We start from the raw sequence: 57,405 nt of genomic DNA, 5'->3' as shown, positions 1-57,405 counted from the left end.
CGGAGCCGGTGCTGCTCGTACTGGTGTACTTCGTCATCTTGACGGTAATCGGCATTCTCGAGCGAATCCCGCTGATCGGATGGGTGGCTTCTCTTGTTTTGACCGGACCGCTGTTGTTAGGCGTATACGGGTACTTCCAGGACCTCGTTCGCGAGCGCACCCCAAGTATCGGCGGTCTGTTTAGCGGCTTCAATCGATTCTCCGAAGCCTTTATTCTGAACCTGCTCGTCGGCATCTTTACGTTCCTCTGGACGCTGCTGTTTATCGTACCGGGCATCATCGCCGCCATTCGCTATTCTCAAGCCTTCTTCATCCTGCGCGACAATCCGGGCATCGGCGGCCTTGAGGCCATCAATCGCAGCAAAGCCATGATGGCGGGCAACAAGGGACGCTACTTCGTCTTCTGCCTGAGCTATCTCGGATGGGCCATTCTCGGTTCAATCCCGTTCGGCATCGGCCTGCTATGGGTTACGCCGTATTTCTACACCGGCCTCGCACACTTCTATGAGGATTTGAATCAAGCCAATTATGTGGAACCGCCAGTCCAGCCTGGACTGAACAACTATCAATACTAATAATCGAAGCCTTTCCGCAAAGGGAGACTGAACGATGACATCCGACGAATCGAACAACAATTGGAGCGGGGACGGACCGACGGACTCCGCTTCGGGCCCCGATGCGGGCACGGAGCGGGACACCTCTTCGGGCCAGGCGACCGATCGCGGCGGCGAGGTCGCGGGAGAGCGCACGGCGAGCGAGCCTGCGCGTGCGCATGAGGGGCAGGGGACGGGCGGCGGATACCGCTCGGCCGATGACCCGGCGCGTGCACACGAGCGGCAAGGCGCAGACGGAGGTTACCGTGCGGCAAATGAGCAGGCGTGGTCGCCCGATCGGCATGCGCCAGGCGGCGGCTATCGATCGTCCGATGAACCGGCGCGGCCTGCGCAGGGTTGGCGCCCGGAGCACCCGTCCGGCGGGTACCAGTCCGGCGGGTACCCGCCGCGCGACGGTCAACAGCCTGCCCAGCATGCGGGCTACCAGCAGGCACAGCACCAAGGCGGATATTATCCGCCTCCGCCTCAGGGCTCCGCTTATTCGCAGCATCCGAATCATGGCCAACATCCATACGGCGGCGGTCCGGCGCAGCCTTCTAATTACCGCCCGCCGGGCTACGATTATGCACGCCCGCCTCAGTCGCCGCCGGCACGTTCGAATAGCAAGTCGGTCGCCGCGCTCATTCTCGGCATCGGGTCGATCGTCCTCCCGTTCATCGGCTTCTTCCTGGGCGTCGTCGGCATTATCGTATCCGCGATCTCGCTCAAGGAAATCCGCGTTCGCGGCGAGCAGGGCTCCGGCATGGCGATCGCCGGACTCATTTGCTCGATCGTAGGCACGGTGCTGTACTTCGTCATTATCCTGCTGCTCATTATCTTCGCGTTCGTCGGCGCGACGGACAACAACTTCGATTACAACAACTATTCGAACATTATCATGGAAGCTTAGGAGAAGAGCTGCTCCTTTCGGCGCAAAATGCGACCGAATGGAACAGCTCTTTTTTACATGCAAATATAGTTCCCACTTAGGTACAACTTCGGCTGGCTTGTTTATAAAACGCCTGAGTGTTCCTAAACAGGAACACGCAGACTTGCCTTGCGCATGAAACGCCTCGGTATTCCTAAGTAGGAAAAAATCCGGCCAGTCATACGGATGGGGCGCCTAGGTGTTCCTACGTAGTAACCAAATTTAAATCTATTCCCGTCGATTTCGACCATTTACGCAGGATAGATGCAAAACCGCAGCTAATTCCCACAATCAGTCTGTCTTCGGACTTGTTCTTTGAATTTACCTGCACATTTGCATGTATTTCATCAAGGGTCGCGAATCGGTAGAAAATTCATGTACAAATGCAGTTTTTTCGCCCCGCCAAATCCACACTTTCTAACTTACTAAAAAACCGTCAGGGAAAATCGTTCCCTGACGGTTCATTCGCTTCGCTCATAGCAGCGGCCCCGCGGAAGGTTCTCTTATTCCTCGTAAATCTTCGACAGCAGCGGGCCGAGCTCGCGAAGCGCTTCGTCCTCGCGCTCGCCGTCGACCTCAAGCGTGACCTCGTCGCCCTTGGCCAAGCCCAGCGAGAGCAGGCCGAGCGAGCTCTTGCCGTTGACTTTCTTGGACCCCTTAATCAGGTTCACCTTGCAGTTGAATTGCGTCGCGGCGTGAACGAAAATCTTGGTCGGACGGGCATGGAATCCGGCCGGATGGATGACGGTAAACGTTTCGGACAGCATTAGGCATGACTCCTTTGTTCTACGAATTGTTTGACTTCCTCTTGGGTGCCGAGCTGCAGCGCCTCATCGGCGAGCCCCGCCCATACCTCCTTGGACAGCCGCCCGATCAGCTCGCGGGCCGGCAGCACGGACGACGCGCTCATGCTGAATTCGCCGAGGCCGAGGCCGAGCAGCAGCGGGATCGCCGTGAGATCGCCCGCCATTTCGCCGCACATGCCCGCCCACTTGCCCTCGCGCTCCGCGGCCCGGATGACCATGCGGACGAGGCGAAGAATAGACGGATGATACGGCTGGTACAAATACGAGACGGCATCGTTCATGCGATCCGCCGCCATCGTGTATTGGATCAGATCGTTCGTCCCGATGCTGAAAAAGTCGACTTCTTTGGCCAGGTAATCCGCGTTCAAAGCGGCAGCCGGAATCTCGATCATAATGCCGACCTCGATGTCAGCGGCTATCGGAACACCTTCGCTCTCCAGCTTCGCACGCTCCTCGGCCAGAATCGCCTTGGCCTGCCGCAGCTCGCCGGCAACGGCGATCATCGGGAACATAATATTCAGCTTGCCCGCCGTACTCGCTCGGAGCAGCGCGCGCAGCTGCGTGCGGAACACATCCTCGCGGCTCAGGCAGAACCGGACCGCTCGCAGGCCGAGGAACGGGTTGCTCTCCTTGGGAAGCGACAGATAGGGCAGCTCCTTATCGCCGCCGATGTCGAGCGTGCGGATGATGACGCGCTTGCCGTCCATTTTGGCCAGTACGTGGCGATAGGTCTCGTACTGTTCCTCTTCGGTCGGAAGCGAATTGCGGCCCATGTACAGGAACTCGGTGCGGAACAGCCCGACGCCGTCGGCGCCGTTCTCCAGCGCCTTCGCGACGTCCTCGACGCCTCCGATGTTGGCCGCCAGCTCGACATGGGCACCGTCAGCCGATACGGAAGGCTCGGACGCCAGCCGCTTCAACTCGGCCACCCGTGCGTCGTAGGCCTCCTTTCTCGCCCGATAGTCCGCAAGCTCCTCGTCGCTCGGATCGACGACGATCCGCCCCTCCGTCGCGTCGAGGATGATCGTCGTCCCTTCCGGAACGTCCGCCGCAGCCTTGCCGGCCCCGACGATTGCGGGCAGCTCCAGCGAGCGCGCCATGATCGCAGAATGCGACGTGCGGCTGCCGATCTCGGTGACGAAGCCGCGCACGTAGTCCAGGTCGAGCTGCGCGGTATCGGACGGCGTCAGATCCTGCGCCACGATGATCGTCTCCTCCGTGATACCGGACAGCGCAGCGTACGGCCTGCCCTGAAGATGACTCATAACGCGGCCGGAGACGTCCAGCACGTCCGTCGCCCGCTCGCGCAGCATCTCGTTGTCCATGCCGCGGAGCATCTCGACGATCATGCCCGTTACTTCGTGAAGCGCATATTCGGCGTTCAACGATTCATTTTCGATCTGCTCAAGGACGGCGTCCACGAGGTCGGGGTCGTCGAGCAGCATCAGGTGCGCTTCGAAAATCTCCGCCTTCGCGGCGCCGAGCCTGCGCTCCGTCGTTTCGCGGATCGCATCGATCTCCGTCTTCGCGCGGGCGACGGCCGCGCGGAAGCGCTCCGCCTCTGCGGACGCTTCGGCGACTTCGGCGCGCTCCGGCGTCTCGGCCGCGGTATGCGTGTATCGAAACGCCTTGGCAATGGCGATGCCGGGAGAAGCGGCGATGCCGGTTAATTGTTGGGACATGGTGCATCTCTCCTTTTCGTCAGCTCTGAATCCTGGCAGCCAACGTTTCGAACTGCTTCATCGCCAGCTGGAGCAGCGGATGCTCCAGCGGCAGGGACGTATATTTCGCCAGCGTAGCGCCTACGCCTGCGTCCTTCAGCGATCGTTGCAGCTCTGCCGACTCCGGGTCTTCCGGGAAGTCGAAGCGCAGTGCCGCGGCCATGACCTTGGCGAGCGCCGCGGGCTCGCCGCCCTGTTCCAGCGCCTGCAGCGCAGGGCTGACAAGACGGTCGTTCGGAGACAGCTTGCGGATCGGCGACCGGCCGACGCGCGCGATCTCGTCAGTCAGATGCGGATTGCGGAAGCGGCCGAGAATCGTATCGATATAATGCCGATGCGCCGCGGGATCGAAACCATGCTTGCGGACGACGACGGCGCCCGTTTCGTCCAGCACCGTGCGAACTTCCCCCACCAGCGTCTCGTCGGCCATCGCCTGCTGGATCGTCTCGTAGCCCTTCAGGTTGCCCAGATAGGCGGCCGAGGCGTGACCGGTGTTGACGGTGAACAGCTTGCGCTCAATATACGGCGTCAGGTCGTTTACGTAATGCACGCCTTCGACACGGTGGAAACCCGGAAACATGACCGACTCGTCGACCGCCCATTCGTAAAACGGCTCTACCGTCACCGCAAGCGGATCCTCGTTGTGTTGGATCGGTACGATCCGGTCCACCGCCGCATTCGGGAAGGCGCACGAAGCGTCGGCCTTGGCGCGCGTCTTCTCGTCCAGATGCCCGTACACATGCTCTTTAAGCTGGGCGCTGCCGCCGATCGCGTTCTCGCAGGCGATCAGGTGGAGCGGACCCGCGCCTGCGGCGATGCGGCGCTCGATGCCGCGCGCGATGCCCGGGGCGATATGCTTCAAAATGTTCACGCCGACTGCGGTCGTGATCAGATCGGCCTCGGCCACGGCAGAGGCGACGTCCGCAAGGTCGGTGCCGTCAATCGCCGTCACGCCTGTCACCCGCAGCTGCGCCTGTTCGTCGTCTGCCAATGTCACCGTATATTCGCCCCGCTCGCGAAGCGCGTCGACCAACGTTTTGTTCACATCGGAGAAAATCACCTCATAGCCCGCGCGAGAGAGCAGAAGTCCGATGAAGCCCCGCCCGATGTTGCCCGCTCCGAAATGCAGAGCTTTCATTCCTCCGCACCGCTCTCGAAGATCTCAATCATCTCGGCGGGCGTCTTGGCCGCGAGAATCCGCTCCATGTTCTCGTCGTCCGAGCAGATCATCGCGACATTCGTCAAAATGTCCAGATGATCATCGCCGACCGCCGCGATGCCGATAACCAGATGCGCCTTTTCGCCGTCGCCGAAATCGACGCCTGCCGGTAACTGGACGATCGACAGGCCCGTAGACTTGATCGTGCCCTTTGATTCGCTCGTTCCGTGCGGGATCGCAAGGCCGCCTCCCATGTAGGTGGACAGCGAGTTTTCGCGTTCGATCATGCTGTCGACGTAAGCCGGTTCTACGTGGCCCGCCTCAACCAGCAGTTGGCCGGCCAGACGGATCGCCTCGTATTTGTCGCTGACGGATGCGTTCAGTTTCACTTTGTTTGCGGAAAGAATGCTCATATCGGTCACTCGCTTTCGGTTTTAGTAAGAAAAAAACTTCTCAGATGGGTCGTCATTCGCTCGCGAATCGTCGTCTCGTCGCCGGCCTCGAGCAGCGCGACCGTCTCCTCGTCGAGCAGCATCGCACTGATCTCGCTCAGCACCTCCAGACGCTCCCGCGCCAGCGCGCGGGGCGCCAGCATGAGGAGGAACCGCGCCAACCGGACGGGCGAACCGTCTTGCTCCGGCAAACGAACCGCCTGACGAAGCCGGTACAGCTTGAGGGTGGAAGTCTTGATCTCGGGCGCCCGCGTATGAAAGAGCGCAAGACCCGTGCCGGGGATCATCTGGCTGCCCTGTTCCTCCCGCCCCAGCAGCCTGTCGCGTACTGCTGCCGCGCCGTTCAGCAGGCCCAGCGCTTCCTCCTGACGGCAGGCTTCGTCCAGCGCCGCGTACAGATCGCTTGCCTCCTCGCCCAGCTCGATCACCCGGAACCCGCCGACGAGCGACACGATTTCGTCGAGCGTCGTCTTCAGGCGTTCCAGCCGGGCGAAGGCGTCTGCCGCAGAGACCGTTAAGCCCGCCTCTCCCTTCCGGACGGCGGCTTGCTTGGGCTCCCACGGCGCCTCGCGTACGAACGCCCGCAGCCGGTCGGCTTCCCCTTGCGTGAGCAGCGGGCTTACCTTCATGTAATGCCTCGGATCGATCGGGAGATCGATCGTGGAGATGATCAGGTCGTATGTGTCCTCGTCCAGGCGGGCCGCCTCGTACCAGGACACCCGATCCGCGATCTCGATCTGCGGCAGCTCCTTGCGGATGCGCATCTGCAGCAGCTTGGATGAGCCGATGCCGCTCGTGCACACGAGGATCGCGCGCACGTTGCGCTGGAGCTGCCTGAGCCGTTCGTGAGAGGCGCCGAAGTGCATGACCAGGAAGCCGACTTCCTCGTCCGGCACCTCCAGTTGGGGGAGCGCCGCGCAAGCAGCTTCCCTGACGGCCGCGAACATCATGCCGTATTCCCGGCGGATCTGCTCCAGCAGCGGATTGCGGATGCGCTGACCCTCGCCTAAGCGCTGCACCGCCTGCTTCAGGTGCTCGAACAAGCCGTCCCGAAGCGACCGGTCTTCCTCGTAATCGATGCCCGTCGACGCTTGCACCGACCGGATCAACCGGCGGACCGTGTCCGCCAGCGCCAGATCGTCGCCGGGCAGGAGCGCGAGGTCTTTGCCGTGCGCATCCTGGAGCAGCTCGGCGGCGTAAGCCGTCTCGGCCGGGCCGATCTCCACGCCCGGCCTCACCGCGAGCTGCTCCGACAGCTGCGCGGCTTCCGCCGCAGCCCGCTCGGACACCTGGCTGTCATGCGGCGGCGGGTGGTACGGAACGGGCGCATCCGCCATCGTTCTCCCTTGCCGGACGCGATGCAGCGAGATCGAGATGCGAATGAGCAGGTCGGTGTAAATCTGCTCGTTGAGGCTGCCCGCCCATCTCCGCTCCAGGCTCCACAGCGCGCTCTCGACATCGGCCATGTCGGCACGTCCGGCCAGCCGGAACAGCATGCGATCAAGCGGATGCGACGGCGGCTCGCCCCGGCTCGCGATCAGTTCCGCGTCATCGAGGCGTAGCCGGATGAGCTGCCTGATCGCCTCCCGCAGCTCCGCCTCGCCGCCCGCGACCTCGACGCCGTAGCCTCTGCGGCGGATAAGCCGCACGCCGAAGCGTTCCACCCACTCGGCCAGCTCCTCCAGATCGCTGCCGATCGTCTGTACCGTCACCTTGAGCTCGTGCGCCAGCGCGAATTGTTTGACGGGCTCCCGCTCCCGAAGCAGCAGGCACAGCAGGTAAATCTGGCGCTCGTCCGGCGAGAACTCGGCCTCCTCCGACACGGATACGATGCCGCCGAGACGCTCAAGCGCAGCCGGGTCGCCCTGCAGGGCGATACCCGAGCCGGATTTTTTCACCAGCGATACAGCCTGCCCTGCCAGCAGCTCCTCGACCGCGGCAAGTTCACGATGCACGGTACGCGAGCTAACCTGGAGCCCTGCGGCAAGCTCGGCGGCCGTCATCTCCCGCCCGCTGCGCAGCAGCAGCTCGAGGATGAGCCGGGTTCGATTGGATACGCTCATGGACGGATCATTCCTGTCTATCCAAAATGGGCTGAACGCCGGCGATATGCTCGCCAGCGTCAGCCAATTCGATATGCGGAGCGGATGCGGCCGTCAGGACGCTCCGTTCCGGGAGAGCGCTTCGGCTCAGGCGAGCCTGTTCACCAGTACGTCGTACGCCGGGCTCTTGAGGAAGTTGTCGATCGAGATATGCTCGGCGTTCGGCGCTTTTTGTCTGGCGCGGTCGGTGAGCGTCTTATGCGTAATGACGATATCCGCGTCGTCCGGAATGTCGCTGATCGCCGTATTAATGACTGTAATGTCCGATCCCGCCGCCTTCATCTTTTTCCGCAAAATCGAGGCACCCATGGCGCTTGAGCCCATGCCGGCGTCGCAGGAGAAAACGATCTTGCGCACGTCTTCTTTATCCTTTACCGCCGAGGCAGCCGCTTGAAGACTTGCGTCGACGAACGCGGTGTCCGGCATCGAAGACCGAGATGCGCCTACAATCGCTGCGCTCGCAGCGCCTGCCGCCGCAGCCGTCGTGCCCGCTGCTTTCATCGCTTTCATACGATTTTGCGCTTCCTCGATATCCTCGTCCTGCGCGTTCTTCTTCGACGTCTTCAGCAGCAGCGCCGAGACTGCGAAGGATACGATGCCCGCGGTGAGCACGCCGCTCAGCACCGGCAGCAAGCCGCCCTTCGGCGCCATCGCGATATAGGCGAAGATGCTGCCTGGAGATGGCGGAGCGACCAGTCCCGCGCCGAAGAGCGAGAAGGTGAAGGTGCCGGTCACGCCGCCGGCGATGACGGCCAGAATCAGGCGCGGATTCATCAGGATGTAAGGGAAGTAGATCTCATGGATGCCGCCGAAGAAGTGGATGATCGCGGCGCCCGATGCCGACTGGCGGGCCGAGCCCCGTCCGACGAACATGTAGGCGAGCAGGACGCCGATGCCCGGGCCCGGATTCGATTCGAGCATGAACAGAATCGACTTGCCCGTACGCGATGCTTCGTCGAGCGCGATAGGGCTTAGCACGCCGTGATTGATCGCGTTGTTCAGGAACAGGATCTTCGCCGGTTCAATGAGGACGTTCGCCAGCGGGATCAGGTTGTGATTGACCAGGAACTCTACGCCGTCCGACAGCCAGCTCGTCAGTTGCTCGATGACCGGGCCGATGCCCGAATACGCGAGCAGCGTCAGCGCCGCGCCGATGATGCCCAGTGAGAAGTTATTGACCAGCATCTCGAAGCCCGCTTTGATCTTGCCCTCGACGGATTTGTCGAACTGCTTGAGCACCCATGCGGCGAGCGGGCCGCAGATCATCGCGCCGAGGAACATCGGGATGTCTGTGCCGACGATGATGCCCATCGTCATGAGCGCGCCGATGACGCCGCCCCGCGTCTTGTGCACCATGGTGCCGCCGGTGTAACCGATCAGAACCGGCAGCAGATATTTGATGATCGGGTCGACGAGCTTGGCGAGCTCCGAATTCGGCGCCCAACCGGTCGGTATGAATAATGCGGTAATGATGCCCCAGGCAATGAACGCTCCGATGTTCGGCATGACCATGCCGCTCAGGAATCGTCCGAATTTCTGGACGCCTACTCGTATTCCACCGCTAGAAGCAGAACGCTGTACTTGCTCCATTTCGGTTCCTCCTTAGAATTAACCGCTTTCTTTTCGCGGGATTCCGCAGCGGTCGATATGCGTTTATCGTACAGCGCGCACTTATAGGCATCAACAAAAGGATACCGCGAATTTGTCAATCATACTGTTGACAGCATTTGATGATTTTATGAGCCGACAGCCGGCGACGCCTGTTCTAGCGCGTTTTTTCGGGACAAGAAAACCGCCAGGGATTGCCCTGACGGTCCTGTTAAGTTTAGCGGATATCCGAAACCGGAGTTGCGCGTAACGCCTGTCGATGGCTCATCGGACAGCCGTTCCGATATAGGCCTCCGTGTCGTTGATAGTTTCGTTCTTTCGCCGCAATGCCTGCAAATATACATCTAATTTTGCCGATGTCTATTCTTTTGAGAAGAAAAGATGCGCAGGTGCAGTTATTTTCCTCCATCGGTCCGATTTTCGGCTTGTGTTTTGAATTTACCTGCACATTTGCAGGTATTTCTTCAAATGTCGCGGGTCGGCAAAAATTTCATGTACAAATGCAGGCTTTTAACCAGCAAAACATCGGATAAGCGCCGGCACGCCGAACGCACGCTTAACTGTACACGATTCGCCGCCACCCGACGGGGTATCGATCGTTATCTCAATATGTCTCCATTCCCAAACACCCGATCCGATCCGCGCCTACTCCGCGGCCGCGCCTGCCGGCAAGGTTTTGCCGGCTTCGCTCGCCGTCTTCCGCGACCGCTTGTAGAACAGCAGCGTCGTAATGAACGCGGCGCCGAGCATCCCGGCATACACGTACAATACGGGGATCAAATGGCTCCCAAACTGGTCCGGCGACGCGATCTGTCCGCCCTGACGGAAGATCAAGCTGCCGATGGCGATGCCGAACACGCCGCCGAGCTCCCGTGTGGCGTTGGAGACGCCGCTCGCTTCGCCGGAGGAAGATTCGTGCACGGCGGACAGTACGCCCTCGGACAGCGGCGTGAGGCTAAGCCCCATCCCGAGACCGGCCAGAACCATGGCGGGCGCCAGGTAAGCGAAGGAGAAGACCGCCCCGTTCACGGCGATGAGGATCGCGAACAGGCATAGCGCGACTACCTGAAGCAGCAGCCCGGTCAGCAGTACACGGCGGGTGCCGAGACGCCCGATGAAAAGCCCTGCCAGCGGAGCGGCGACCATCGTGGCGCCGGTCCAGGCCATCTCGCGAATGCCCGCGCCGAGTGCGGAGTAGCCTTGCCCTTGCTGAAGGAACAGCGTGAGCAGGAAGATGGCGCCGAAAATGCCCGCGTTCAACCAGAATCCCGCGGCGATGAGCGCGGAATAGTCGCGGCTCTTGAACAGTCCGAGCGACAGCAGCGGATAAGGATGGCGCCATTCCCAGGCGATAAAGACAGGCAGCAGCGCCAAGCCTCCCGCCAGCGGGCCCCATACTTCGAATGCCCCCCATCCCGCTTCATTGCCGCGCACGAGACCGAACACGATGCCCAGCAGCGAAACGGCGATCAGCAGCAGGCCGATCAGATCGAGACGTTTTTCCACACCCTTGGACTCGCGCAGCCACAGCCAGCCGAATGCCACGGTTAGCACGCCGATCGGAACGTTGATCCAGAAGATCGTCTGCCAGGGAGACCCGTTGACGATCAAGCCGCCTACGAGCGGTCCCATCGCGAGACCCAGACCCGATACGCCGGATACGATGCCGATCGCGGCCGCTCTGAACTTGGGCGGAAACGCCGCGCTGACCAGCGTGAGACTGATCGGCGCGATCGCCGCGCCGCCGATGCCCTGGATAGCCCTGGCTAATGTGAGGCCGATCGCATGTGTACTCAGCGCCGAGGCCAGCGAACCGAGCGTAAATACGGCGATGCCGAGCAGGAACACTTTTTTGCGGCCGAAACGTTCTCCCAGCATGCCGAGAGGAATTAACAGCACCGCGAAGGTCAGCGTATAGCCGTTAGTGAACCATTCCAGATCCGCGAGGTCCGCGTTAAACGAATTTTGAATCGAAGGCAGCGCTACGCCGAGCACCAGCGTATCCAGCATGACCATGAACAGGGCAAGGCAAATGATGACCAGCATCCGGTTTCTTTGCAAAGTCGACATGAATATCACTCCTTATTTATCGATAAATAAATTAACTCCCTTAAACAACCGCCAAGCGCAAAGGCTTGACGGCAGCAACGAACAGGTAGGCGCTTGAAGCGAGCCATCACCATCCGAAAAGGCAGCGCCTTGCTCTCTATTCCTTCTCTGACCACGGGAGAAGTCTAGGCAGCTCCAGTATTTGAGACAGCGCGATGAGGAGCCCCATACCGATGAACGTACCCGCCTCCCCGGCGGCATTCGGAATGCCCGCCTGCGCAAACCGGCGGCCGACCATCTCATGGATCTCGGCGAACTTCGACTTCACTTCTTCGCGAATCGCCGGCTCCGGAATCGCATAGGCTTGCATAACCAGCAAAATCTCGTTGCGATGCGTGACCAGCAGCTCCTCGAATGCGCCGCCCATCCGATGGACCAACTCCTCGGGAGGGCTCTCCACGACGGAGAAGGCATGCACCAGACGCCGGTAACCGCGGTCCAGCACGGCGAGGAACAGCTCCTCCTTCGTCTTGAAGAAGTGGAACACGTAGGGCTGCGTCACGCCCACGGCCTTGGCCACGAGCGCCGTCGTCGTCTTGTAAAATCCTTGGAAAGCGAATAGTTCGGCAGCCGCGTCGAGAATTTGTTCCTTGCGCGTCGCTGAGTTTGCATCGTCCCTGGGTGTCATTCGCCGCAACTCCAAACTTGTTTATTTATTTATTAATAAATAACATAGAGTTACAATTCTTGTCAATGGTCACTTGCTAAAACTTCTCCTCTCGCATAACGAAGGATAGAAGGGCTTTGACTGCGAATTTTTGATAAAATAAGGTTATCTGTACAATTCGGAGGGCGCTAACTTGGACTACATCATATTGGATATCGAATTCAACGGACGCAAATTCGCGAGCGAGCTGCCTATGGAAGTCATCGAGATCGGCGCGGTAAGGCTGAACGATGCGCTGGAGACGGTAGACGAGTTTTCGGCGCTCATCAAACCCGTGTACTTTGCCAAGCTGAACAGCTTCATTAAGAAAAAGACCGGCATTCCCCAGGAGGATATCGACAGCGCGAGCGGCTTCGTACCGGTCATCCGGGCGTTTCTGGCGTGGCTCGGACGCAGCGAGTCGTGCCGATTCGTCACGTGGGGCGGCGAAGACTTCAAGCGAATCGTACTCGATACGCGCATGCACAAGCTCGACGATGCCTACTGGATGTCCGCCGTTTATTATGATTTGCTCAAAGTATACTTGCGCGGCCGCGGGTTGACCAACGATGTCAGCGTCGAAGCGGCGCTCGAAGAACTCGGCATTCCGTCCGGGGGCTCGGCCCACAGGGCGCTGGACGACGCGCGGATGACGGCGGAGATCTTCCGCAAGACATTCGCCGTGCTCGATCCGGAGCGCGACGCGAGACAGTACAAGGATACGTTCAGCAACGCGAAGGAACGGCGCACAGTCAAGAACGCGATCAGGCTTGCGCAATCGCAAAGGCTCACGCTGAGCTGGGAGCTGGTGGCGGAGCAGATGCTCGCAGGCAAGGTCGATCTCGCCGATCCGCGCAAGGCTGCGGAGCTGAAGGCCTATTTCGAGGCGGAGACGGCGAAGCCCCCCAAGCCGCCTAAGCCGAGAAATCCCGAGCGCCAGAACCAGAGCCAAGAGAGCGGAACCAACGTCGAGGCGCCGGTCGCCGGCACCGTGGAAGCGGATGCGGGAGATGCGACTGAGTGAGATGCGGGCTAAATGAGGTGCGACCGACAAGTCCGCTTACGATTCAAATAAGCCATCAGGGAAGATCGCCCCGATGGCTCTTTTTCGTCTTCCGGATATCCGTAACGCCCCGCAATGGCTCATCCGACAGCCGTTGCGATGGAGCGACCTATCGTTGTCCGCGTCGATCCTTCGCCGTAAAGCCTGCAAATATACATCTTATTTCGCCGATCTCCGTCGTTTTAAGGGAAAAAGATGCATATGTGCATGTATTTCCCTCCACCAACCAGTTTTCCAACTCTTGCTTTGAATTTACCTGCACATTTGCAGGTATTTAATCAAGTGTCGCAGATCGGCGGAAAATACATGTACAAATGCAGTTATTCGGACCCGCCGACCGAACATCAGAAAAGCGCCAGCACGCCAAAAGCGCGTCTGCCTGTCCACATACCGCTGCAGCCCGAGCCAGGAAGGAAAGAGCTTCTTCCTCGCCCTTTTTCTTACCAGTTCATCAACGGCTTGACTTGCGCCCTACGCCCCTGCCACTGACGAATGCTGCGGCCCGATCGCAGCGGACCGTCAGGCCTTCTTATTTCGCATGGCCTTGAGCACCTTCACGCCCTCGACCTCTCCGTCCACGAACCGGCCGTATTCCTCCGATTCCTTGGGTACGAGCGCAACCTTGCCTTCTGCGTTAAAATGCAGACCCCAGCCGTACTTCTTCGGCAGCATCGAAGCCCGCATGCATGCCTTCGGCTTGCCGTAGAAACCCGCCCGCATCTCCGCATCCCTCGCATCCCGCTCATCGGGCGAGAGCTGCTTGTGACGGACGTAGGTCTCGTACAGAATCTCTTCCTGCGTGTACGCGTACGGCTCGCCGGCGATCATGTCGTACTCGATGCCCGGCTTCGTCTTGCCTGCCGCCTTGTCCGGCGGCACAGCCCCGTGCTCGACGGGACAGTCGTCCGACACCGCGATGAAGGTGTTGTAATAGTTCCATTCCATGGCGGGAGTCCCTCCTTTTCAACGTGAAGGCATTGGACATTTCCTCTTGGCATGAACGTAACATATCCGGACGCGACATACAATCGGTTCGTGAAAGGAGCGGCAAAAACGAAAAGAGCCGTCCCATGCGCCCGTCTCGCGATGGGCCTGGAACGGCTTTTGCCGGTCGAACGCATTACGGGTTCGCGAAGCTCAGCGCGCTGCCGAGCGCCGACGCTGCAGCGTCGCTTACCTCGTCTCTATCATTTCTTGCAGCCAGCATGCACCCTGCAGCCCGCCCGCTCACCCCACCGGCGCCAGGTAACAGGCTTCGAGCTCGTCCGCCGGCATCGGCGCATCGATAAAGTAGCCCTGCGCAATATCGCATCCCAGCTCTCGCAGACGTGCCATCTGCGTATGCTTCTCGACGCCCTCCGCAATGACGCGGAGCTCCATCCCCTGCGCCATCTGGATAATCGCCCGCGTGAGCGCGTCGCTTTTCGGATCCGAAGTCAGCTCGCTCAAGAAGCTCTTGTCGATCTTCAGGATATCGATCGGCAGCTGCTTCAGATAACCGAGCGCAGAGTAACCTTTGCCGAAGTCGTCGATCGCCACGCGAAAGCCCATCGCCTTGAGCTCGCGCAGCACGCCGATCACCGACTCCATGTCGACGATGCCGAAGCTCTCCGTGATCTCAAGCACGATCTGACGCGGATCGCAGCCGGCGTCCCGCACGATGCCGCGCACCGTCTCTGCCAGATCGGGCGCCATGAACTGCCTTCCTGACAGGTTTACCGCGATCGCGGGAACGGTCCGCGCCTTTCGGCTCCATGCGCCAAGCTGCTTGCAGACTTCGCCGAGCACCCAGTTGCCGATCTCCCGGATCAGGCCGGTCTCCTCGGCGATCGGGATGAACTCGGCCGGCGAGATCGCCCCCAGCTCGGGATGCCGCCAACGCAGCAGCGACTCCAGACCTTCCAGCCTCCCGCTCTCCACGCCGACCTGCGGCTGGTAGACGAGCTGCAGCTCTCCGCGTTCGGCCGCGAAACGGAGCTCCCGCTCCAGCCGAAGCTTGCGCGAGAAAGCTCCTCCGATTCCCGAGTTGAACAGCTGCGGACCGGTGCCCTGCGACTTGGCCTCGTACATCGCCAGGTCGGCGTGCTGCATCAGCGACTCCAGGTCTTTGCCGTGATCCGGGTACATGCTGATGCCGATGCTGGCATTCATATAAATCTCGTTGTCCGCCCCGTCGAATGGACGCGACATGAGCTCTATCACCCGCTGCGCAGTCTCCAGCGCTTCATCGGGGCTTCTCAAGTGCCGCAGCACGACGATAAACTCGTCGCCGCCCAGCCTCGACACGACGTCCTCCGCACGGACCGCCCGCTTCAGACGCTCGCCCATTTGCCGCAGCACTTTATCCCCCGCATCATGGCCCAGCGAATCGTTCACCGACTTGAACCGGTCCAGGTCGATGAACAGCACGCCGAGCCGCTCTCCCTTTCTCCGACAGCCTTCCATGACGTCCTGAAGCATGTCCTGCAGCAGCGTGCGGTTGGGCAGCCCCGTCAGCATGTCGTAGTGTGCAAGATACTTGAGCCTGTCCTCGGCCTGCTTGCGCGCAGTGATGTCCTTGAACATGCCGATGTAGTTCGTGACCTCGCCTTGCTCGTCGCGCAGCGTCGTAATCGTCAGGAATTCGGGATAGAGCTCCCCGCTTTTCCGCCGGTTCCAGATCTCGCCCTGCCACCTGCCTGTGTCGCGCAGATTCTCCCACATGCGATCGTAAAAGTCGCGTCCGTGCCTGCCGGACCGAAGCAAGGCGGGCGTATGTCCGCACGCCTCCTCTTCCGTATAGCCGGTGACGACGGTGAACGCCTGGTTGACGGATAAAATTTTGAGCGACGTGTCCGTAATCATAATGCCCTCGCTCGCGTGGCTGAACACCTGCGCATGCAGCCTGAGCTTGGAGGCCGCGCTCTTGTACTCGGTCAGATCGAGAAACATCGCCATATAATTTTGCAGTTGCCCCGCCTCGTCCTTAACCGCGGAGATCGACAGCCATTGCGGGTAGACCTCACCGTTTTTGCGCCGGTTCCAGATCTCGCCCTTCCACTTGCCGTCAAGATGAATCGCCGCCCACATGCGCGCGTAAAAATCGGGCGACTGACAGTCGGATTTGAGCACGCTTGGCGTGAGTCCGACAACCTCGCTCTCGTCGTAGCCCGTAATTCTGGAGAAGGACGGATTCACTTGTATAATGCGGGCATGACAGTCCGTGATCATGATCGCTTCCTGCGAATCGCGGTAAATTCGGGCATAGAGGGGCCATAAGGTCTCGTCATGCTTCATGCCGCCCGCCGATGCCAGATATCCGCTCATGTCAATGCCTCCCTGGTGCCGCCGTCCCAATGTCGTTTAACGCGGAACCAACCCGACTGCATCAAGCTTCGGCGCCAGCCTAGAGCCCGCGTTTTTAAGCTCAAACGCCGCTCCGATATCCACGGATAGATTCCTCACGGCTAGCAGCAGACCAAGCCCCGAGCTGTCCAGGTCCGTGACCTCGCCCATTCGCAGCACAACGCCCGTGATTCCCGCCGTTAACTCGGGAAATAGCCTGTGTCTGAGCTCGATCGCTTCGGCTATGCCGATCCTGCCGGACAGCACAATCTCGATCGTACTGCCGTCTCGCCTGATATCGCACTTCATGACGAACCTCCCGCGGCGTCGACAGCCGTGTGATCCGAACCGACAAACACCGGCAAAATTAGGTACTTTTTCTTATATACACCTAGTCGGCGGACCCTGTATGTGACAAATCTCACACGCATGATTCTTCCATTCGACACAGATCGGCGGCAGCAGGTAGAATTGTAGAAAGAGCATGATCGACGAAGGAGACTAAGCGATGAAACTGGCGTCATGGAACGTGAACGGACTGAGAGCCGCGATGAACAAAGGGTTTGGCGAATACTTCGACGCGCTGGACGCGGACCTGTTCTGCGTGCAGGAGACCAAGCTTCAGGAGGGACAGCTAAATCTGGACCATGGTGAGCGGTACGGGCAATATTGGAACTATGCGAAACAGAAGGGCTATTCCGGAACCGCCGTTTTCACGAAGCGCAAGCCGTTGTCGATACGTTACGGAATCGAAGAGGATGCCGAGGAAGAAGGCCGAATTCTGACGCTGGAATTCGAAGGCTTTTACCTGGTCAACGTATATACGCCAAACGCCCGCCGGGACTTGTCGCGCCTCGAGCTGCGCCTGGCATGGGAGGACCGGTTCCGCCGTTATCTGACGGAGCTCGATGCGGTCAAGCCTGTCATCGTCTGCGGCGACCTGAACGTCGCGCACGAGGAGATCGATCTGAAAAATCCGAAGCCGAACCGCGGCAACGCGGGCTTTACGGACGAGGAGCGCGCGAAAATGAGCGAGCTGCTGGACGCGGGCTTCATCGATACGTTCCGCCACCTGTACCCCGACCGGACCGACACTTACTCCTGGTGGTCTTACATGCCCGGCGTCCGTGCACGCAATGTCGGATGGCGCATCGACTACTTCCTCGTATCCGCGAGGCTCGCTCCTTTCGTGCGGGAGGCATCGATTGACTGCCAGATTATGGGCAGCGACCATTGCCCTGTGCTGCTGGAGCTGGACGATTCGATCTGGGACGGCATCGAGACTGCCTGATTATGCCGTAATTTCGACGAAAAAGCTGACGATCTGTACCATGATTGGCGTGCCGGCAAAAAGCGTCGCTCCCTCGGGATCGATCGTCACCGATGCCGGTGTCAGCGTGTAGACGTCCTGCTCTTGCGGCACGCCGTTCAGATACAGCATCGAGTAGGCGTTCGGGCCGAGTCCTTCAAAAGCCGTCGCCGGCACGCCGTCGACCATGAATTGGCCGGCGCCGATGGCGACCGGACTACTCGTATCTTCTTCGAGGAAATGAAGATACAGCGCGTTGTTCGGAAGAACGGCAATACCGGCTGGAAGCGGGCCCTCCGGTCCGGTCGCACCCGTTGTACCGGTCGCGCCGACCGAGCCTGCGACTCCTGTCGCACCCGTTGCACCGGTAGCGCCGACTGAGCCCGCAGCGCCGGTTGCGCCAGTGGCGCCGACCGAGCCTGCTACTCCCGTCGCACCCGTTGCACCGGTTGCGCCGACTGAGCCCGCAGCGCCGGTTGCGCCAGTTGCGCCAGTTGCGCCGACCGAGCCTGCGACTCCCGTCGCACCGGTCGCGCCGACTGAGCCCGTCGCGCCGGCAAGACCGTTCTCTCCTCGCGGACCCGCTGGCCCTGCCGGTCCGGCGTCCCCCCGGACGCCCTGAAGGCCTTGCAGCCCCCTATCTCCTTGCAGCCCGCGCCCTCCGATCGGCCCCGGCACGCCCGCCGCCCCGGGAATACCCTGAACGCCTTGCAGGTCGCCTTCCCTCCGCGTCAACCTCCGCATGCTTCCGCCCGGCATTGGCTGTGCCTGCTTTCCTGGCCCCGCACGCTGCAGACATTTTGCGCGATATCTTTCTTTTTTGCGGCAAGGCAGCTTTGGCTTATCCGCCGTGCCGCCGCTCGCGCCGCGGGAGCGACGGCGCCGCCTTCCACGAGATCCGTGTCCGACCATTCCTGTGCCGCGCTTGCACCGGCTGCCTGTCATCCCCATCGGAATCCCTCCTCCCCCCGTCGATTGCGGCCAGAAACCGCATTCCGCCTGCGCAAGATGATCGCCGTACCTTTTTCGGTATGCCTATAGTATGCCGTATGGGACGTTTCGCCTTGGGCTGTTGGCCTTGAGTGCCGCTAACTTTGCGTCATTGCCGTCCAAGTTGAGCTTGATGACGCGGTCGATCTGCCGTACCGGAATGGTGTGCGTCTGCATGTACTAAGATTAGAGCCGAGGCTCCTAAGCAGTCCGCTCGGCCCGGGGAGGTGAATTGCGATGCCCGTAATTAAACCTGTCATCATCGCCGTCGCCAGCGCGCCGGTCTCTACCGGCGGCGTCATCACGACGACCGTCAGCCCGACTGTGGCCCGCTTCTATGCCGCAATAACGGCTGCCATGATCGTAGGCGGCGTGACGACCATCCCAGCCGCCAGCTTTCTCGACGACGCCGACGCCCCCGTGACCGTGCTGCCCGTACCGGCTGACAACGGCTATTACAACGTCTACATTAACGGAATTCTTCAGCAAGGAGGCTTGTCCACATTGACTACCGCCAGCCTCGCGCTGGCTGCGGCAGATTTCTTGGAAGGCACGCCCGTCCTGCTTGAAGTAGGTACTTTCGGCGGCGACTCGGCGCTGACGACACAACCGACCATCTCGGCTCCGACGATTACGATTGTGTCTTAATCGATAGAATGGCAGAAGGCCGGCCCCCACTTCAAGGGGCCGGCCTTCTTTGTTCACTTTTTGCACAGCCCCTTACTTCTCCGCATCCAGTCTAGACAATAGCTGATCCGACAACCATGCCCAATTAGCCACCGTGCCGTCGCCGACGTCGTTCTTTCGCAGCAATGCCTGCAAATATACATCTAATTTCGTCGACGTCGGCCCTTTTACACAAAATAGCTGCAAATACGCAGGTATTTCCCTTCCACCGGCCTACTTTCCGGCTTGCGCTTTGCATTTACCTGCACATTTGCAAGTATTTCGCTAAGCATCGCGCTTCGGAAGAAAATACCTGTACAAACGCAGTTTTTTAAGCCGCAAAGCTTTCAAAAACACCGGCAAGAGACTGGCGCGCTGCATGCTCCGCGAATGACCACCCAATTCATACTTTTGGCTTTTCCCAAAAAGGAATCGTCAGCGCTTCTCCTTAAACGCCAGATGCGCGTATCCCCATCCGCACATCGCAACGAGCACCTTGCCCAGCGTCTTGCCGTGATCGGACAGCGCATATTCGACCTTCGGCGGAATCTCCGCGTAGACCCGCCTGTCGACGAGTCCGTCGCGCTCGAGCTCCCGCAGCTGGTTCGTCAGCATGCCTTGCGTGACGTCCGGCAGCCGTCGGCGCAGCTCCCCGAATCGCTTCGTGCCCTCCTCGAGCAGCAAAAACAAGATCAAAGGCTTCCACTTGCCCCCGATCGCGCGCAGCGTCGCCGATATTCCGTCCGTGGCGACTTCGCGCCGCTTGTCGTCGGTCATCGTCGGCGTCCTCCTCGTTACTCTTCCCTTCAACAGGCCTTTTTTCCACTTTAACAGAGCTCCGGGAAGAGCGGTAGTGGTTCGTCTAGCGCGAGCAATCTCCGCGTCGGTACGGTTTTGCGGACTATGTATGGAAAAACGGCGTACTGTGCAGTCGCAGGCGCGCGGTCCATAATGAAAGAGCCATCCGGATGAGCGGCAAACGAAGGAGAGAACGCAAAGGATGAACATTTCGTTAAAAGGCAAATCCGCCGTCGTGACAGGCGCGAGCCGAGGGATCGGACTGGCGTCCGCGAAGCTGCTGGCCGAGGCGGGGGCCGGCGTCGTGGCGGCAGCCCGCAGCGCGACGGACGAGCTGCGGACGCTCGCAGCGACGTATGACGTGCATCCTGTCGAAGCGAACGCGGCATCGAGCGAAGGAGCCGCAGCGGCGATCGAGGCCGCAGTCTCGCGATACGGCAAGCTGGACATTCTCGTCAACAACATCGGCGCCACGGACGCCCGCGCGGGGGAAGGCTTCCTGAAGCTATCCGACGAAGATTGGACGGAGATGTTGGAGATCAATCTGATGAGCGTCGTGCGGGCGACCCGCGCCGCCCTCCCGCATATGTCGCCGGGAGGCGCCATCGTCAATATCTCTTCGATGAACGCGATCATGCCGAACGCGCGCATCATCGCTTACAGCGCCTCCAAAGCCGCGACAACGAACCTGTCGAAAAATCTGGCGCTCGCCTACGCGCCCCAAGGCATACGCGTCAACACCGTGGCGCCGGGCCCGACGGAAACGGCGATGTGGGAGACGCGCATCCCCGCCGACCAGGAGGAAAAAAGCCGGATGGCAAAAGAGATCGGCATCTCACTCGGCCGGTTCGCGCAGCCGGAGGAGATCGCAGCGCTCGTCGTATTTCTTGCGTCCGACCGCGCTTCGATGATTACTGGCGCGGATTATATCATCGACGGCGGCTTGGTTAAGACGATTCATTAAAGGTCGCAGGCCTTACATGCAAAGAAAAAAGGTACAGCCGCCCCGAAAGTTGGAGGTGCTGTACCTACTTTATAAAGACGGTGTCAGGAACTGATAAATTGCTGCGTCCAATAGCTGCGATAATCGGAACTCGAGTAATAAGCGTAGCCAATGCCGATTTGCTCGTAGTCGCCCAGCATGTTTTTCAGATGGCCCGGGCTGTTCTCCCACGCCGTCACGACCGACGCAGGCGTCTCCTGTCCTGCCGCGATGTTCTCCGCCGCCGACCGGAACTTGATGCCCTGGTCCCGCATCATCTCGAACGGGTCCCCGTAGGTCGGCGACTCGTGGCTAAAGTAACCCTGCTCCCCCATGTCCGCGGACTTCAAGCGCGCGACCAGGGACAAAGGCACGCTGAGCGCGAACGGCTTGGTCTTGCCGTACCGCGCGCGCAGGTCGTTGGTCCGGAAAAACGCTTCGATCTCCTCGTTCGACAGCTTGAACAGTTCGCCGTTAAGCGCGTACTGCTTAAACGTCATCTCTGGCGCTCCCGCCGCCGCGTCGGGCTGAGAGATGACGGCGGTCTTGGACGCCTGCCGCCATTCCAGCGCGCGTCCCGTCAGCTCCGCGCTCGCGCGCAGCGGGATCATCGTGCTGTCCGACAGCAATTGCGCGGCCACGTCCAGCTTAACGACGTAGCCGGTCGTCTTGCCGGACGGATCGGTCACCGTCCGCTGCACGTACGGCGAGCCGATCTTCAGCTTCAGCACGGTCGCCCCCTGCCCCGCCTGCATCGTCGCCGTCACGACCCGCGCGTCGGGATCCCACGCCATGCGCGCGCCCATCGCTTCGAGCAGCGCACGGGCGGGCACGAGCATACGCCCTACCTTGATGACCGGCGCCGCCTCCGCGAACACGACGGGGATGCCGTCGACAATCGCGTTGGCAGCGGCCCCTGCCGCCCCCACAGAACCAGCGCCTCCGGGCGCCGGCACAACCAGCCCGACCGCCAGCAGCAGCGCCAGCCCCGCCTTGCTCAACCAACCGTATCGCCTCACCGGCATCGCCTCCCTCTATGGGGTCTCTTTACCCGGATGCTAGAAGGCCTTACCTCGAGTCTCGCTTCTACCGCTCTCCCAGCAGAATTCGCGTATACGGCGAATCCGCAGGCAGCATGATGACCGGTTCGCCCTTGAACGTCGTCGTGTAGCTTTGCAGCGTGCGGTACAGCTTGTAGAATTTCGGATCCTTGCCGTACGCCTCGTTGTAGATGCGGGCCGCTTCCTTCTCGCCCTCGGCCACGATCTTCTTGGCGTCCGCCTCGGCCTGTGCGATCAGCTCCTGCGCCTGACGGTCCGCGTTGGACGTCACCTTGCGCGACTGCTCGTCGCCCTCGGACAGGTAGCCGGCCGCGATCGACTGGCGATCCGAGATCATGCGGTTGTACACGCTCTGCTTGTTCTCGTCGGGCAGGTCCGTCTTCTTGATGCGCACGTCGATGATCTCGATGCCGTAGCTCTGGTTCTCCGCGACGTCCCGGACGATCTGGGTGATCTCGTCGTTGATGTCGCCCCGCGCCGTCGTCTCGCTGATGATGCTGCCGTATTCGATCTCGGACAGCTTGCGCCGCACCGCGTTGTAGACGGCGTCGCCGATCCGTCCCTCCGCAGCCGATACGGTCTGCAGCGACCGCAGGAAGCGATGCGGGTCGTCAATGCGCCAGACCGAATAGTTGTCGACGATGATCGGCTTCTTGTCCTTGGTCAGGATCGTCGTCGGCTGGCTGTCGTAGATGCGCTGGTACTTGGGGAGCGTGCGCACGGATTCGATGAACGGGATTTTAAAATGAATGCCGGGGGACTGATGGATGCGCGTCGCCTCGCCGAATTTGAGCACGACCTTGTACTGTCCCTCGCCGACGACGAACATGGATCCGGAGAGGAGGATGATGAGCAATAGCGCGCCTGCGCCGGTCAGGATCCATTTGCGGGTATTCATTGTCCGGCACCTCCCTGGGCTGCATTAGGCTGTGTCGTCGTACCGCTCGGAGTAGTCGCCTTCGCGCCGCTATTCTTGAGGAAACTGTCCAGCGGCAGGTAGTTCACTGTGTCTCCGCTCCCGTCGGTCACGATGACCTTGGCGTTCGGCAGAATCTGCTCGAGCGTCTCGAGCACGAGACGGTCGGCGGTGACTTCCGGATTTTTAGCATATTCATTGTAAACGGCATTAAATTGCGCCACGTCGCCCTGCGCGTTCAGGATCCGCGACTTCTTCTGCGCCTCGGCCTGCTCGATAAGCGCCTGCGCCTCGCCCCGTGCCTTGGGCAGCCGGTCGTTCACGTACTTTTGCGCCTGGTTGATCTTCGTGTTCTTCTCCTCGCGCGCGTTGGTGACTTCCTTGAATGCCGTCTGGACCTGGCCCTCGGGCGGCTCGATGTCCTGGAACTTCAGGTCGATGATCTGGATGCCCGTGCCGTACTTCTCCTGGATCTCCTCTAGCTTCTTTTTGACGTCGGTCTGGATGACCGTCTTGCCTTCCGTAATCGCGTAATCCAGCTTGGTCGCACCCATGACCGACCGGATCGCCGCGCTGGCCGAGTTCCTGAGGAACTGTTCCGGATCGTCGATGTTGTACAAATAGTCGCGTATATTAGCCACCTTCCACTCGATGACGGCGTCCGCGGACACGATGTTCTCGTCGCCCGTAATCATGAGCGCCTCGGACTCGACCGGCGACACCTTGCCGCCGCTGTCCTCGCGATAACCGATGTGCAGCTTCTGCGTCAAGTTCGCCGGCACCTTCACGACCCGCTGGATCGGCGACGGCAGCTTGAAGTGCAAGCCCGACTTCTCCTGCGTCGCCGTATACTTGCCAAACGTCAGGATCGCCGCCTGCTCCTGCTCCTGTACCGTGTAAAACGTCGTCGAGCCGATCCAGACTACGATGACCGCTGCGATGCCTAAAACGATGAGCCGCCACGTTCGCTTGGGCAGCTTCGGCATCTGGTACGCCCTTTGCGTATTGCCGCCTTGAAAGACTTCCATGCGCAATCCCCTCCCATATGTGTGTAGGAGTACATACGGCGAAAGGGCGTAAGCGGTTGCTTTGAATTGCGGGAATGGCTGAAGTTGTTGGAGCGTGAGACGTGGAGGAATAGCGATGTGGCACTTTCTTATTCGGCGGGGGAACGGGGCTTTGCGGCGGAATAGCGATGTGGCACTTTCTTATTCGGCGGGGGACGGGGCTTTTTGGCGGAATAGCGATGTGGCACATTCTTATTCGGCGGGGGACGGGGATTTTTGGCGAAATAGCGATGTGGCACATTCTTATTCTCTCACGAAAAACCGAGCATCCGCCCGGATGCTCGGTAAATCGCTCTGTTCCAACACTTTTACACTCGCCAGCGTCAGACCGTCGCCCGCTTCAGATCGAGCCACTCCATCTCTTCTCTCGTCAATACGAGACGCATCGCTTCATCGCAGGAGCGGAGCTCCTCGGCGTTGCGGGCGCCGATGAGCGCGCAGGCGGGAAACGGCTGGTTCAGCACGTAAGCGAGGGCGATCTGAATCGCGGTCACGCCTTTGTCCGCGGCAAGCCGCTCGGCGCGCGCGAGACGCTCCCAGTTATCGTCGTTGTAGAACACGCGCACCAGGTCGGCGTCGCTCCGGTCATCCGGGGAGAAACGCCCCGTGAAGAAGCCGCGCGCCTGCGACGACCACGAGAGCAGCGGAAGCTGATGCTTCTCGTGCCAATCGATGGTCGGTTGATCAGCCGAGACCGCGTCCTTCCAGTACGGCTCTTTGGCCTTCGCGAGGCTCAGGTTCGGGCTGCTGAACGTGAAGCCGACGAGGCCGTGCGCCGCTGCATACTCGTTGGCCTCCTGCAGCCGCTGCCACGTCCAGTTGGATCCGCCGATCGCCCCGATCGCGCCGGATTCGATATGGGCGTTCAACGCTTCGACGATGACGCCGACATGTACATCGGGATCGTCGCGATGCAGCGCGTACAGCTCGATGTGATCCGTCCGCAGCCGCTCGAGACTCACGCTCAGATCGTCGGCGATCGCCTGCTTGTTCACGCGCGGGCCGTCCTTGTTATGGTGCGCGCCCTTGGTCAGGATTACGATCTTGTCCCGGTTGCCGCTCTCCTCCATATACCGGCCGAGCACTTCTTCGCTCTGCCCGCCGCAGTAGATATGCGCGCTGTCGACGGCGTTGCCGCCGAGCGCCAGATAGGCGTCCATATTGGTCGCCGCCAGTTCGTACGAGTGATGGTAAAAGTAATCGGTCCCTTTGATCAGGCGGGATACGGGCAAGCGCGATCCCGGAATGTCGATGTATTCCATGCGTGCAGCCTCCTTCGATTAAATGACGATGCGCGCGCGCTCGGATGCCGACCGCAGCACCGCGTCGATGACCTTCATGTTGCTTACTGCATCCTCCGGTCCGAACGCCGACGCCTCGCCGTCGAGTACCGTTCTTGCAAATTCGTCGCCTTGCAGCGCATATTGGTTGCCGCGCGGCACCTCGACCTCTCTTCTGCCGTCTTTCGAAACGACGAAGAAGTTGTAGCCGCCGTCCGGTCCAGCGACGAAAGCCGACGGCACCTCAATGCTCGCCTTGGTGCCCAGCACCTCGAGCGTATTGCGCGAGGACGCCCACATGCCGCAGTCGAAGGTCAGCGCCACGCCGCCCGCGAACTCGACCAGCCCGGATGCCATCATATCGACGCCGTCGTGCTCGGGCGAAAAGAAAGCGTGCGCCGTAGCCGCCTCCGGCTCCTGCCCGAGAATGAGCCGCGCCGCGCTGATCGGATAGCAGCCGACATCGTACACCGACCCGCCGCCCCAGTCGCGCCGGTAGCGGATGTTCGTATGGTTCGCCGCGTTGTTGAAGGTAAACGTGCCGTGAATCCCCCTTACTTCGCCGATCTCGCCGGATTCGACCATTTGCCGGATCAACCGATAGCGCGGGTGATGGCGGTACATGAACGCCTCCGCTAGATGTACGCCCTTTTCCCGGCAAAATTCGACCATGCGCGCTGCCTCCGCGGCATCAAGCGCGATCGGCTTTTCGCACAGCACATGCTTGCCCGCTTCGGCGGCCCGAATCGTCCAAGGCAGATGCAGATGATTCGGCAGAGGCACGTAGACCGCGTCGATCGTATCATCCGCGAGCAGCGCCTCGTAGCTGCCGTAAGCGCGCTCGATCCCGAGTCGCTCCGCCGTCTCCTTCGCCTTGTCCGCATCCCGGCTCGCGATGGCCGCCACGACGTTCCGCTCCGACTGCTGCAGACCGGGAATAACCGCGCGAACCGCGATGCCCGCGCACCCGAGAATGCCCCATCTCAACTTGCGTTCCATTTGACCGCAGCCTCCTTGCTCATGCTTGATTGATAAGATATTGTCAGTATAATAACAACTAAATAAAATGAAAATGACAGCTTATTGACCATCATTAAAACAATATTGTCACAGAGGGAGAAAGACTGTGAGAAGACAAGCGCATCTGCTGACGCTAGCCGGAAGCCCGTATCTCGTCATGCCTGAATCGGTGGGCGCCTACCGCGATTTTCCCGACCATTCCGTGCTGCGGGAAGCCGGCGTGCTCAACAATTTCAACATCCATTATGTCGCGGCAGGCAAAGGCTACGCGGAGACCGAGACGGGCGTGCACGAACTGCGGGCCGGCGATGCCGTGCTGTATTTTCCGCTGCAGCGACAGCGCTACTACAGCAGCGAGGACGAGCCATGGGATGTGCGGTGGGTTCACTTTTACGGGGAGGAGCTGCGCGATTATCTGGTGCGACTCGGCTTTCATCAGTCCGCGGTCTGGTCCCTCCGGCAGCGGGAAGCCTGGGAAGCCGCGCACTTGGCGCTCCTCGGGGAAGCGGAGGCGCATCAGCTGCTGCGTCCGGTGCGCCTGTCCATGCTGACCTACGCCCTCTTTTCGGAGTTCGTTCAGCAGGCCGTCCCCGTCTCCGACGTCAAATCGGCGGGATCCGATCGCCGCATTCTGGATCTGCTGCCCGACATGCAGCGGGAGTCTTGCGCGCCTTTCATTCTCGAAGATTGGGCGGCGCGCGCGGGCGTGAGCCGTCATTATTTTTGCAAGCTGTTCCGGCAGGCGATGGGCTTCTCGCCCATGGACTTCGTCACCCGCTGCCGGCTGCAGGCGGCCAAGCAGTGGCTGCTCGAGCACCCGACGCTGCCCGTCGGGCGTATCGCGGAGGATGCCGGGTATCCGAGCGCGAGTTACTTTAACAAGCGATTTAGCGAGCATGAGGGCGTTACGCCGACGGAGTACCGGCGGCTGTTCGGGAAGGCTTAGGCGGACCGCAAGGATCGCAGCCCGATGGATGCCCATGCTGCAACGCACATAGGCCGGAAGCCCGACGAGGCATTCCGGCCTTTTTTACGCAGACGCAGCCTGTTCGTCAGCCGTGCGAGGCGTCTTGGTGCACGGCATCGTACGCTTCCCGCGCCTCGCTTACAGACGCATAATGTGCCGAAGACCATTCCTTCAACATCCGCAAAAAGGGAAGAAGCGTCATACCGAGCGGCGTCAGCGCGTATTCCACGACGGGCGGGACGACAGGCGTTACTTTTCGAACCACAAGGCCGTCGCGCTCCAGCTGCTTCAGCGTCTGGGTCAACATTTTCTGCGAAATGTCCGCGATCCGGCTCTTGATCGAGCCATACCGGATCGTTCCGTCTTCCAGGGCGTAGATGACGAGCGCCGTCCATTTGTTCGAGACGATCTCCAGCACCCGCCTGTAGCTGCATTCCACGATCGAGATATCGGGTTCTCTCACGCCGCTGCCTCCTTTACGCACCTTGAGGTTCGCATGCCACGTCAAAGTGCCTTCTTACTTAATTTTAGTAAATCAATTATGGTATGTCTATTCCCATCTCAAGGAGTGTGGCATTTATGAAAGCATATGTCGTCCGAGGCGGCTTCGGCCTCGATCATGTCGTTCAGGTCGACCGTCCGATTCCCGAGCCGGGTCCGGGCCAGGCGCTCGTCCGGCTCAAGGCCTTGTCCTTGAATTCCCGCGATATCGGCGTCATCGAGGGCTTCTACAATCCCGAACGCACCGAAGGCCTGATTCCCGTATCCGACGGCGTCGGCGAGATCGTCGCCTTGGGCGAAGGGGCGGCCCGGTTCAAGCTTGGCGACCGCGTCTGCGGCATCTTCACGCAGAGCTGGATCGACGGCGAGCCGACGCGGGCGAACTGGACGTCGACGCTGGGCAGTCCGCTGGACGGCCTTCTGGCCGAGTATGCGGTGCTGCCGCAGGAAGGGCTCGTCCGCGTCCCCGATCATCTGAGCGACGCGGAAGCCGCGACATTGCCGTGCGCGGCCGTCACCGCCTGGCATGCCGTCGTCGAGGAAGGACAGGTACGCGCCGGCGACACGGTCGTCGTGCAGGGCACGGGAGGCGTCTCCATGTTCGCGCTGCAATTCGCCAAGCTTAAGGGCGCGCAGGTCATCGTCACCTCCGGCAGCGGCGAAAAGCTTGAACGCGCGCTGGCGATGGGCGCCGATCACGGCATTCATTATACGGAAAAAGCGGATTGGGAAAACGCGGTGCTGGCCTATACGCAAGGACGCGGCGCGGACCATATCGTCGACGTGGGCGGCGCGGCAACGCTGAACCGTTCGGTAGCGGCGCTGAGGGTCGGAGGCAGGATCAGCATCGTCGGCTTGCTGTCCGGCGCGGCCGTCGAAGATTTCGCGATCGTCCCCGCCATTTTAAAAAAGGCGAGGCTGCAAGCGATAAACGTCGGGAGCCGCGCGATGTTCGAATCGATGAACCGTGCGATCGCCCATAACGGGCTCCGTCCGGCCATCGATCGCGTATTCCCGTTCGCCGAGGCGGTCGACGCGCTTCGGCGCTTGAAAACGGAATCGTACTTCGGGAAGATCTGCATTACGCTTTAAAACCATGCTATCCGCATCGGAGGCGTTTCTTTGGAGCGCGGCGGCGACTTGCCGCCGCAAATCGGCCGAGCGGCACGGCTATACCGCAAGCGGCAGTCCGCAGCTTCACGCCGGGGTCAGCGATGCAGCGCATAGCGGCTCGCCTTGCTCGCGCCGCGGATCGCCTCAAGCTCCGCGTCGGAGAGCGGCGGCACCTCTGCGGCCGCAAGATTCTGCAGCAGCTGCTCGCGGCTGCTTGCTCCCGGGATCGCCGCGGCGACCGTCGGGTGCCCGAGCGAGTAGCGGATCGCGAGCTGCGAGAGGCTGCGAGCCGGGGACGTCAACTGCTGCAGCTCGCCGCGCAGCGCGACCAGCTCGTCCAGCTCGTATTCGAGCACGCCCTTCGCCGGCTCGCGTCCGTCCGCCAGCGCCCCGCTCGCTACGGGTCCTCGCGCGATGACGCTGATCCCCTTTTCCGCCAGGAGCGGCAGCACCGTCTCTTCGGCCCGGCGGTCGACGATGCTGTACTGGTTCATGACGCTCGCGATTCCCGAGCGCGCGACATACTCGCGTATTACGTTGGGACGGATCGAGGAGATGCCGTACGCCCGGATGACGCCTTCGCGCTTCAACTGCTCGAACGCCTCGATCGTCTCGTCGATCGGATCGTCCAGCGTGCCGCCGTGCAGCTGGTACAGGTCGATATAATCGGTGCCGAGCCGCTTCAGGCTGTCCCGGACCGCCGACAGAATATATGCCCTGGAGGCGTCCCATGTCCAGCCGTCCTGCCCGGGAATGCGCCGGTTGCCGACCTTGGTCGCCACCACGACCTGCTCCCGCCGGCCCCGGATCGCCTTGCCCACCAGCTCCTCGTTGCGTCCGCCGTCATAAAGGTCCGCCGTATCCAGCAGCGTGACGCCCCGGTCGAGCGCCTCGCCGAGCAAGGCCGTCGCCTTCGTCTCCTCCGTGCCCAGCGACATGCAGCCGAGGCCGATCTCGCTCACGTACAGTTCTGAACCGCCCAAACGATTTTTCTTCATTATTCCGATCTCCTCCCTCTTAATTAAGTTCAATTCCCGCTAGACTAAGACGATCCCCACCTAAGCTCATCCTCGCTACAAACCAAGCATCGCGCGCTTGCCCGCAGCCGGATCCGATACGGCCTCCGGCACCTCGGCCGCGCCGAAGATCATTGTCATCCGCTCCGGCTCCCCATAAGGAGGCCATGCCAACTTCGCCGTGTCCGGCGAACCCGTCTTCGCAAATGCAAGCCATGCAGCCTGCATCTCCAAGGTCAGCCGGCGCGCGTCCGGACCCAGCGTCGCGCCCAACTGCCGCTCCAGTACCTGCAGATTGCCGAAGACAAAAACGATCTCCCGCATATGCACAGCCCGCGCCAGCGAGGGATGAACAGCCGAAGTCCAATCGAACCGGTACATCCATACAGGCGCATGCCCCGTCTGTGCGTGCGCGAGACGCAGCGCAGCGCGCCAGAAAAAAAGATCCGTCATAATATCCGCCTGCCCTTGTGCCGTATGCGGATACGAACGCACGAGCGATGCGGCGTCGGCAATGTCCGTCATGAGCTCGACGCCGCGAATCGCGCCCTCCAGGGGCACGGGCGCAGACCCGGGGCGGATGAAGTATTCGCCTTCGTCCCTGTTCGTGCCGACGAGCAGCGCCACGCCGCCCGCCGCGCCCGATCGGATCGCCTCGAGCGGCTCGACCGGCAGCGTGGCCGCCTCGACGACCGGCTGGAAGAGCATCGCCGGACCGCCGCCCAGCATCCGTCCCATCTCCTCGGCAGCCTGCATAATGGTCGACGCGGGAAGCTCCTTCAGCAGATGCGCGTCGGACCGTTCGATGCCGAGCAGCAGCAGGATGCCCGCCGTCACCTGCTCGGCCTGCTCCGCCGGCAGCGTCTGCGCCGCGCCGCTCTGCAGGATCGCCCGCGCGAACAATCCCTTCGCGTCCGGCATCGCAAGCATCGCGGCGATGCTCATCGCGCCCGCAGACTCGCCGAATACGGTTACCTGTGCCGGGTCCCCGCCGAACGCGGCAATCTCGGAGCGGATCCAGGACAGCGCGGCGATCTGGTCAAGCAGCCCGGCATTAGAGACGAAGCCTTCTCCGAGCGGCGCGAGATGCAGAAATCCAAAGGGACCGAGCCGGTAATTGACCGTAACGGCGATCACGCCTTGGCGGGCGAGGCTCGCGCCGTCGCAGGCCGAATCAGCGCCGGTGCCGGTAACGAACGCGCCGCCGTGAATCCAGAACATGACGGGCAGCGGCTTTTTGGTTCGTTTGGCGGGCGCCCATATATTTAAGTAAAGACAATCCTCGCTAGCCGGCGGCGTGTCCGCAGAAAGACCGTACTTCTCCGCGGGCCCGCCAGGCTGAAGACACGGCGGACCGAACGCTTTGGCCGGCCGGACGCCTTCCCAGGCCGCCGCCCGTTCGGGCGCCGCGAATCGCCGCTCTCCGGCCGGCGGCCTCGCGTACGGAATTCCCTTCCACGATCTCGCGCCGTTCTCCGCCTGCCCTTCCAACCATCCCGAGCTTGTCTTGATCCGCAAGTCGTCCACAGGCGCGCACCCTTTCCCGTCAACCTCTCCTTATCTTATTATCAATGCTTGCAAAGTGATTTTCCAGTCGCCGGCCCAAGCCAATGACGATTAGCTTCATACGCTGTATCACATGGACCAAAAATGCCGGCAAACGGCCTCCGTGAGCGGAAAGGAGCGGCGAGCGACATGGCTTCAGCCAAATCAGGCGCAGGAAAGACGGGTCCCCGCATCGACGTGCTGATCCCCGCGATCGAAAAGGATCTGGGCACCCTGCCCCACGTGATCGACGGCATCCGCAAGCAGGTCAAGCATCCCATCGCCAGCTTTATGATCGTCTCGCCGAACAGCAAGCGAATCCGGGCGCTCTGCCGGAGAAAAGGCTGCAAGTTCGTCGACGAGCGGACGGTGCTGCCGATCGGCAAAAAGGATATTCGCTACGGCACGAAGCGCTGGAATCGCGCGGGCTGGCTCTATCAGCAGCTGCTTAAGCTCGCGGGCAGCAAGCTGGGCGCGGCGGGCCACTATCTCGTGGCGGATGCGGACACCGTGCTGATCCGGCCTCACCGGTTCGTGACCGGCGGCCGGCCGGTCTTCTACTGCCGGAGCTGGAGCCAGGGCGATTACTTCCGCACGTACCGCAAGCTCCTGGGTGTCAAAGCTTCCGCCCCGCGCTCCTTCGTCACGCACTACATGCTGTTCGATAAGGCGAAGGTCAGGCAGCTCAAGGGGAAAATCGAGAAGCGCCTCGGCAAACGCTGGTACAAAGCGATCATCGGCAGCATCGATAAGACCAGGCAATTCGGTTTTTCCGAGTTCGAGACGTACGGCAACTTCCTGCACGGCCGCAATCCTCGCGGCATCGTCATGAAGTCAGCGCTGAACAAAAGCCTGCATACTTCGTTTTCTTCGTTGTCTCCGGCGCGGCTGCGCAAGCTCGCAGGCAAATACCGTTCAATCTCGTTTCACAAACGGAAGATCTATTCGAGACCCGGCATATAACCGTTTTATCAACGGCCCGGCGCGTGAGCGTGGGCCTTTTTGTCTTTTGCGGAAATAGGCGGACATACACAAAATTCCATTTTTTATATTGTATAATTCCAGTCGGAATGATAGTGTATATAAAAAACGAAGGAGCGGATGTCATGAGCAAGCCGTTGTTGGTCGTCGTCGGGGCGGGGGCAGGCGTTAGCGCCTCCGTCGCCAGGAAGTTCGGTTCGGAAGGCTTCAAGGTTGCGCTGATCGCGCGTCGAAAGGCCTCTCTTGAAGCGTTGGCGGAAGAATTGACCGGGCAAGGCATTGACACGTTCCCTGTCGAGGCGGATGCGTCCGTCCCCGCTTCCGTCGAGGAAGCGTTCGGCCGGATCCGCGCGAGCTTCGGGGAGCCGAGCGCGCTGCTCTACAACGCGGCCGCGATCACAAGGTCGGCGGTGTCGAACCTGGACGAACAGCAGTTGATCGACGACTTCAAGGTTAACGTCGTGGGCGCGCTGACGAGCGTCAAGCAAGTCGTGCCGTCGTTCGTCGCGCGCAAGCACGGGACGATCCTCATCACGGGCGGCGGCCTCGCGCTCTCTCCGAATCCGGCCTACGCCTCGCTGTCCATCGGCAAGGCGGGCGTCCGCTCGCTCGCGTTCGCATTGGCAGAAGAACTTGCGCCGCAGGGCATTTACGTAGGCACCGTCACCATCGCCGGCTATGTGTCCAAGGGCACGTTCTACGATCCGGACCGGATCGCGGAGTCGTACTGGAAGCTGCATGCGCAGCGCGACCAAGTCGAAATCGTTTTCGCGGAAAACTGATTGCCTGCAAGCCTTAGGCCGCCGTCGCCCGGACGCTTGCCCGAACGCCCCTTCTGGGCTACGATACATTCGAGGCACGTCCGGTCCGCCGCATCCCCATAGCAGCAACGCATCCAGAACGCGGAAGCCGGCTCCTACATATCTCGGCTGGAGGAATCATACATGACCAAGATCGCCATCATCATCGGAAGCACGCGCCCCGGGCGCAAAGCCGAGGACGTCGCCAAGTGGGTATACGAGATCGCCGCGAATCGGGACGACGCGTCGTTCGAGCTCGTGGACATCGCCGACTACGCCCTGCCCCTGTACGACGAGCCGATCCCTCCCGTCATGGGCAACTACAAGCACGCGCACACGCTCGCCTGGTCCGAGCGGATCAAGGGCTTCGACGGCTTCGTGTTCGTCACGCCCGAATACAATCACTCGACGTCGAGCGCGCTGAAGAACGCGATCGATTACCTATACCACGAGTGGAACGACAAGGCCGCAGGCTTCGTCGGCTACGGCAGCGCCGGCGGCTCCCGGGCGGTCGAGCATCTTCGCCAGATCGCAGGCGAGCTGAAGATGGCGGACGTTCAGGCGCAGGTTTCTTTGTCTCTCTTCCACGACTTCGAAAACTTCAGCGTTCTGAAGCCCGGCCCCAAGCAGGAGGCTTCCGTGAACAACATGCTGAGCCAGGTCGTTGCTTGGAGCGGTGCGCTCAAGACGCTGCGGGCTTAAAACGCTGCGGGCTTAAGACGCTGCGGGCTTAAGACGCTGCGGGCTTAACATAAGAAGGCGGGACTGCGGCACGGCCGCGGTTCCGCCTATTTTATCGTTACTCGGACGCGAACCGGCCGCTTCCGTTCTTCGGTGAATCGGCTCTGCCGCCCTTGGCGAAGGACGCCAACCCCGCCGACAGCGAGAGCAGGCCGAACGCAAGTGCCGCCCAGGGATGATAGCGGACCGTGGACGACACGTCGGCGAGCAGGCCGCCGGCCAAGGATCCGATCGCGACGCCAAGGTGCAGGAGCGACGTGTTGAGCCCGAGCACGATATTCGTCGATTCGGGCGCGATCCGGACGAAGTAGGTCTGGATCGCCGGAATCGCCACGGAATAGGCCAGCATCCAAGCCGCAGAGACGGCAAGGCCCGCCGCGAGGCCGCCTGCGGCGGAGGCGAAGATATATGTCGCGAAGGGCATCAAAGCCAAGGCCAACGCCATTGCGGCCAGACTCCGCACGATAACCGCCGGAGGACCGCGTCTGTCGGCCGCCCCGCCGCCGAAGCGCGTGGCAAGCGTACCGGCCAAGCCGAGCAGCAGCATCGTCATCCCCGTGTACGACAAGTTCAACCCAAGGACGTCCTGCAGAAAAGGTACGAAGTACGTGTTCAGCAAGGCGATGCCCGACGAGAACAGCAGAGACATCAGCAGCCCCGCCGCAAGCGCGGGCCGGCGCAGCACGGCGAACTGGCGGCCGAAGCCGACGGGGACGTCGCCTTCTATCTCGGGCAGCTTGCGCAGGATCCCTGTCATCGCGAGCAGCGCGCCTGCGCCGAGCAGCAAGTACATGCTTCGCCAGGACCATCCGTTAGCCAGGGCGATGCCGATTGGCGCGCCAAGCACAGACGCGGCGCTGAACGCCATCATGACGGTGCTCATGGCGCGTCCGAGCTGGCCGGCCGGCACGAGCTTGGGAAGCGTGCCGAGCGCCGTCGTCAGATAGACGCCTGCGGCCGCGCCGATCAGGGCGCGCAGCGCGAGCATTGCCGCGTAGCCTTCGCTGAAGTAGGAGAGCAGGCTGCCCGCAGCGAACACGAGGAGCGCGGCAGCAAGAAGCCTGCGGCGCGAGAACCGCTGCGTCAGCGAGACGAAGAGCGGCGTACCGACGGCGAACCCCATGGAAAAGGCGGTGACGAGCTGGCCCGCCTGGGCGATGCTGATCCCGGCATCCCGGGAGATGATCGGCAGGATGCCGACGACGGCCAGTTCGGCGAAGCCCGTCAAGAATGTGCCCAGCGTGAGCATATAAACAATCGTGCGATTCATTTTAACCACCTCTTATCATTGTCGCTGAGCCGCGCGGCCCTTGTAGCGACAGTATAAGCGGGCTACTATATTTAAGTAAGAACGCAAATCGTTTGGAGGTAATCTCTCTAAACGGACCTACTATTAAAAATAAAGCGTTTTGCGAAACAGGAGGCGAGCATGATGTCCGAACGCGAGAAGGACGAGGATAAGCCGATCTGCGAGGCGCTACAGGTGCTGGGGGCCAAGTGGTCCTTTGTCGTCATCGCGGAGCTCTGCAAAGGCCCCAAACGATTCAATCGCCTGCAGCGCGACGTCGCCATCGTAGGCACGCAGTCGCTCACGGATACGCTCCGTCATCTGGAGCAAGCCGGCATCGTACGGCGGGAGGTCTATCCGACGGTGCCCGTAACGGTCGAGTACAGCCTGACGGACAAGGGCATGGACTTCCAGGCGACGCTCGCCGAGATGGAGAAATGGGCGATGCGCTGGCGCAAGCCCGGCGGCGCAGAGGCGTCGGCATCGAATGCCGCAGACGCTGGCTGAACGGCGGAAGAGACCGCGGAGCCGCGTGCCGCCAGCGCAGACTGAGTGACGGAAGAGAGGCCGCGGAGCCGAATACCGCCGGCGCAGACCGAGCGTTGGAAGAGGCCCGGTCTTCAGTCTGTGCGCAAGCCGCGCTACAAAGAAGCGGCCAAGTGGACCAGCAGCGGCAAATACAGGAAGCTCGCGGCGGTCGAAAAGGCGACGTTCATCGCGACGAGCTCTTTGTCCCCGCCGTACCGCTCCATGAGAACGAGCGAATTGATCGCCGCCGGCATCGAGGATTGAACGAACAGCACTGCGGCAGTCAGGCCGTGCAGGCCAAGCATCGCGATCGCGGCGTACGACAGCAGCGGCACGATTAGGATGCGCATGCCGAGCGAGATCCAGATCTCCGGGCGCAGGCTGCGGCGCCAATCCGTCTTGCGAAGCTGCATGCCGAGGAGGAGCAGCACAACGGCCGGATATGCGCCGCCTACCAGCTCAAGGCCCGACGAAAGACTCTCCGGCAGGCGCACCTTGAACAGAAATAGCGCGATGCCGACGGCGGCCGCATAGACGAGCGGCGTTTTCACGATCTGGCGGAACGCCTGCTTCGGCTTAAAGGATGCGCGCGCCGCCAGGTAGAAGCCCAGCGTATTCACCAGGATGACATGCGTCACGACGTTGGTCACCCCGATCGCGAAGCCTTGCGTGCCGAAGGCGAGCAGCAGCAGCGGCAGGCCGTAGTTGTTAGAGTTGGAAAAAATCGTCGTCAGCTCCAGCGCGCGCTTCGAGGGCTCGCTCATCCGCAGCAGCCTCCCGGCCGCGGCGGCCGCGGCCCAGCAGAGCGCCGTCTGCAAGAGCGTATAGATCGCCACCGTGCCCAGCGTGCCGGTCTTCAGATCGCTGCTCGCAAGAGCCGACACGATGAGGCAAGGCGAGAGGGCGAACAGACTGAGATCGGCCAGCAGGCGAGAGTCGGGGGCTTTGTACTTTTGATACAAGTAGCCCAGGCAGCAAGCGATCAGGATGGGGATGCTGACGTTCGCGAATGTATGGAAATATGGCATGGCTTCTCGGCTCCTTGCCCGGCGGGCCGGGCGCTTCATTTGGTTCCTTAATCATAAGCCGAGTTTTGTTATTGTTTAAATATATATAGTTTATAATGTAAATAGTTCTTGACTATAATGGATGCTCGCACGATCCTGCACGGACCGGAGTTCCGCTATTTTCCCCTTCATTGATCATCTAGCCAAGTTTCGGACACAGCATCCGTTATTTTCGCCTAAAAACCATCCGGGTGCAGAGTTACACGGTAAAACCGCGCATCTCCATGCAGATAAGAACAAAATGGCACTAACGTCGCCACCTGGACGCTCTGAGAGGTGCCGATAAGCGCAAAAGGACACTAACGCCGCAACCGCGGCGCTCTGAAATGTGCCGATAAGCGCAAAAAGGCATTATCGCCGCCACCGGGGCGCTCCGAAAGGTGCCGATAAGCGCAAAAAGGCATTATCGCAAACGCCCCTACACGCCAGACTGCGCCGATAAGCGCAAAAGGGCACTACCGCCGGCTATTCGTTCAACGGCCCCCTTGTCCGTATCGTGGAGGATCCATGCGGACTGTGCCGGATGTGAGCGCCGGGCGTTTGCTTCTCAAAATAAAAAAGCCCGCCGGGAAAATTCCCCGGACGGACCCTTGGTGGGCGGCCAGCGCGCACGTCGGCGTGCTTATGTCATCCTATCTCGAATCTACTCTACAGCCTGCCCCCGCCGCATCGCCCTTCCTTTTACCAGCCCAGATCCAGCGTCTTGCCCGTCTCCACATAAGACTTGATGTTGCTCAGGATGATCGGCCAGCTCTGCTGCGTGCTCTCGTAGGAGGGATGCCCCTCGGGCCAGCGGTCGTTAACGAACGTCACCTTCGTGCTGCCGCCGACCGGCTCCAGCGTCATGGTGACGCGCGTCTCGAGCTCGGCGTGATTGTCCCGGTAAGACGGCCCCGGGTGCTCCGTATAACTCATGAGGCTGTGCGGCTCGTACGCCAGCACCGTCCCGTACACGTGAACGGTCTCGTCGCCATCGTTGCCCGGTCCAACGTATGCGTAGGGCGCGCCGACCTCGAAGGTCGACTGCAGCACGCTGCCGAAAAAGATCGCGCGCGTCCCTTCGGGCGAGACAAGCGCCTCCCATACCTGCTCCGGTTTGCCGCCAATATAAATCGTATACTTCAAATCTTCCATCATCGTTCCCTCGCTTCTATGGATTGTCGTAGCGTTGAATTGCGATGTTTATCGCAGACTGCTAGTATCGATTGTAAAAGAATGCCTGCCGTTTGTATTGGACAAACGCGACAGCACCTGGAGGTCATAAGCCGTGCAGCCGATCGAGCGTCCCTTGGATAAAGCGATACTCAAGCCGCTAGAAGCCGTCCGCAAATTCGATCTGAAGCAGTACGAGCCCTCGGCGGCGCTGTCGCAGTGGATCGAGAAGTTCTGGACGCTCTCCTACGATCTCGCCGGGGAGGCGCCGTTCAGCCAGACCGTCCTCTCTTATCCAAGCGTCAACCTGACGCTGGAATGCGAGGACGGCACCTGGTCCGCCGGCGTATACGGCGTGCCGCGCAGCACCTTTACCCGCACGCTGACCGGATGCGGCGAATGCTTCAGCGTCAAGTTCAAGCCCGGCGGCTTCTACCCTTTCTGGCGGCAGCCCGCTTCACGCCTGACCGGGCGCACCGTCGGCGTCGGCGAGCTCTTCGGACCGGCCGGCGAAGCGCTGGCGCGGCAGCTGCCGGAAGCGTGCGAGCCCGAGGAACGGCTCGGGATCATGGAGCGCTTCCTGCTCGAGCTTTGCCCGGAGCGGGACGAGACCGCCGAGCTGGCCGCGCAGATCGTGGCGGATGCGGCGGGCGACCGCAGCATGGTTTACGTCGAGGATATGGCGAATCGCTACGGACTGAGCGTGCGTTCGCTCCAACGTCTGCTCGACCGCTATATCGGCGTATCGCCCAAGTGGATTCTTCAGCGCTTCCGGCTTCAGGAGGCGGCTGAGCGGATCCGACAGGGCGGCGCTGCGGACTGGTCGGCGCTCGCAGCGGATCTGGGTTACTATGATCAAGCGCACTTCATAAGAGACTTCAAGTCGGTCGTCGGTCAGACGCCCGATGCCTACGCCCGGGCTTCGGAAGCCGGACGCTAAGACGCGCGGCGGCCGCTACGGCGCCGCGCGCCTATTATTTTACGGCCCCTCTAGGCAGCGAATCTTTTCTATGATACTATCGATACAGTTTGTATCATAACTGAGGAGTTGATTGATTTGTTCGCACGTTTGTTGCCCAGATCCGCCATCCTGCTTATTGCCAGTCTGATCTTCGCTATCTTCGCTCCCTTATCCGCTTCGGCCGCAACCGGCGGCAGCTACATCCTGCTGACGCTGGACGGCATCAAAGGCGAGAGCACGCTAGAAGTCGGAAAGGGCGCCATCGACATCACCAGCATTGCGTTTGGCGCTATCAATCCAGGATCCGCATCCGCCGGCAGCGGATCGGGGTCCGGCAAGCCTGCCTTCCAAGAATTCTCGTTTACAAAGCTCCAGGATTCAGCCTCCCTGTCGCTGCTGGCGAGCCTGGCTTCCGGCAAAACGATTAAAAGCGGCACGATCTCCTTCTATAACGCCAACACCGAAAGCAAAAAGCCTTACCTGACGATCAAGTTGGAAAACATCTTCGTCACGTCCGACACATACGCCACCAATGAAGGAAGCGCCAAATTATCGGAATCCTTCACGCTCGCAGCTAAAAAACTGACATTTACATACCAGGCAGTCGGCTCCAAGGGCGAATCGCTGCCGGCGCAAACGTTCGAATACGATCTGTCCAAAAACAAAGCCGGCTAACCCGAACGAAGGAGCTGAATTGTCATGAATCCCGTGCGGAACCCCGAATCGAAGCTCCCCTGGCGTACGCCTGCGCTTGAAGTGCTGCCCATCAGCGACACGATGGACGACGGCGGCGTATGGTCGTTTGCACCGAAGGACGACTTCTACCAGCGGAGCTTGCTGCTGGACAGCTGAACCGGCGACCGGCGACGGACGCCGGCCAGCCTCGGGCCTCGCCCGACAAAGGAGTAGATCGATGTGTTCGCCAGATTGCTCAAAAAAGGCCTGCTGACCGCTTTGATCGCAGGCATCCTGCTGCTCTCCGCTTTCCCGCCTGCCGCAAACGCTGCCGATGCGGCGGGCGCAGCGCCTCGCATTCTGCTCAAGCTAGACGGCATCAAGGGCGAATACGCCAGCACGGCGCTGAATATTCAAGACGCCATCGTCCCGGCAAGCTTCAGATTCGGCATGGACGCGCCGCTGACGGCAAGCGGTAACAACTTGCCGGGCAAGCCCGTCTACCGGGATATCGTAATCACCAAGCCGCTGGATGCGGCGTCGCTGCCGTTGCTGCAGACGTTGACCGGCGGCAAGCATATCGCGGACGGGTATGCGTATTTTCAAACGGAAAGCGCTGGACAGAGCCGCACTTACTTGATCGTGCACTTATCCGATATTCGGGTGACCCGTTATACTGTCGGGGGTTCGCGCGATGCGCAGCTAGAGACGGTCACGCTATCGGCCCGTACGGTGCTGTCCAAGTACGTGCCCGAACAGTCGGGCGGCCCCACCAATCCGGACCCTGACCCGGACAGCGCGGACGTAATGACCCGGTACCATTTTGACCCGATTAACGCGGTGACAGCCAAGGGTAATCCTTATGTCAAAGGCTTCAAGGTCACGCTGCGTGCTGCCGGCAACGAAGGAGAGACGCTGACGACGCGATACCGGATCAACGGAGGCGCCTGGACTGAATATGCGGGGCCGTTCGAAATTTACGCTGCGGATACGCACACAGTCGAGTACTATAGCACGGGTGCGGACGGACGCGTAGAGGAGACCAACCTGATGGATTTCGACAAAGGCACGTTCGACGGCCGCGGCACCTTCTAGCGTTAGCGGCCGCATCATTCGGTCATGCTTAGCAAAAACAACCTTAAGGGAGATCTGCGATCTTCCCTGAAGGTTGTTTTTAGATTTGGCGGGTGTATGAAACTTGATTCGTGCAAAGCGCCTATCGATGGCTCATCCGACAGCCGTTCCGATGGGTCGGCCGGTCGTTGTCCATCTGAAAAGCTCCGCCCATCGAAAGCGCGCCTGTCCACGAATCGCCGCCCCCCGGCCAGAAAGGGACGCAAGGTTTTGGCCCGTCTTTCGCCCGCGCCTCAAGGCATCCGGTCTGCGAGCCACTCCTTCACGCCGAGCGGCCTGGCGCCGATCAGCGCTTCCAGATCGGGAGAGACGGAAGCCGTATCGGAAAAAGGAAGCATCGCGTAGGCGCCGCCGTTCATCGCCGGGTCCGTCCGGTGCTCGATCCGTTTGCCCGACAGCTCGGACAACGCGCGGGCGAGCTCCTTCAGGTCCCAGGACCGGGAGGCCGTCAACTCATAAACCCGGTCCCGATGATCGTCCTCCGCGAGGACGACGGCCGCTGCAGCGGCCAGATCTTCTCGCGCCGCCGTGTTGAACCTCCATGTCCCGGGCGGGCTGAGCAGCACGCCGCCGGCAAGCGCCGCCCGCCATCCGAGCATCTCGACAAGCTCCATGTAGAAGGCGTTGCGGAGAATCGTATAGCGCAGTCCCGATTCTCTGATCAACCGCTCGGTATCCAGATGCAGCCGGTGCAGCGGCAAACGTCCCTTTTCCGCATAGGCGATGCCCGTATAGACAATTCGCCCCGCGCCCGCTTCCTTGGCCGCGGCAACCACCGCCCGATGCTGCCGAAGACGCGCTTCCTCGTCCCGCTGCGGCGAGGAGACGAACAGCAGGCGAGCCGCTCCCCTGAACGCCTCGGGCAGCGACGACGCATCGTCATAATCCCCGTACCGGACCTCGACGCCGCTATTGTGTTGAAATTCCGCGGGCCTTCGCGTCACGATCGCGATGCGCTCGGCAGGCGTGCGCCTTAGCAGCTCGCTCAGCACTAACGATCCCAGGTGCCCCGTCGCTCCGGTTAATACGATTTTCATCTTACAACACGCTCCCAGCTTCCATATAGTTAAACATTTAACTAAATGCGCAGACGAACTGCGGGATTGCCCTCGTAGAGCGGGGCAGCTCCCGCTTATTCCCTGAGCTTAGCGAGCAGGTCGAGCAGTTGGCGGGTCTCGGCCTCGCTCAGCCTGTCCATCCGCCGCCCGATGACTTCCCGATTGCCGGGAAGCTTATCCCGCAGCAGCCGTTCGCCCGCAGCAGCGAGTGTCACCCTGCGCTTGCGCCCGTCGTTCGGATCGTCGTCGATCCGCACGAGGTCTTCGCTCGCCAGCGGTACGAGCAGCACGCTGATGTTCGCCTTGGTTACGCCGATGCGCTCGGCCAGCGCGGAGGGGAGCAGCGAGCCGCCGGCCTTGGCGATCTCGACGAGAATGCGGATACGGGCGCCGTTCAAGTCATGCGACTGCCAATAGCGCTCGGATGCGGCGATCAGATCGGCCGTCGTCTCCACCAAGGCAAAAAACGCATGTACGCCGGGCGGCTGCTCCAACGCGTACTTCTGCAAGTCGTCCATGGGATCGTCTCCAAACTAGTTAAACCATTAACTATCTAGAGGTTAACGCAATGCATACCCTTTGTCAACGCTTCGAAGACGCGCCTCGGGGACGCGTCTGTCGCAACGCCGCCAAGGCGCGAGTGCTAACGCACGGATGCAAGAAGCTCCCGCCTCATACCGGATCGGGCAAAGCCCATACCGACACGCTGCCGCCGTTTACCGGGAAGCTGCCGAATCCGTCCTCTCCGATAACGACCTTGTCCTCCCGCGTCTGCGTGAAGTCGACCCAGGCCTCGCCTGCGCGATGCTCGCCGACATACATTTTTTTCTCTCCGCCTTCGCCCGTGCAGACGACGACCGCGCAGCCGGAGCGCTCGATCTCGGCAACGCCGCGCCGCACCCATCCGATCAGCTGCGGGTCGTCGAAGTAGTCCTCCTGCTCGCCGTACGCCTTGTGATGGCGGCTGTAGAGCAGCGGATCGATCGCCAGCTTCTTGCCTTCGATCTCCTCTTCGTCTCCCCCGATGTGAAAATAATCGCCGTAAAAGACGCACGGATAGCCGCCTTCCCGCAGCAGCACGAGCGCGTACGCACTCTGCTTGAACCAGTCCGCGATCCACGACTCCAGCGCTTCGCCAGGCTGCGAATCGTGATTGTCGACAAAGGTGACGGCGTTGGTCGGGTTCGTCTGAACGAGCGTGTCGTCGAACAGCTTGGTCAGATCATAATCGGCGCCTTTCTCGGAAGCCTCGTGCAAATTGTAGTGCAGCCGCACGTCAAACAGGCTGATGCGACCGCCGACGTCCTCGAGAAACTGCTGACAGGCCCCCGGATCGCTGTTCCAGAACTCCCCGACGATAAAAAATTCATCGCCCCGGTCGGCGTATACCGCTTCGGTAAACTCCCGCACGAAAGTATGGTCGATATGCTTGATCGCATCGAGCCGGTAGCCGGCGCAATCCAGCGTATCCGCGAGCCACTTTCCCCATTCGATCATCTCCCGGCGCACGTCCGCATGGTGGTAGTCGATGTTTGCATACATGAGATAGTCGTAATTGCCGAACGCGTCGTCGACGTTTTCGTTCCAGCGCTTGCCGTCTCCTACGATCCGGTAAACGCCCTGACGGTCCTCGCGCGCGTCGCAGTCGGTGCCGTTGAAGTGCTCGAAATTCCATTTAAACGATGAATACACATCCCCGCGCCCCGGAAAATCGAACTTCGTCCACCCCTCGATGTCGAACGGCTCCGAAATCTCCTCCAGCCGGTTGTCCGCCTGCACCTCGACCACCTGAAACGTCTCCGTCCCGTCGGCGCCCGCCTTATGGTTCATGACGAGATCTGCGTAGACGCCGATGCCCGCTTCCCGGCAGGCCGCAATCGCCTCGAGCAGCTCGTCCTTCGTGCCGTACTTCGTGCGCATGTCGCCCTTCTGATCGAACTCACCCAGGTCGTACAAGTCGTACACCGCATAGCCCGTATCCTCCGGCGATACGGCCTTGGTGGGCGGCGGAATCCAGACGGCGTCGATGCCGCGGTCCTTCAGCTTCGGCGCGAGCTTGGCAAGGCGACGCCAGTGCTTGCCGTCGGCTTTGACGTGCCATTCGAAAAACTGCATGATCGTATGATTGCGTTCCATTCGGGTGCCTCCATTATATGTAGATGCATGGTTATCCGGCATTGATCCGTTCCAACAATGACTTACCTCAACCGGCGCGCGCGTAAACAAATCCGGACGGCGCCGGCTTGGCCGTAACACGTTGAGATCGCGGCCCGATTCGTATATGATGATGGAGAACTTAAGCCGTATCCGTTCAATTCCTAGCAAAGCGAGCTGAATCTCTTGTTCCCACGAGACCTCCAATATAAAATGCCCGCCGAATGGGCGCAGCACGAACGCACCTTCATGTCCTGGCCCGTCCGGGACTCTATGGTCTACCCGGACGACCACGAATCCGTCTGCGCCGGCTACGCGCAGGTCGTCCTCGCGATCGCCGAGTTCGAGCCCGTCAGCGTGCTCGTCAACGAAGCGGATCTGGCGCTGGCCAAGCAGCACCTGGACGCACCCAATATCGAGCTTGTCCCGATTGCGCACAGCGATGCCTGGCTGCGGGACAACGGCCCGACCTTCCTCGTCGGCGAGGACGGCGAGCTGGCCGGCGTCAACTGGCGTTTCAATGCCTGGGGCGGCAAGTACGCGCCTTGGGATCTGGACGACGCGGTCGCGCCGCAGATCCTCGAGCGCATGGGCGTGCGCCGGTTTGACGCGCCTGTCGTGATGGAAGGCGGTTCGATCCATGTCGACGGCGAAGGCACGCTGCTCACGACCGAAGAGTGCCTGCTGAACGTCAACCGTAATCCCGAGCTGGGCCGCGAGCGGATCGCGGAGCTGCTTGCGCAGTACGTCGGCATCGAGAAGATCGTCTGGCTGAACCGCGGCCTCGCTGGCGACGAGACGGACGGGCACGTGGACAACATCGCCTGCTTCGCGGCACCGGGCAAGGTGATTATCCAGACCTGCTACGACCCTGCGGATGAAAATTACGAGATCACGCAGGAGAATCTGCGCACCCTTCGCGAGGCGACCGACGCCAAGGGACGCAAGTTCGAGATCGTCGAGCTCCCGCAGCCGCCGCTCGCCTCGTTCGAGGACAGCCGACTGACGCTGAGCTACCTGAACTTCTACTTCGTCAACGGCGGCATCATTCTGCCGGTATTCGGCGGCGCCGCGGAGGAGACGGACCGCGAAGCCGCGCGCATCCTGGCCGAGACGTTCCCTGAACGCCGCATCCGCACCGTGGACGGCATGGCGATCATCAAAGAAGGCGGCAACGTTCACTGCACGACGCAGCAGATGCCGGCGCGGGGCTGATCAGCTCACATTGCCCATTCGCACGTTCCAGCCTTTTCGGCTGCAATAAGTGTTAAAAAGCATCTATTTCGTCTCGCAACCGCTTTTCAGTTGGGATAAGTGTTAAAAGGCATCTAATTCACCAAAATGGACGCAAGTCACCTTCTCTCTCGCCCATTAACTGCTTTTTAACCGTTATTTTTGATTTTTTCGCCGCGTGGCGATAAATAACTGCCTTATGACAACTAATCTCTGCCGACCTGCGAAAGATCGCATACAAAGGAGGAATTTCCGGATGAGAAGAGTCAAAGTTGCGGCTACCCAGATGAGCTGCTCCAGCGATATCGACGAGAACATCGCCAAAGCGGACAAGCTCGTGCGCGAGGCCGCGGCCCAAGGCGCGCAGATCATCCAGCTGCAGGAGCTGTTCGAAACGCCGTACTTCTGTCAAAAAGAGAAGTCGGACTATTACGTCTACGCGACCGAGCTCGAGCATAACAAGGCCGTCAACCATTTCAAGGCGGTGGCCAAGGAGCTGCAGGTCGTGCTGCCGATCAGCTTTTACGAGAAGAAAAATTACGCCCGCTACAACTCGCTCGCAGTCATCGACGCGGACGGCTCGATCCTCGGCCACTATCGCAAGAGCCATATTCCGGACGGTCCGGGTTACGAGGAGAAGTTCTACTTCAACCCCGGCGACACCGGTTTCAAGGTCTGGAACACGCGTTATGCCAAAATCGGCGTCGGCGTCTGCTGGGACCAATGGTACCCCGAGGCAGCGCGCTGCATGGCGCTTATGGGCGCCGAGCTGCTGTTCTATCCGACGGCGATCGGCTCGGAGCCGCAGGACGGCTCGATCGACTCCAAGGATCACTGGCAAATGTGCATGAGAGGCCACGCCGCCTCCAACCTGATGCCGGTCATCGCCTCCAACCGCATCGGGCGCGAGGAAGACGAGGATTCGTCCATCGACTTCTACGGCTCCTCCTTCATCGCCGGCCCGCAGGGCAACATGATCAAGGAGGCCGGCCGTACCGAGGAAACGGTGCTGACCGCCGAGTTCGACCTCGACCAGCTTGAGGTCCAGCGCATCGAGTGGGGCATCTTCCGCGACCGCCGGCCCGAGCTGTACCGCGTCATCGCCTCTTACGACGGCAGCACGACGTTGTAAATGGAATAGCAAATAGGCCGCCAGAGGTTGGGGCGGTCTATTTGTTTGTGTGCCGATTGGCGGCTACCGGCTCAAGTATCGATCTACGCTCACACAGTATGCCTCGATTGCGTCTCCCGGCCTCAAGTATGGATCACCATCCACTCTTACCGCCATATGTGCGGGTCGCTATCTCAAGTATCGATCTACGTTTACACTTCATGCCGTTATTGTGGGCCATGCGCCCATGTATCGATCTACGTTCATACTTCGTGCTGCTAATGGCCTCACAGGTCCCGACGGCTCCGTTAACCGGTTTTTCCGGCTATCTCGCTCGGCATCTCGCCCACGTAGGCGGACTGCGGCCGGAAGATACGGTTGTGGCCGGCCTGCTCCAGCATGTGCGCGGTCCAGCCGACGACACGCGCGGCCGTGAACGTGGGCGTGAACAGCGCCGTCGGCAGGGCGATCGCCTTCATGATGGCGGCGGCGAAAAACTCGACGTTCGTGTGCAGCCGCCGGCCCGGTTTGTATTCGGCGAGCAGCCGCGTCGCCGTCTCTTCCACGTGCAGGGCGAGCGCGAAAGCCGGATCGTCGCCGGTCAACCCGCGCGTCACTGCGCGCAGCGCCTCGGCACGCGGGTCGACGGTCTTGTAGATGCGGTGGCCGAAGCCCATCAGCCGGCCGCCCCGCTCCAGCACGTCGCGCAGCCAGGGCTCGGCGCGATCCAGCGTGCCGATCGCCTCCAGCATGGCGATCACTTCGCTCGGCGCGCCGCCATGCAGCGGCCCGCCCATCGTGCCGATTGCCGCGCTGACGGCGGGGTACAGGCCGGCCTGCGTCGACAGCGCGACACGGCCCGCGAAGGTGGACGCGTTCATGCCGTGCTCCATGCCGAGGACCAAATAAGCGGTCAGCGCCCTTGCATGATCAGGCTCGGGCCGGCGGCCCGTCAGCATATAGAGGTAATTGGCCGCGTGGTCCAGCTCCGCGTCCGGCTCCACGGGCTCGAGGCCTTGCAGACGCCGATGCCGATACGCGATGACGCTTGGCACCAGCGCCGTCATTCGCTCCGCCTGATCCGCCCGCGGCGGCCATGCCGGCTCGGCCCCATCGGCCAGCGCGGCGGCGGCCGCCTGCAGGACGCCCATCATAAGCAGTCCCGCGGGCAGCGCGTCCAGCAGGCGACGCAGATCGTCCGGCAGGATGCGCGCAGCGGCCAAGCGCCCCTTCAACGCCGCCAGCTCCCGCTCGCCCGGCAGCCGGCCGTACCACAGCAAGTGCGCCGTCTCCTCGAAGCCGCGGCTCAACGCAAGGTCCTTTGCCCAATAGCCTCTGTATATGAGATGCCCGCGCTCGCCATCAACGAGCCCGATCTCGGTCTCCGCCGCCACGACGCCTTCCAGTCCGGTTACGCTTGCCATTCGATCACTCACTCCTTTTCTTCATGATTTTAATATACATCGCCTTTCTAATTATGTATATTTATTGTATTTTTTATGGATGAAAGAATTGATTTATCGTTCTGCCTTTTCATAACCTTTTTTAATCAAGCCCATTAACTTTTTACATCATTAAGGTTGACAAGGTTTGCCTATATCCCTTAATATAGCCAATATCTCATCAGAAAGGAGGTCGGCCGACATGACCGCTATTCAATTCCCCCGCCCCTACGACGCATGGACCCAACTGAATATGCCGCTCGATGTCCGCCGGCCTCTACGGGCCGCTCCAGGAGTCAGTCCCGGATAATCCGCTCTCCCGCAAGGGAAAAGCGACGAATCCAGGGTGTTGTATTGACGTATCCAGGGACCGCGAGCGAATCGGCTTGCGGTCTTTTTGTTTTCCTAAAAATCTAATTCGAAAGATAAGAGGTCAAATCAAACTTATGATACAGAACGAATCTTACTACCGGCGCATCGATCTGCCCGCGGGCGATCTGCATGTATACGCCGGGGACGCGCTGTTCCGCGCCATGGGCGCCAAGCCGCTCGAGATGGCGAACAACAATCTGCAAATTCCGAATATCCGCTACATGAGCTACACGCCCGACGCCCATGTCGGGGTCGGCACCTGCATCGGCACGACGGCCGTCTGGAAGGCGGACGAAGGCTTCGTCTCTCCCTCCATCGTCGGCAGCGACATCGGCTGCGGCATGCGGGTGCACCTGACGAACCTCGACGCGGACGACCTGAAGGACGTCAAGCTCCGACGCAAGCTGGTCAAGGCGATCGAGAAGCGGATCCCGACGGAAAATCACGCTCGCGGACATTTCTCCGACATTCGGCTCGAGCATGTGCTCATCAGAGGACTTCACGGTCTGCCGGGAAAATACGTACCCGACGCCTACACGCCTCGCCAGGCGACCTCGCTCACGCACGTGGAGCACGCTCGTTTCCGCTTCGACGAAGACGCGTTGAACCGAATCCCCGAGCATCTGTGGCACCGGGCCCATCGCCAGCTTGGCACGCTCGGCGGCGGCAATCACTTCGTCGAGCTGCAGGCCGTCACGCTGGACGAAGCCAATCGCGACATCGGCGAGCGCTGGGGGCTGCGCGACGGGCAGGTCATCGTCATGATCCACTCGGGCTCGCGCTCGTGGGGCGGCGCCGTCAATCAGCACTGCGGCTCCGAGGTCGTCAAGACGATGCGCAAGCTCGGCCTCGGCACGGCGGATCCCAAGCTGGCCTTCGCCCCGCTCGGCAGCGAGGCCGGTGCCACGTACGTCAATCTGATGTATGCCGCGCTTAACTTCGCCGTCGCGAATCGCCATCTGCTCGCCTACGCGGTACGCGACGCGCTGCGCGAGACGCTGGGCCCGCAGGCAGAGACGCGTACGCTGTATGATCTGATGCACAACTACGCCCTGGAGGAAAGTCACGAAGAAGAAGCGCTGTTCGTGCACCGCAAAGGCGCGACACGCTCCCTCCCACCAGGGCATCCGGACAATCCGGAGCCGTACATGGAGACCGGGCACCCGGCACTCATTCCCGGATCGATGGGAACGTCCTCGTACCTGATGGTCGGCGTTCCGTCCGGGGCGCGCAACTATCACTCCATCTGCCACGGGGCAGGCCGGGTCCGTTCGCGGAACGCAACCAAGCAGCTCGTTACCGTGGACGAATTCGCAGCATCGCTCCGCGTTGGCCAGGAGGACGAGGTTGTCGTCAACCATCGCGCGCTCGAGGCGATCATCGACGAGTCGCCGCAGGCTTACAAGGACGTCGATCAAATTATAGAAAGCGTTGCGGGCGCAGGCCTGGCGGCTGTCGTCGCCAAATGCCGGCCGCTCGCGACCGTCAAAGGAGTATAACGGCACAAAATGACACTACTGAATGAAAAAGCGCTGCACCCCTTTCTCATCCGACGGAACGACTATGCAGCAGAGCCTGCCGGCATGCAGGCTTACTTCGACTACACGATGGCCGTGCGGCGCATCGCGGATTGGCTCAGCGATCGTTACGGCTGCGAGTTCCACCTTTATTATCAAGACGACAGCGACGATGCCTGGGACGGGCTCGCAGACGACATACGCAGCGGTTATGCCGGAGTGGCGCATGCCATCAGCCTGTTCGATCTCGTCGAAACGCGCATGTTCAAGTATGCGCCGGAGCCGGAGCCCCGCGCCGATCGCGACAGCAAGCCGGCAGCGAGCGGCACGTCCGACAGCGGCGGGCATGACATTTGCATGGCCGTCCGGAACAACGTCTTCGTATACGCGGCGCATCGCGTCGCCTTCGCCCGCGTCCCCCGGCTCACGCAGTTCGGGCTGGGCTATGAGGATTTGATCTTCGCGCAGAGCGACGCGCAGCTCGGCTGCTTTCTAAGCGAGATGCGCGATCGGCAGCTGTCGGACCGGCAGTTGCTCGTGTTCACGGATACCCGCGACGGACTGGAGCGCAGCCGCGAGACCGCGGAGCGCCCGGTCGACCGGGAGGGCGTGTTTATGGACGAGTCCCTGAAGGAGCAAATCTTCCGTTCCGTGGATACCTTTTTCGCAGACGACCGCAGCTTCTACCAGACCTACGGCGTCCCTTACAAGCGGGGCATCCTGCTGTACGGCAAGCCGGGCAACGGCAAGACGACGCTCGTCAAATCAATCTCGGCCACGGTGAACGCGCCGGTCGCCTACTGGCAGATCACCGAGTTTACCGGCAGCGAATCGATTCAGCAGGTGTTCGATGCCGCGGTGAAGCTCTCGCCCATGGTGCTCGTCGTCGAGGATATCGACTCGATGCCCGAGTCGTGCCGTTCGTACTTCCTCAATACGCTCGACGGGGCGACCTCGCGGGAAGGCATCTTCCTCATCGGGACGACGAACTACCCGGAGAAGATCGATCCCGCGCTCATGAACCGGGCCGGGCGCTTCGACCGCGCCTACGAGGTCAAACTGCCGAGCGAGCCGCTGCGGCTGGCTTATCTGACTTACAAGGGAGCGGGACGGCTGACGGACGAAGCGGTTCTTCCCGAGATCGCCCGTTTGACAGAAGGGTTTACCTTTGCGCAATTGGCCGAGCTATATGTGTCCGCTGCATTGGAGCTGCATCAGACGGGTGCGGCGGATTGGCAGCGGTTGATCGCAGGCATTAAAACCGATCTGTCCAAGGGACGGAGCCGGGAGTGGATGAGCGAGAGCGCGGGGCGCAGGCTGGGGTTTGCGACGGGAGACTAATGGGATCCTGACAACCTCGCTGCTCCTGGGGTTCGAGCTGTGCCTCGGCGCCGCTCACCGGAAGGCCGCCTGTTGATCGCTCATCCAAGAGCCGTCCCGACGGGCTGGCCTGTCGTCGCTCGCGTCGTTCTCTCGCCAAAAAGCCTGCAAATATACATCTAATTTCGCCGAAGCCGGCCGTTTGGGTCAGGATAGATGCAAAAGCGCATTTATTTATCTTCGCCAGCCCGATTTCCGGCTTGAGATTTGAATTTGCCTGCACATTTGCAACTTTTCTATCGCGTGTCGTTGTTCTGAAGAAAATACATGTACAAATGCAGCTTTTTCGGAACCGCCTATCGTCCGAAAGCATCTGCACGCCGAAAAGCGCGCTTAACTGTCCTCAAATCGCCGCCAAAAATGCAAAAAAAACGGACATTCTCGTTCCGCTTTTTTTGCGCTTTGGCATCCCGACGCGAAAAAGCGGTACGGGAAAGCCAGTTTTTATTGGTATACGGTCATCGGCTGATGATGCGGCACTTCCCGGTAGATCTGGCCGACCGTCTCCATCAGGTTGCCCGTCGCCGGCACGATCGGGTACCAGCTTTTGCGGCCCATATACGACCACACCTCGTGCGCCTGATGCGAGCACATGCGGAACGCGTCCTCGAGAAAAGCCCGCAGCTGCGGCGTCCCGCATTCAAAAGCGGCCCATGCGTATTCGCGGCCCGCACGCTTCAGCGTCAGCAAATACGACGTCGCGATCGACCGGTCGTCCAGCTCGGCCAGCTTCACTTGCGGCTCGACGGACGGATACGGCGGCGCGGCTACGGGCAGCAGCGCAGTCATCGACAGGCTCGGGACGTTCAGCTTTTCCGTGGAGCCGGTCATTTTTTTCACGAATTCGATCTTCATATTGTAATCCTGAACGTGGACCGGATAATGCTTCCCGATCATCTCCCTCAGTTCGGGATCCTTGGCTTGGTTCAGGAACAGCGCCATCGACTGAATGGAGTTCGTGCAGCTCATCAGCAGTTCGCTCAACTCGAGCGCCTCATGGTTACCGAGATTCAACTTGGAAGGTCCTCCTTGGATTGGATGCGTGCCGGGAGTAGTATGCCAATCGGGACGGTAGATATGCGAATCGCTGCACGACCAAGGCCTTTGGCATCATTTTTTCGAAAATAATTTGCATACCCCTTCCAGCTATTTCTATACTAGAATGGCATATTCGCAAATGAATGCATGGGAGCGTGAACAGATTGAAGAAAAAGCTGACGGCAGCCGTCATCGGGCTGTCCATGGTCGCCAGCATGGGTGTAGGCGCCTATGCCGCTTCAAACCTGACGCCGATCAAGGCCTATCTGAATTCCGGACTGAGCTTCAAGGTGAACGGCAAGCCGTTCCAACTGCGCGACGGCAACGGCGGCACGCTGGCGCCGATCACTTACAACAATACGACCTATCTGCCGATCCGCTCCGTCTCCGACGCGCTGGGCATCGCCGTGCACGTGGACAATAAAGGCCTCATCCAACTCGGCGAAACGGTCGACGGCATCTCGATCGCGACCGGCTTCGAGGGCGACTATCGTACGAAGGATCCGTCCAAGACTGTCTACGACGGCAAGGACTACAAGGAAGTGTACCTGAACAACAGCAGCGGCACGCGCGGCGCCTCGTTCATGCTTTATCCGAAAAAGAAGTATCAGAAGCTGTACATTCAGATCGCCGCGATCGGCAAGGACATCAAAGAGTTCGCCGTGCAGGACAGCGACACCGATGTCGAGCTGAAGACGACGCCGATCGGCATGAGCGACGGACTCGTCACCGTCGAGGTCGACATCGGGGGCTCCGACGCGCTCTACGTGAGAGCCGAAGCGTCCGACGGCGGCTCGGTGTTCATTCCGCTGACGACGTCTTATTTTAAATAACGAATGTGCGGGATTCGGGAAATCGAGCAAAAACCCGTCAGCGTTGCGTCGCTGACGGTTTTTTTGGCATCTTGCTTATTCCGATGCTTCGCGCAGCCGCTCCTCATATTGCGAGAGCAGCTTGCGCAGCGCGCCGCAGCTGTCGGCGAGACCGCCCTCGCGGTTGCGCTCGCGCCAGAGCCGCTCGAACTCGCGTATCGCCTCCTCGAGTCCTGCCTTCAGCCGGACCAGCCAGTCTCGCCGCGATTCGGCATCGGACAAGTCCTGCCCGAAAACGTACCGGTGCAGCCCGGCTCCCTGTCCGATCAAGCGCAGCGCGTTGGCAAGCTCGGCCCGGGTGATATCCGCGTCGGCACCCTCAAGCGCCAGCGCTTCAAGCTCCCTCTCGCGCTCCGACAGCCAAGCCGCCAGCTCCGGGTAACGGTAATCGAGCTCGAACGGCGTGCCGCTGCCGCCCATCAGCCGCTGAATCTCGACATTCACGGCAAGCTGCCGCTCCAGCTCCTCCCGCGTCAGCAAACCGCGCCCCAGCAAGTAATTCGTGTACGTCATGTTTTCGGCCGAGCTTCGTTCGAGCAGGTAGTAGCGGCCCATCTCGAGCAGCAGCCGCGCGCCGGCGCCGCTGCGTTCCTGAAGCATGCGGCGCGAGACGTGACGCTCCAGCGGCGCCGTCGCTTCGAGATTGGCTTCCGCCTGCCAGGACGCGCCGGCCGCATAGGCATACGCCGGATAGCTGGCTGCAAGCGGCTGCCAGTGTCCGCCGTCGCCCCAATCGCACACGACGAGTCCCCCGGCGCCGTAAGCTTTGCCGTTTCTGGCGGCATCGGCGATATTGGCGAGCATGTTGTCCGTCCGTCCCGTGATGGCGGACCAGGTGCTCGTCCCCGGGCAGACGTAATACGGCACGCCGCTCTCCTGCAGCCTGCGGCAGTGCGGCTCGTAAGGCACCGGCGCATCGTAGTTCCAGTGCAGGACGGTGACGTCGGCAGGAAGCTCGGAAGCGAGCTCCGGATGATGCGCGAGCACATCGCCCCACATGAGCGTTTTTTTGCCGTGGCTTCGCACGATCTCGATCATACGCAGGGCATAGTCGAAATAGAGCCGTCCAACGCCGACCTCGTCGGCTCTGGCTTTGCTCGCGCCGGCGCCTAACCCGAACGGCTCGTCCAGGTTGATATTGGCGTATTCGGACCTGAAGTTGGGCAGCAGCTCGTCGAACAGATCCTTCGCCAGCGCGACGGATGCCGGGTCTGCCGGGTTCAGCGTGAGCGGCGGGATCTTGAACGGGATCGGCGGCGGCGCCGGCATCCCGTCCGGATGCTCGGCCAGCTCGCGGAACGCGGACTTCGCCAGCCAAGGCCCCATATGGCCGAGACAATTCTGGTTCGGCACAAGGTCGATGAACCGGGCTGCCGCATAGGCATCGAGCGCCCGGAATTCCGCAGCGGTAACCGGCGTCGTGTCCGGGAATTGATCCGCGTACTTGCGGTAGTCGAAGGCGAAGCCTTCCATATAAAGCTGCAGGTGATTGAACTTGAGCGCGGACAGCAGGTCGACCAGCCCGTACAGCGTGTCCATCTTCGGAATTTTGCCTCGTCCGATGTCAAGCATAACGCCGCGCACGGGGAAGTCGGGCTCGTCCCGGACGATGCAGTGCGCCCACTCCCCCGCCTCGCGCTGGCCCTCGATCATCTGTGCCGCGGTCAGCAGCGCGTAGTGCAGCCCTTGGGCGGTAGCGGCGGCCAGACGCAGACCTGCCGCGTCCCAGCTCAGTTCGTAGCCCTGCGGGTGCAAACTCGGGTCGTAGACGATCAGCGCCTCCGTTGCCGAGCTGGCTGCAGGGTCTGCCAGGCCGTCGGCCTGGCCATCGTCTCGGAGTGCGGGAGCGACTGCAGCGCTCAGGCGCTCGGCGACGCCCGCCGCCTCCGCCATGCGTGAGGCGGCTTCGTCTGCCGGCCGCGCCTCGAAGCGCGTCGCGGCCGGCGAGGCGCCGCCCCGCTCGACGTACTGACGCGGCTGCGGATATAAATACACAGGTGCATTCATCTTGCCGTCTCTCCTTCCCCGTTAAGCTTGCGCAGCGTCGCCTCGAGCGCCTCTTCGGTGAACTTGCCTCCGCTGAACGAGAGCAGGCCGCGCAGCGGCATATGCGCCATGAACGCCTTGAGCATGGCCGCATGCTCGGATTCGAGCGCCGAGGCGAACGGCAGCGCCGCGGTCAACTGCTTGACGAAAGACGCGCCGGCCTCCGTCTTCTCCAGCTCGGAAAGGGTCGAATTCCGGTGATAGGCCGCGGGACGCTTCGCCGTCGATTGCACCTCGACGGCGCCCGAGAGCGCGATGTCGCGCGACGAGCGGCCGATCAAAATCTCGAATCTTCCGGACTCGACCGTCCAGTCCCCCGCTTCCGCGTCATAGTAAGCGAAGCTGCGTTTGTCCAGCTTGAAGGCGACGGTTTTCGATTCCCCCGGGGCCAGCGAGATTTTCTCGAAGCCCCTCAGCTCCTTGTCGGGCCGGATGACGGCGCTATGGGCGTCACGTACGTACAGCTGGACGACCTCCTGACCGGCACACGCGCCGGTGTTGGTCACGTCGACCGTCACCGTGAGCGTGTCCGTGTCCCGCATCTCTTGGCGGTCAAACGCTAGGTTCGCATAGGCGAAGGTCGTATAGCTTAAACCGTGACCGAACGGGAATAGCGGCTCGATCCGCTTCTTGTCGTAGTAGCGGTAGCCGACGAAGATGCCTTCGCGGTATTCGACGCGGTCGCCTTCGCCCGGGAAAAACAAATACGACGGATTGTCCTCCAGCCTTGCCGGGAAGGTCTCCGCGAGGCGGCCCGACGGATTGGCGTCGCCGAACAGCAGATCCGCGATCGCGCCGCCGAGCGCTTGTCCGCCCAAGTACGCCTCCAGCACGCCCCGGGCCGATCCGAGCCATGGCATCTCGACCGGCGCGCCGTTGCCGAGCACGACGACCAGATTCGGCTGCGCCGCGGCGACCGCCTCGATAAGCGCGACCTGATTGGCGGGCATCCGCAGATGCGCGCGGTCGAAGCCCTCCGACTCGTAGCGCTTCGGCAGCCCGGCGAACAGCACCGCGACTTCGGATCCCGCGGCTGCGCGTACGGCCTCCGCCGCCAGCGCCTCGTCGGGGGTCTCCGCGTCCAACGCGTAGCCTTGCGCGTAGAGGAGCGCAGCCCCTTCGCCCGCCGACTTTTTCAGCTCCTCGTAAATGTCGTCGAGCCGCGTCGGATTAATTTGCGAGCTGCCAGCGCCTTGGTAGCGGGGTTCGCGGGCCATCGCGCCGATGACCGCGATCCGGCCACTCTTGGTTAGCGGTAGAATACCGCCTTCGTTCTTGAGCAGCACCATGCTCTCGCGGGCGACCTCGCGCGCCAGACGATGATGCGCGTCGACGTCGTAGGTCGCGCCAGACTTGCGCGCGTCCACGGCTTTGAACACGACCCGCAGCAGACGCGCTACGGCCGCATCGAGCTTCTCCTCGGACAGCGTGCCGTCCCTTACCGCGTTCACGATCTTTCCTTCTCCCTCGCCGTTGCTCCCCGGCATCTCCAGCTCGAGTCCGGCGGCCAGTCCCCGGGCCCGCTCGTCGACCGCGCCCCAATCCGAGACGACGAATCCCTCGTGGCCCCACTCTTCCTTCAAAATGCCGGTCAGCAGCCGTTCGTTTTCCGAAGCATACTCGCCGTTGACTTTGTTGTACGCGCACATGACCGTCCACGGCTGCGCCTGCTTGACCGCGCCCTCGAAGCTGGCCAGATAGATCTCGCGCAGCGTGCGCTCGTCGACGACCGAGTCGCTCGTCATCCGGCGGTGCTCCTGGTTGTTGGCCGCGAAGTGCTTGAGCGAGGTCCCTACGCCCTGGCTCTGCACGCCAATGATATGGTGCGCCGCCATCTCGGAGGACAGGTACGGATCCTCGGAAAAGTACTCGAAGTTGCGTCCGCACAGCGGCGAACGCTTGATGTTGGCGCCCGGTCCGAGCAGGACCGCGACCTCTTCCGCCTGACACTCCCGGCCGAGCGCCTCGCCCATGCGCCGGATCAACCCGCGATTCCACGAGCTCGCGACGCCTGCCGCCGACGGGAAGCAGGTCGCGGGCACGCTGTTGAACATGCCGAGAATGTCCGCCGACGCCTGCTGCTTGCGCAACCCGTGCGGGCCGTCCGTCACCA

The 57,405-nt window shown here is 61.3% G+C and carries 52 protein-coding genes (2 of these 52 running past the window's edge); 21 read left to right on the top strand and 31 right to left on the bottom strand.

All coding sequences use genetic code 11. From position 1 onward, the window contains the following. Positions 1–575, top strand: partial view of a DUF975 family protein gene (locus ACFSR7_RS08400; RefSeq protein ID WP_378160478.1) — the 3' portion only. 58 nt of this gene lie to the left of the window's left edge; 575 of the gene's 633 nt are visible here — the last part of the coding sequence; the start codon falls outside the window, past its left edge; its stop codon occupies positions 573–575. A 34-nt stretch (positions 576–609) separates the two neighbouring features. Then, the gene (locus tag ACFSR7_RS08395) at positions 610–1,503 is read left to right on the top strand and encodes a DUF4190 domain-containing protein (RefSeq protein ID WP_378160476.1); all 894 of its coding nucleotides are present in this window, start codon (positions 610–612) and stop codon (positions 1,501–1,503) included. Positions 1,504–2,024: 521 nt separating this feature from the next. On the opposite strand, the gene ACFSR7_RS08390 is transcribed toward ACFSR7_RS08395, so the two are convergent. The 8 genes from ACFSR7_RS08390 to ACFSR7_RS08355 form a co-directional block, all read right to left on the bottom strand. Continuing rightward, a complete protein-coding gene (locus ACFSR7_RS08390) occupies positions 2,025–2,288 on the bottom strand; it encodes an HPr family phosphocarrier protein (protein ID WP_378160475.1) in 264 nt (87 codons plus the stop codon). Next, positions 2,288–4,009, bottom strand: coding sequence for a phosphoenolpyruvate--protein phosphotransferase (ptsP, locus tag ACFSR7_RS08385; protein ID WP_378160474.1), 1,722 nt, complete (start codon positions 4,007–4,009; stop codon positions 2,288–2,290). Before ptsP ends, ACFSR7_RS08390 begins: the two co-directional genes overlap by 1 nt. 19 nt (positions 4,010–4,028) lie before the next feature. Beyond that, positions 4,029–5,186: a mannitol-1-phosphate 5-dehydrogenase gene (locus tag ACFSR7_RS08380; protein ID WP_378160472.1), complete on the bottom strand. Its 1,158-nt coding sequence runs from the start codon at positions 5,184–5,186 to the stop codon at positions 4,029–4,031. Next, positions 5,183–5,620 (bottom strand): PTS mannitol transporter subunit IIA, encoded by a 438-nt coding sequence (locus ACFSR7_RS08375; protein WP_378160470.1) that lies wholly within the window; start codon positions 5,618–5,620, stop codon positions 5,183–5,185. The genes ACFSR7_RS08380 and ACFSR7_RS08375 overlap by 4 nt, the downstream gene beginning before the upstream one ends. 5 nt (positions 5,621–5,625) lie before the next feature. After that, complete coding sequence (locus ACFSR7_RS08370; protein ID WP_378160468.1) at positions 5,626–7,722, bottom strand: BglG family transcription antiterminator; 2,097 nt, start codon at positions 7,720–7,722, stop codon at positions 5,626–5,628. Between the two features lie 126 nt (positions 7,723–7,848). Then, a complete protein-coding gene (locus ACFSR7_RS08365; protein WP_378160466.1) occupies positions 7,849–9,351 on the bottom strand; it encodes a PTS mannitol transporter subunit IIBC in 1,503 nt (500 codons plus the stop codon). Between the two features lie 663 nt (positions 9,352–10,014). Further along, entirely contained in the window at positions 10,015–11,439 is a 1,425-nt protein-coding gene (locus ACFSR7_RS08360) for an MFS transporter (protein WP_378160464.1), read from the bottom strand. A gap of 136 nt (positions 11,440–11,575) precedes the next feature. Further along, positions 11,576–12,106: a TetR/AcrR family transcriptional regulator gene (locus ACFSR7_RS08355; RefSeq protein ID WP_378160462.1), complete on the bottom strand. Its 531-nt coding sequence runs from the start codon at positions 12,104–12,106 to the stop codon at positions 11,576–11,578. 172 nt (positions 12,107–12,278) lie between these two features. Here ACFSR7_RS08355 and ACFSR7_RS08350 point away from each other — a divergent pair, with 172 nt between their 5' ends. Beyond that, on the top strand, positions 12,279–13,148 hold the full coding sequence (locus tag ACFSR7_RS08350) for a 3'-5' exonuclease (RefSeq protein ID WP_378160460.1): 870 nt from the start codon (positions 12,279–12,281) through the stop codon (positions 13,146–13,148). A 558-nt stretch (positions 13,149–13,706) separates the two neighbouring features. Here ACFSR7_RS08350 and ACFSR7_RS08345 read toward each other — a convergent pair. The 3 genes from ACFSR7_RS08345 to ACFSR7_RS08335 form a co-directional block, all read right to left on the bottom strand. Further along, entirely contained in the window at positions 13,707–14,132 is a 426-nt protein-coding gene (locus ACFSR7_RS08345) for a DUF6157 family protein (protein WP_378160458.1), read from the bottom strand. A 282-nt stretch (positions 14,133–14,414) separates the two neighbouring features. Then, on the bottom strand, positions 14,415–16,493 hold the full coding sequence (locus ACFSR7_RS08340; RefSeq protein ID WP_378160456.1) for an EAL domain-containing protein: 2,079 nt from the start codon (positions 16,491–16,493) through the stop codon (positions 14,415–14,417). Between the two features lie 36 nt (positions 16,494–16,529). Next, positions 16,530–16,820 carry an STAS domain-containing protein gene (locus ACFSR7_RS08335; RefSeq protein WP_378160454.1) on the bottom strand — a complete coding sequence of 97 codons (291 nt, stop codon included), beginning with the start codon at positions 16,818–16,820 and terminating at the stop codon, positions 16,530–16,532. A 199-nt stretch (positions 16,821–17,019) separates the two neighbouring features. Here ACFSR7_RS08335 and ACFSR7_RS08330 point away from each other — a divergent pair, with 199 nt between their 5' ends. After that, the gene (locus ACFSR7_RS08330; protein ID WP_378160452.1) at positions 17,020–17,802 is read left to right on the top strand and encodes an exodeoxyribonuclease III; all 783 of its coding nucleotides are present in this window, start codon (positions 17,020–17,022) and stop codon (positions 17,800–17,802) included. On the opposite strand, the gene ACFSR7_RS08325 is transcribed toward ACFSR7_RS08330, so the two are convergent. Continuing rightward, positions 17,803–18,579 carry a DUF4183 domain-containing protein gene (locus ACFSR7_RS08325; protein WP_378160450.1) on the bottom strand — a complete coding sequence of 259 codons (777 nt, stop codon included), beginning with the start codon at positions 18,577–18,579 and terminating at the stop codon, positions 17,803–17,805. A gap of 468 nt (positions 18,580–19,047) precedes the next feature. On the opposite strand from ACFSR7_RS08325, the gene ACFSR7_RS08320 reads away from it, so the two are divergent. Next, positions 19,048–19,458 carry a DUF4183 domain-containing protein gene (locus tag ACFSR7_RS08320; RefSeq protein WP_378160448.1) on the top strand — a complete coding sequence of 137 codons (411 nt, stop codon included), beginning with the start codon at positions 19,048–19,050 and terminating at the stop codon, positions 19,456–19,458. A gap of 453 nt (positions 19,459–19,911) precedes the next feature. Here ACFSR7_RS08320 and ACFSR7_RS08315 read toward each other — a convergent pair whose 3' ends face one another. After that, complete coding sequence (locus ACFSR7_RS08315) at positions 19,912–20,253, bottom strand: winged helix-turn-helix transcriptional regulator (protein WP_378160446.1); 342 nt, start codon at positions 20,251–20,253, stop codon at positions 19,912–19,914. A gap of 223 nt (positions 20,254–20,476) precedes the next feature. Between ACFSR7_RS08315 and ACFSR7_RS08310 the strand changes: the two genes are divergently transcribed. Next, a complete protein-coding gene (locus ACFSR7_RS08310; protein ID WP_378160445.1) occupies positions 20,477–21,238 on the top strand; it encodes an SDR family NAD(P)-dependent oxidoreductase in 762 nt (253 codons plus the stop codon). A gap of 83 nt (positions 21,239–21,321) precedes the next feature. On the opposite strand, the gene ACFSR7_RS08305 is transcribed toward ACFSR7_RS08310, so the two are convergent. The 5 genes from ACFSR7_RS08305 to ACFSR7_RS08285 form a co-directional block, all read right to left on the bottom strand. After that, a complete protein-coding gene (locus tag ACFSR7_RS08305; protein WP_378160443.1) occupies positions 21,322–22,275 on the bottom strand; it encodes a stalk domain-containing protein in 954 nt (317 codons plus the stop codon). Positions 22,276–22,342: 67 nt separating this feature from the next. Next, a complete protein-coding gene (hflC, locus tag ACFSR7_RS08300; RefSeq protein WP_378160441.1) occupies positions 22,343–23,215 on the bottom strand; it encodes a protease modulator HflC in 873 nt (290 codons plus the stop codon). After that, on the bottom strand, positions 23,212–24,261 hold the full coding sequence (hflK, locus tag ACFSR7_RS08295; protein ID WP_378160439.1) for an FtsH protease activity modulator HflK: 1,050 nt from the start codon (positions 24,259–24,261) through the stop codon (positions 23,212–23,214). The genes hflC and hflK overlap by 4 nt, the downstream gene beginning before the upstream one ends. 362 nt (positions 24,262–24,623) lie before the next feature. Next, positions 24,624–25,562, bottom strand: coding sequence for an aldo/keto reductase (locus tag ACFSR7_RS08290; protein WP_378160437.1), 939 nt, complete (start codon positions 25,560–25,562; stop codon positions 24,624–24,626). Between the two features lie 18 nt (positions 25,563–25,580). After that, a complete protein-coding gene (locus tag ACFSR7_RS08285; protein WP_378160435.1) occupies positions 25,581–26,579 on the bottom strand; it encodes a Gfo/Idh/MocA family protein in 999 nt (332 codons plus the stop codon). A 127-nt stretch (positions 26,580–26,706) separates the two neighbouring features. Between ACFSR7_RS08285 and ACFSR7_RS08280 the strand changes: the two genes are divergently transcribed. Continuing rightward, positions 26,707–27,546, top strand: a complete 840-nt coding sequence (locus tag ACFSR7_RS08280) for a helix-turn-helix transcriptional regulator (protein ID WP_378160433.1) — start codon at positions 26,707–26,709, stop codon at positions 27,544–27,546. Between the two features lie 106 nt (positions 27,547–27,652). Here the strand turns inward: ACFSR7_RS08280 and ACFSR7_RS08275 are convergent, their stop codons facing one another. Next, positions 27,653–28,030, bottom strand: a complete 378-nt coding sequence (locus ACFSR7_RS08275; protein WP_378160431.1) for a winged helix-turn-helix transcriptional regulator — start codon at positions 28,028–28,030, stop codon at positions 27,653–27,655. 116 nt (positions 28,031–28,146) lie between these two features. Between ACFSR7_RS08275 and ACFSR7_RS08270 the strand changes: the two genes are divergently transcribed. After that, on the top strand, positions 28,147–29,160 hold the full coding sequence (locus tag ACFSR7_RS08270; RefSeq protein WP_378160429.1) for a zinc-dependent alcohol dehydrogenase family protein: 1,014 nt from the start codon (positions 28,147–28,149) through the stop codon (positions 29,158–29,160). 116 nt (positions 29,161–29,276) lie between these two features. On the opposite strand, the gene ACFSR7_RS08265 is transcribed toward ACFSR7_RS08270, so the two are convergent. Further along, positions 29,277–30,179: an aldo/keto reductase gene (locus ACFSR7_RS08265; RefSeq protein WP_378160426.1), complete on the bottom strand. Its 903-nt coding sequence runs from the start codon at positions 30,177–30,179 to the stop codon at positions 29,277–29,279. 75 nt (positions 30,180–30,254) lie between these two features. Continuing rightward, the gene (locus tag ACFSR7_RS08260) at positions 30,255–31,724 is read right to left on the bottom strand and encodes a carboxylesterase/lipase family protein (RefSeq protein ID WP_378160422.1); all 1,470 of its coding nucleotides are present in this window, start codon (positions 31,722–31,724) and stop codon (positions 30,255–30,257) included. Positions 31,725–31,892: 168 nt separating this feature from the next. Here ACFSR7_RS08260 and ACFSR7_RS08255 point away from each other — a divergent pair, with 168 nt between their 5' ends. The 3 genes from ACFSR7_RS08255 (at position 31,893) to ACFSR7_RS08245 (ending at position 34,225) form a co-directional block, all read left to right on the top strand. Then, on the top strand, positions 31,893–32,705 hold the full coding sequence (locus tag ACFSR7_RS08255) for a DUF6492 family protein (protein WP_378160420.1): 813 nt from the start codon (positions 31,893–31,895) through the stop codon (positions 32,703–32,705). Positions 32,706–32,848: 143 nt separating this feature from the next. Further along, positions 32,849–33,505 (top strand): SDR family NAD(P)-dependent oxidoreductase, encoded by a 657-nt coding sequence (locus tag ACFSR7_RS08250; RefSeq protein ID WP_378160418.1) that lies wholly within the window; start codon positions 32,849–32,851, stop codon positions 33,503–33,505. A gap of 162 nt (positions 33,506–33,667) precedes the next feature. After that, on the top strand, positions 33,668–34,225 hold the full coding sequence (locus tag ACFSR7_RS08245; protein ID WP_378160416.1) for an NADPH-dependent FMN reductase: 558 nt from the start codon (positions 33,668–33,670) through the stop codon (positions 34,223–34,225). Positions 34,226–34,322: 97 nt separating this feature from the next. On the opposite strand, the gene ACFSR7_RS08240 is transcribed toward ACFSR7_RS08245, so the two are convergent. Then, positions 34,323–35,534 (bottom strand): MFS transporter, encoded by a 1,212-nt coding sequence (locus ACFSR7_RS08240; protein WP_378160414.1) that lies wholly within the window; start codon positions 35,532–35,534, stop codon positions 34,323–34,325. 159 nt (positions 35,535–35,693) lie between these two features. On the opposite strand from ACFSR7_RS08240, the gene ACFSR7_RS08235 reads away from it, so the two are divergent. Then, positions 35,694–36,059 (top strand): winged helix-turn-helix transcriptional regulator, encoded by a 366-nt coding sequence (locus ACFSR7_RS08235; RefSeq protein WP_378160412.1) that lies wholly within the window; start codon positions 35,694–35,696, stop codon positions 36,057–36,059. Between the two features lie 134 nt (positions 36,060–36,193). Here ACFSR7_RS08235 and ACFSR7_RS08230 read toward each other — a convergent pair whose 3' ends face one another. Together ACFSR7_RS08230 and ACFSR7_RS08225 are read right to left on the bottom strand one after the other, a co-directional pair. Beyond that, on the bottom strand, positions 36,194–37,108 hold the full coding sequence (locus ACFSR7_RS08230; protein ID WP_378160410.1) for an AEC family transporter: 915 nt from the start codon (positions 37,106–37,108) through the stop codon (positions 36,194–36,196). A 720-nt stretch (positions 37,109–37,828) separates the two neighbouring features. Then, positions 37,829–38,281, bottom strand: coding sequence for an SRPBCC family protein (locus ACFSR7_RS08225; RefSeq protein WP_378160565.1), 453 nt, complete (start codon positions 38,279–38,281; stop codon positions 37,829–37,831). A gap of 133 nt (positions 38,282–38,414) precedes the next feature. On the opposite strand from ACFSR7_RS08225, the gene ACFSR7_RS08220 reads away from it, so the two are divergent. The 4 genes from ACFSR7_RS08220 (at position 38,415) to ACFSR7_RS08205 (ending at position 41,030) form a co-directional block, all read left to right on the top strand. Further along, positions 38,415–39,239, top strand: coding sequence for a DUF6597 domain-containing transcriptional factor (locus ACFSR7_RS08220; RefSeq protein WP_378160408.1), 825 nt, complete (start codon positions 38,415–38,417; stop codon positions 39,237–39,239). A gap of 117 nt (positions 39,240–39,356) precedes the next feature. Continuing rightward, positions 39,357–39,935, top strand: coding sequence for an Hcp family type VI secretion system effector (locus ACFSR7_RS08215; RefSeq protein WP_378160406.1), 579 nt, complete (start codon positions 39,357–39,359; stop codon positions 39,933–39,935). A gap of 24 nt (positions 39,936–39,959) precedes the next feature. Then, positions 39,960–40,112, top strand: a complete 153-nt coding sequence (locus ACFSR7_RS08210) for a hypothetical protein (RefSeq protein WP_378160405.1) — start codon at positions 39,960–39,962, stop codon at positions 40,110–40,112. A 63-nt stretch (positions 40,113–40,175) separates the two neighbouring features. After that, positions 40,176–41,030, top strand: a complete 855-nt coding sequence (locus ACFSR7_RS08205; RefSeq protein WP_378160403.1) for a type VI secretion system tube protein Hcp — start codon at positions 40,176–40,178, stop codon at positions 41,028–41,030. 272 nt (positions 41,031–41,302) lie between these two features. Here ACFSR7_RS08205 and ACFSR7_RS08200 read toward each other — a convergent pair whose 3' ends face one another. From ACFSR7_RS08200 to ACFSR7_RS08190, 3 genes are all read right to left on the bottom strand, one after another. Further along, a complete protein-coding gene (locus ACFSR7_RS08200; protein ID WP_378160401.1) occupies positions 41,303–42,106 on the bottom strand; it encodes an NmrA family NAD(P)-binding protein in 804 nt (267 codons plus the stop codon). A 95-nt stretch (positions 42,107–42,201) separates the two neighbouring features. Next, positions 42,202–42,645: a MarR family winged helix-turn-helix transcriptional regulator gene (locus tag ACFSR7_RS08195; protein ID WP_378160399.1), complete on the bottom strand. Its 444-nt coding sequence runs from the start codon at positions 42,643–42,645 to the stop codon at positions 42,202–42,204. A 154-nt stretch (positions 42,646–42,799) separates the two neighbouring features. After that, positions 42,800–44,263, bottom strand: a complete 1,464-nt coding sequence (locus ACFSR7_RS08190; RefSeq protein WP_378160397.1) for an alpha-amylase — start codon at positions 44,261–44,263, stop codon at positions 42,800–42,802. A 231-nt stretch (positions 44,264–44,494) separates the two neighbouring features. Here ACFSR7_RS08190 and ACFSR7_RS08185 point away from each other — a divergent pair, with 231 nt between their 5' ends. Next, on the top strand, positions 44,495–45,496 hold the full coding sequence (locus ACFSR7_RS08185; RefSeq protein WP_378160396.1) for an agmatine deiminase family protein: 1,002 nt from the start codon (positions 44,495–44,497) through the stop codon (positions 45,494–45,496). Between the two features lie 274 nt (positions 45,497–45,770). After that, entirely contained in the window at positions 45,771–46,646 is an 876-nt protein-coding gene (gene aguB, locus ACFSR7_RS08180) for an N-carbamoylputrescine amidase (RefSeq protein ID WP_378160394.1), read from the top strand. 287 nt (positions 46,647–46,933) lie between these two features. Here aguB and ACFSR7_RS08175 read toward each other — a convergent pair whose 3' ends face one another. Then, positions 46,934–48,049 carry a citrate synthase gene (locus ACFSR7_RS08175; RefSeq protein ID WP_378160563.1) on the bottom strand — a complete coding sequence of 372 codons (1,116 nt, stop codon included), beginning with the start codon at positions 48,047–48,049 and terminating at the stop codon, positions 46,934–46,936. 464 nt (positions 48,050–48,513) lie between these two features. On the opposite strand from ACFSR7_RS08175, the gene ACFSR7_RS08170 reads away from it, so the two are divergent. Together ACFSR7_RS08170 and ACFSR7_RS08165 are read left to right on the top strand one after the other, a co-directional pair. Further along, the gene (locus ACFSR7_RS08170) at positions 48,514–49,938 is read left to right on the top strand and encodes an RtcB family protein (protein WP_378160392.1); all 1,425 of its coding nucleotides are present in this window, start codon (positions 48,514–48,516) and stop codon (positions 49,936–49,938) included. 9 nt (positions 49,939–49,947) lie between these two features. Continuing rightward, positions 49,948–51,297 carry an AAA family ATPase gene (locus ACFSR7_RS08165; protein ID WP_378160390.1) on the top strand — a complete coding sequence of 450 codons (1,350 nt, stop codon included), beginning with the start codon at positions 49,948–49,950 and terminating at the stop codon, positions 51,295–51,297. 483 nt (positions 51,298–51,780) lie between these two features. Here the strand turns inward: ACFSR7_RS08165 and ACFSR7_RS08160 are convergent, their stop codons facing one another. Further along, on the bottom strand, positions 51,781–52,350 hold the full coding sequence (locus tag ACFSR7_RS08160; protein ID WP_378160388.1) for a spore coat protein: 570 nt from the start codon (positions 52,348–52,350) through the stop codon (positions 51,781–51,783). A 188-nt stretch (positions 52,351–52,538) separates the two neighbouring features. On the opposite strand from ACFSR7_RS08160, the gene ACFSR7_RS08155 reads away from it, so the two are divergent. Beyond that, entirely contained in the window at positions 52,539–53,207 is a 669-nt protein-coding gene (locus ACFSR7_RS08155; protein WP_378160386.1) for a stalk domain-containing protein, read from the top strand. Between the two features lie 75 nt (positions 53,208–53,282). Here ACFSR7_RS08155 and ACFSR7_RS08150 read toward each other — a convergent pair whose 3' ends face one another. Then, positions 53,283–55,253 (bottom strand): beta-N-acetylhexosaminidase, encoded by a 1,971-nt coding sequence (locus ACFSR7_RS08150; RefSeq protein WP_378160384.1) that lies wholly within the window; start codon positions 55,251–55,253, stop codon positions 53,283–53,285. Continuing rightward, a protein-coding gene (locus ACFSR7_RS08145; RefSeq protein ID WP_378160382.1) for a beta-glucosidase family protein crosses the window boundary here: on the bottom strand, positions 55,250–57,405 show its 3' portion. Its footprint extends 127 nt past the window's final position; only the last 2,156 of its 2,283 coding nucleotides appear in the window; its start codon lies beyond the right edge, outside the window; the stop codon is at positions 55,250–55,252. Before ACFSR7_RS08145 ends, ACFSR7_RS08150 begins: the two co-directional genes overlap by 4 nt.

The sequence above is a fragment of the Cohnella sp. GCM10020058 genome, from assembly GCF_042683485.1.
Taxonomy (GTDB): domain Bacteria; phylum Bacillota; class Bacilli; order Paenibacillales; family Paenibacillaceae; genus Cohnella.
The sequence above is the reverse complement of the archived record's forward strand: the minus strand, read 5'-3'. Positions and strand labels throughout refer to the sequence as shown.

Coding starts and splice junctions, on each gene's coding strand:
- ACFSR7_RS08395 (WP_378160476.1), top strand. CDS start 610: ATGACATCCGACGAATCGAACAACAATTGGAGCGGGGACGGACCGACG.
- ACFSR7_RS08390 (WP_378160475.1), bottom strand. CDS start 2,288: ATGCTGTCCGAAACGTTTACCGTCATCCATCCGGCCGGATTCCATGCC.
- ptsP (WP_378160474.1), bottom strand. CDS start 4,009: ATGTCCCAACAATTAACCGGCATCGCCGCTTCTCCCGGCATCGCCATT.
- ACFSR7_RS08380 (WP_378160472.1), bottom strand. CDS start 5,186: ATGAAAGCTCTGCATTTCGGAGCGGGCAACATCGGGCGGGGCTTCATC.
- ACFSR7_RS08375 (WP_378160470.1), bottom strand. CDS start 5,620: ATGAGCATTCTTTCCGCAAACAAAGTGAAACTGAACGCATCCGTCAGC.
- ACFSR7_RS08370 (WP_378160468.1), bottom strand. CDS start 7,722: ATGAGCGTATCCAATCGAACCCGGCTCATCCTCGAGCTGCTGCTGCGC.
- ACFSR7_RS08365 (WP_378160466.1), bottom strand. CDS start 9,351: ATGGAGCAAGTACAGCGTTCTGCTTCTAGCGGTGGAATACGAGTAGGC.
- ACFSR7_RS08360 (WP_378160464.1), bottom strand. CDS start 11,439: ATGTCGACTTTGCAAAGAAACCGGATGCTGGTCATCATTTGCCTTGCC.
- ACFSR7_RS08355 (WP_378160462.1), bottom strand. CDS start 12,106: ATGACACCCAGGGACGATGCAAACTCAGCGACGCGCAAGGAACAAATT.
- ACFSR7_RS08345 (WP_378160458.1), bottom strand. CDS start 14,132: ATGGAATGGAACTATTACAACACCTTCATCGCGGTGTCGGACGACTGT.
- ACFSR7_RS08340 (WP_378160456.1), bottom strand. CDS start 16,493: ATGAGCGGATATCTGGCATCGGCGGGCGGCATGAAGCATGACGAGACC.
- ACFSR7_RS08335 (WP_378160454.1), bottom strand. CDS start 16,820: ATGAAGTGCGATATCAGGCGAGACGGCAGTACGATCGAGATTGTGCTG.
- ACFSR7_RS08330 (WP_378160452.1), top strand. CDS start 17,020: ATGAAACTGGCGTCATGGAACGTGAACGGACTGAGAGCCGCGATGAAC.
- ACFSR7_RS08325 (WP_378160450.1), bottom strand. CDS start 18,579: ATGCCGGGCGGAAGCATGCGGAGGTTGACGCGGAGGGAAGGCGACCTG.
- ACFSR7_RS08320 (WP_378160448.1), top strand. CDS start 19,048: ATGCCCGTAATTAAACCTGTCATCATCGCCGTCGCCAGCGCGCCGGTC.
- ACFSR7_RS08315 (WP_378160446.1), bottom strand. CDS start 20,253: ATGACCGACGACAAGCGGCGCGAAGTCGCCACGGACGGAATATCGGCG.
- ACFSR7_RS08310 (WP_378160445.1), top strand. CDS start 20,477: ATGAACATTTCGTTAAAAGGCAAATCCGCCGTCGTGACAGGCGCGAGC.
- hflC (WP_378160441.1), bottom strand. CDS start 23,215: ATGAATACCCGCAAATGGATCCTGACCGGCGCAGGCGCGCTATTGCTC.
- hflK (WP_378160439.1), bottom strand. CDS start 24,261: ATGGAAGTCTTTCAAGGCGGCAATACGCAAAGGGCGTACCAGATGCCG.
- ACFSR7_RS08290 (WP_378160437.1), bottom strand. CDS start 25,562: ATGGAATACATCGACATTCCGGGATCGCGCTTGCCCGTATCCCGCCTG.
- ACFSR7_RS08285 (WP_378160435.1), bottom strand. CDS start 26,579: ATGGAACGCAAGTTGAGATGGGGCATTCTCGGGTGCGCGGGCATCGCG.
- ACFSR7_RS08270 (WP_378160429.1), top strand. CDS start 28,147: ATGAAAGCATATGTCGTCCGAGGCGGCTTCGGCCTCGATCATGTCGTT.
- ACFSR7_RS08265 (WP_378160426.1), bottom strand. CDS start 30,179: ATGAAGAAAAATCGTTTGGGCGGTTCAGAACTGTACGTGAGCGAGATC.
- ACFSR7_RS08255 (WP_378160420.1), top strand. CDS start 31,893: ATGGCTTCAGCCAAATCAGGCGCAGGAAAGACGGGTCCCCGCATCGAC.
- ACFSR7_RS08250 (WP_378160418.1), top strand. CDS start 32,849: ATGAGCAAGCCGTTGTTGGTCGTCGTCGGGGCGGGGGCAGGCGTTAGC.
- ACFSR7_RS08245 (WP_378160416.1), top strand. CDS start 33,668: ATGACCAAGATCGCCATCATCATCGGAAGCACGCGCCCCGGGCGCAAA.
- ACFSR7_RS08240 (WP_378160414.1), bottom strand. CDS start 35,534: ATGAATCGCACGATTGTTTATATGCTCACGCTGGGCACATTCTTGACG.
- ACFSR7_RS08235 (WP_378160412.1), top strand. CDS start 35,694: ATGATGTCCGAACGCGAGAAGGACGAGGATAAGCCGATCTGCGAGGCG.
- ACFSR7_RS08230 (WP_378160410.1), bottom strand. CDS start 37,108: ATGCCATATTTCCATACATTCGCGAACGTCAGCATCCCCATCCTGATC.
- ACFSR7_RS08225 (WP_378160565.1), bottom strand. CDS start 38,281: ATGGAAGATTTGAAGTATACGATTTATATTGGCGGCAAACCGGAGCAG.
- ACFSR7_RS08210 (WP_378160405.1), top strand. CDS start 39,960: ATGAATCCCGTGCGGAACCCCGAATCGAAGCTCCCCTGGCGTACGCCT.
- ACFSR7_RS08200 (WP_378160401.1), bottom strand. CDS start 42,106: ATGAAAATCGTATTAACCGGAGCGACGGGGCACCTGGGATCGTTAGTG.
- ACFSR7_RS08195 (WP_378160399.1), bottom strand. CDS start 42,645: ATGGACGACTTGCAGAAGTACGCGTTGGAGCAGCCGCCCGGCGTACAT.
- ACFSR7_RS08190 (WP_378160397.1), bottom strand. CDS start 44,263: ATGGAACGCAATCATACGATCATGCAGTTTTTCGAATGGCACGTCAAA.
- ACFSR7_RS08185 (WP_378160396.1), top strand. CDS start 44,495: ATGCCCGCCGAATGGGCGCAGCACGAACGCACCTTCATGTCCTGGCCC.
- aguB (WP_378160394.1), top strand. CDS start 45,771: ATGAGAAGAGTCAAAGTTGCGGCTACCCAGATGAGCTGCTCCAGCGAT.
- ACFSR7_RS08175 (WP_378160563.1), bottom strand. CDS start 48,049: ATGGCAAGCGTAACCGGACTGGAAGGCGTCGTGGCGGCGGAGACCGAG.
- ACFSR7_RS08170 (WP_378160392.1), top strand. CDS start 48,514: ATGATACAGAACGAATCTTACTACCGGCGCATCGATCTGCCCGCGGGC.
- ACFSR7_RS08165 (WP_378160390.1), top strand. CDS start 49,948: ATGACACTACTGAATGAAAAAGCGCTGCACCCCTTTCTCATCCGACGG.
- ACFSR7_RS08150 (WP_378160384.1), bottom strand. CDS start 55,253: ATGAATGCACCTGTGTATTTATATCCGCAGCCGCGTCAGTACGTCGAG.